Source organism: uncultured Sphingomonas sp. (assembly GCF_913776855.1).
GTDB lineage: Bacteria > Pseudomonadota > Alphaproteobacteria > Sphingomonadales > Sphingomonadaceae > Sphingomonas.
On sequence record NZ_CAJYQD010000029.1, the window covers coordinates 1 to 44,453 of the forward strand.

General features: G+C 65.6%; 54 protein-coding genes and 2 tRNA genes. 29 read left to right on the forward strand and 27 right to left on the reverse strand.

Features of this window, described 5'->3' with window-relative positions:
* Nucleotides 1–99: 99 nt before the first annotated feature.
* A tRNA-Leu gene (locus tag QZ755_RS07525) sits at nt 100–186 on the forward strand.
* 26 nt (nt 187–212) lie between these two features.
* On the opposite strand, the gene QZ755_RS07530 is transcribed toward QZ755_RS07525, so the two are convergent.
* Both QZ755_RS07530 and QZ755_RS07535 read right to left on the reverse strand, forming a co-directional pair.
* Nucleotides 213–1,733: a hypothetical protein gene (locus QZ755_RS07530; RefSeq protein ID WP_294321479.1), complete on the reverse strand. Its 1,521-nt coding sequence runs from the start codon at nt 1,731–1,733 to the stop codon at nt 213–215.
* Nucleotides 1,730–3,520, reverse strand: a complete 1,791-nt coding sequence (locus tag QZ755_RS07535) for an Hsp70 family protein (RefSeq protein ID WP_366509167.1) — start codon at nt 3,518–3,520, stop codon at nt 1,730–1,732. Before QZ755_RS07535 ends, QZ755_RS07530 begins: the two co-directional genes overlap by 4 nt.
* Before the next feature lie 64 nt (nt 3,521–3,584).
* Between QZ755_RS07535 and QZ755_RS07540 the strand changes: the two genes are divergently transcribed.
* Genes QZ755_RS07540 through QZ755_RS07550 form a run of 3 tightly spaced genes read left to right on the forward strand, consistent with a single transcriptional unit; the run spans nt 3,585 to nt 9,220 of the window.
* Complete coding sequence (locus tag QZ755_RS07540) at nt 3,585–6,323, forward strand: TonB-dependent receptor (RefSeq protein WP_294321481.1); 2,739 nt, start codon at nt 3,585–3,587, stop codon at nt 6,321–6,323.
* Between the two features lie 33 nt (nt 6,324–6,356).
* Nucleotides 6,357–8,174 (forward strand): methyl-accepting chemotaxis protein, encoded by a 1,818-nt coding sequence (locus QZ755_RS07545; RefSeq protein WP_294321486.1) that lies wholly within the window; start codon nt 6,357–6,359, stop codon nt 8,172–8,174.
* A gap of 5 nt (nt 8,175–8,179) precedes the next feature.
* Entirely contained in the window at nt 8,180–9,220 is a 1,041-nt protein-coding gene (locus QZ755_RS07550; RefSeq protein WP_294321489.1) for a DUF2332 family protein, read from the forward strand.
* A gap of 13 nt (nt 9,221–9,233) precedes the next feature.
* Here QZ755_RS07550 and QZ755_RS07555 read toward each other — a convergent pair whose 3' ends face one another.
* From QZ755_RS07555 to hisB, 7 genes are all read right to left on the reverse strand, one after another.
* Complete coding sequence (locus QZ755_RS07555; protein WP_294321490.1) at nt 9,234–9,542, reverse strand: hypothetical protein; 309 nt, start codon at nt 9,540–9,542, stop codon at nt 9,234–9,236.
* A 268-nt stretch (nt 9,543–9,810) separates the two neighbouring features.
* On the reverse strand, nt 9,811–9,987 hold the full coding sequence (locus tag QZ755_RS07560; RefSeq protein WP_294321493.1) for a hypothetical protein: 177 nt from the start codon (nt 9,985–9,987) through the stop codon (nt 9,811–9,813).
* 73 nt (nt 9,988–10,060) lie between these two features.
* On the reverse strand, nt 10,061–10,822 hold the full coding sequence (hisF, locus tag QZ755_RS07565; RefSeq protein WP_294321496.1) for an imidazole glycerol phosphate synthase subunit HisF: 762 nt from the start codon (nt 10,820–10,822) through the stop codon (nt 10,061–10,063).
* Nucleotides 10,819–11,547 (reverse strand): 1-(5-phosphoribosyl)-5-[(5-phosphoribosylamino)methylideneamino]imidazole-4-carboxamide isomerase, encoded by a 729-nt coding sequence (gene hisA, locus QZ755_RS07570; protein WP_294321500.1) that lies wholly within the window; start codon nt 11,545–11,547, stop codon nt 10,819–10,821. Before hisA ends, hisF begins: the two co-directional genes overlap by 4 nt.
* On the reverse strand, nt 11,535–12,134 hold the full coding sequence (gene hisH, locus QZ755_RS07575) for an imidazole glycerol phosphate synthase subunit HisH (RefSeq protein WP_294321502.1): 600 nt from the start codon (nt 12,132–12,134) through the stop codon (nt 11,535–11,537). The genes hisA and hisH overlap by 13 nt, the downstream gene beginning before the upstream one ends.
* Nucleotides 12,131–12,436 (reverse strand): YciI family protein, encoded by a 306-nt coding sequence (locus tag QZ755_RS07580; protein ID WP_294321507.1) that lies wholly within the window; start codon nt 12,434–12,436, stop codon nt 12,131–12,133. The genes hisH and QZ755_RS07580 overlap by 4 nt, the downstream gene beginning before the upstream one ends.
* A 1-nt stretch (nt 12,437) precedes the next feature.
* Nucleotides 12,438–13,025: an imidazoleglycerol-phosphate dehydratase HisB gene (hisB, locus tag QZ755_RS07585; protein WP_294321510.1), complete on the reverse strand. Its 588-nt coding sequence runs from the start codon at nt 13,023–13,025 to the stop codon at nt 12,438–12,440.
* 82 nt (nt 13,026–13,107) lie between these two features.
* Here hisB and QZ755_RS07590 point away from each other — a divergent pair, with 82 nt between their 5' ends.
* From QZ755_RS07590 to gmk, 6 genes are all read left to right on the forward strand, one after another.
* The gene (locus QZ755_RS07590; RefSeq protein WP_294321513.1) at nt 13,108–13,590 is read left to right on the forward strand and encodes a ClpXP protease specificity-enhancing factor SspB; all 483 of its coding nucleotides are present in this window, start codon (nt 13,108–13,110) and stop codon (nt 13,588–13,590) included.
* Nucleotides 13,587–14,003, forward strand: a complete 417-nt coding sequence (locus tag QZ755_RS07595) for a GNAT family N-acetyltransferase (protein WP_294321517.1) — start codon at nt 13,587–13,589, stop codon at nt 14,001–14,003. Before QZ755_RS07590 ends, QZ755_RS07595 begins: the two co-directional genes overlap by 4 nt.
* A 22-nt stretch (nt 14,004–14,025) precedes the next feature.
* Nucleotides 14,026–15,411 (forward strand): class II fumarate hydratase, encoded by a 1,386-nt coding sequence (fumC, locus tag QZ755_RS07600; RefSeq protein ID WP_294321519.1) that lies wholly within the window; start codon nt 14,026–14,028, stop codon nt 15,409–15,411.
* A 163-nt stretch (nt 15,412–15,574) separates the two neighbouring features.
* Nucleotides 15,575–15,874: a hypothetical protein gene (locus QZ755_RS07605; RefSeq protein ID WP_366509168.1), complete on the forward strand. Its 300-nt coding sequence runs from the start codon at nt 15,575–15,577 to the stop codon at nt 15,872–15,874.
* Nucleotides 15,871–16,077 carry a hypothetical protein gene (locus QZ755_RS07610; protein WP_294321521.1) on the forward strand — a complete coding sequence of 69 codons (207 nt, stop codon included), beginning with the start codon at nt 15,871–15,873 and terminating at the stop codon, nt 16,075–16,077. Before QZ755_RS07605 ends, QZ755_RS07610 begins: the two co-directional genes overlap by 4 nt.
* Nucleotides 16,078–16,233: 156 nt before the next feature.
* Entirely contained in the window at nt 16,234–16,896 is a 663-nt protein-coding gene (gene gmk, locus QZ755_RS07615; protein ID WP_294321524.1) for a guanylate kinase, read from the forward strand.
* A 47-nt stretch (nt 16,897–16,943) separates the two neighbouring features.
* On the opposite strand, the gene QZ755_RS07620 is transcribed toward gmk, so the two are convergent.
* From QZ755_RS07620 to QZ755_RS07635, 4 genes are all read right to left on the reverse strand, one after another.
* Nucleotides 16,944–18,152, reverse strand: coding sequence for an SDR family oxidoreductase (locus QZ755_RS07620; RefSeq protein WP_294321527.1), 1,209 nt, complete (start codon nt 18,150–18,152; stop codon nt 16,944–16,946).
* 66 nt (nt 18,153–18,218) lie between these two features.
* Nucleotides 18,219–18,425, reverse strand: coding sequence for a DUF1289 domain-containing protein (locus tag QZ755_RS07625; RefSeq protein WP_294321530.1), 207 nt, complete (start codon nt 18,423–18,425; stop codon nt 18,219–18,221).
* Between the two features lie 5 nt (nt 18,426–18,430).
* Nucleotides 18,431–19,843: a DEAD/DEAH box helicase gene (locus QZ755_RS07630; RefSeq protein ID WP_294321532.1), complete on the reverse strand. Its 1,413-nt coding sequence runs from the start codon at nt 19,841–19,843 to the stop codon at nt 18,431–18,433.
* Nucleotides 19,844–20,060: 217 nt separating this feature from the next.
* Complete coding sequence (locus tag QZ755_RS07635) at nt 20,061–20,510, reverse strand: hypothetical protein (RefSeq protein ID WP_294321534.1); 450 nt, start codon at nt 20,508–20,510, stop codon at nt 20,061–20,063.
* A 106-nt stretch (nt 20,511–20,616) separates the two neighbouring features.
* Here QZ755_RS07635 and QZ755_RS07640 point away from each other — a divergent pair, with 106 nt between their 5' ends.
* The 3 genes from QZ755_RS07640 (at nt 20,617) to QZ755_RS07650 (ending at nt 23,459) form a co-directional block, all read left to right on the forward strand.
* Nucleotides 20,617–22,059, forward strand: a complete 1,443-nt coding sequence (locus QZ755_RS07640) for an FAD-binding oxidoreductase (protein ID WP_294321537.1) — start codon at nt 20,617–20,619, stop codon at nt 22,057–22,059.
* An 84-nt stretch (nt 22,060–22,143) separates the two neighbouring features.
* Nucleotides 22,144–22,929, forward strand: a complete 786-nt coding sequence (locus QZ755_RS07645) for a SapC family protein (RefSeq protein WP_294321539.1) — start codon at nt 22,144–22,146, stop codon at nt 22,927–22,929.
* Nucleotides 22,929–23,459 (forward strand): cytochrome b, encoded by a 531-nt coding sequence (locus QZ755_RS07650; RefSeq protein ID WP_294321541.1) that lies wholly within the window; start codon nt 22,929–22,931, stop codon nt 23,457–23,459. Before QZ755_RS07645 ends, QZ755_RS07650 begins: the two co-directional genes overlap by 1 nt.
* A 188-nt stretch (nt 23,460–23,647) precedes the next feature.
* Here QZ755_RS07650 and QZ755_RS07655 read toward each other — a convergent pair whose 3' ends face one another.
* Nucleotides 23,648–24,514, reverse strand: a complete 867-nt coding sequence (locus QZ755_RS07655) for an N-formylglutamate amidohydrolase (protein WP_294321543.1) — start codon at nt 24,512–24,514, stop codon at nt 23,648–23,650.
* Nucleotides 24,515–24,614: 100 nt separating this feature from the next.
* Here QZ755_RS07655 and cpdR point away from each other — a divergent pair, with 100 nt between their 5' ends.
* Nucleotides 24,615–24,992 carry a cell cycle two-component system response regulator CpdR gene (gene cpdR / locus QZ755_RS07660; protein ID WP_055761907.1) on the forward strand — a complete coding sequence of 126 codons (378 nt, stop codon included), beginning with the start codon at nt 24,615–24,617 and terminating at the stop codon, nt 24,990–24,992.
* A 74-nt stretch (nt 24,993–25,066) separates the two neighbouring features.
* Nucleotides 25,067–25,141 (forward strand) — tRNA-Val (locus tag QZ755_RS07665).
* A gap of 12 nt (nt 25,142–25,153) precedes the next feature.
* Here the strand turns inward: QZ755_RS07665 and QZ755_RS07670 are convergent.
* The 9 genes from QZ755_RS07670 to QZ755_RS15390 form a co-directional block, all read right to left on the reverse strand.
* Entirely contained in the window at nt 25,154–26,488 is a 1,335-nt protein-coding gene (locus QZ755_RS07670; RefSeq protein WP_294321547.1) for a site-specific integrase, read from the reverse strand.
* 160 nt (nt 26,489–26,648) lie between these two features.
* A complete protein-coding gene (locus tag QZ755_RS07675; RefSeq protein WP_294321549.1) occupies nt 26,649–26,891 on the reverse strand; it encodes a hypothetical protein in 243 nt (80 codons plus the stop codon).
* Entirely contained in the window at nt 26,888–27,151 is a 264-nt protein-coding gene (locus QZ755_RS07680) for a hypothetical protein (RefSeq protein WP_294321552.1), read from the reverse strand. The genes QZ755_RS07675 and QZ755_RS07680 overlap by 4 nt, the downstream gene beginning before the upstream one ends.
* A gap of 83 nt (nt 27,152–27,234) precedes the next feature.
* Nucleotides 27,235–27,507, reverse strand: coding sequence for a hypothetical protein (locus tag QZ755_RS07685; RefSeq protein ID WP_294321555.1), 273 nt, complete (start codon nt 27,505–27,507; stop codon nt 27,235–27,237).
* A complete protein-coding gene (locus QZ755_RS07690; protein ID WP_294321558.1) occupies nt 27,504–27,848 on the reverse strand; it encodes a hypothetical protein in 345 nt (114 codons plus the stop codon). The genes QZ755_RS07685 and QZ755_RS07690 overlap by 4 nt, the downstream gene beginning before the upstream one ends.
* A 2-nt stretch (nt 27,849–27,850) precedes the next feature.
* Nucleotides 27,851–28,063 (reverse strand): hypothetical protein, encoded by a 213-nt coding sequence (locus tag QZ755_RS07695; protein ID WP_294321560.1) that lies wholly within the window; start codon nt 28,061–28,063, stop codon nt 27,851–27,853.
* Nucleotides 28,063–28,230: a hypothetical protein gene (locus QZ755_RS07700; protein ID WP_294321563.1), complete on the reverse strand. Its 168-nt coding sequence runs from the start codon at nt 28,228–28,230 to the stop codon at nt 28,063–28,065. The genes QZ755_RS07695 and QZ755_RS07700 overlap by 1 nt, the downstream gene beginning before the upstream one ends.
* 95 nt (nt 28,231–28,325) lie before the next feature.
* Nucleotides 28,326–28,790: a hypothetical protein gene (locus tag QZ755_RS07705; protein ID WP_294321567.1), complete on the reverse strand. Its 465-nt coding sequence runs from the start codon at nt 28,788–28,790 to the stop codon at nt 28,326–28,328.
* 166 nt (nt 28,791–28,956) lie between these two features.
* Nucleotides 28,957–29,223, reverse strand: coding sequence for a YdaS family helix-turn-helix protein (locus QZ755_RS15390; protein WP_366509169.1), 267 nt, complete (start codon nt 29,221–29,223; stop codon nt 28,957–28,959).
* Nucleotides 29,224–29,316: 93 nt separating this feature from the next.
* On the opposite strand from QZ755_RS15390, the gene QZ755_RS07710 reads away from it, so the two are divergent.
* From QZ755_RS07710 to QZ755_RS07720, 3 genes are all read left to right on the forward strand, one after another.
* Entirely contained in the window at nt 29,317–29,679 is a 363-nt protein-coding gene (locus QZ755_RS07710; RefSeq protein ID WP_294321570.1) for a helix-turn-helix transcriptional regulator, read from the forward strand.
* A 235-nt stretch (nt 29,680–29,914) separates the two neighbouring features.
* On the forward strand, nt 29,915–30,328 hold the full coding sequence (locus tag QZ755_RS07715) for a hypothetical protein (RefSeq protein ID WP_294321574.1): 414 nt from the start codon (nt 29,915–29,917) through the stop codon (nt 30,326–30,328).
* A gap of 14 nt (nt 30,329–30,342) precedes the next feature.
* Nucleotides 30,343–30,732 (forward strand): hypothetical protein, encoded by a 390-nt coding sequence (locus QZ755_RS07720; RefSeq protein ID WP_294321576.1) that lies wholly within the window; start codon nt 30,343–30,345, stop codon nt 30,730–30,732.
* A 699-nt stretch (nt 30,733–31,431) separates the two neighbouring features.
* Here QZ755_RS07720 and QZ755_RS07725 read toward each other — a convergent pair.
* Nucleotides 31,432–32,418 (reverse strand): hypothetical protein, encoded by a 987-nt coding sequence (locus QZ755_RS07725; RefSeq protein WP_294321579.1) that lies wholly within the window; start codon nt 32,416–32,418, stop codon nt 31,432–31,434.
* A 211-nt stretch (nt 32,419–32,629) separates the two neighbouring features.
* Between QZ755_RS07725 and QZ755_RS07730 the strand changes: the two genes are divergently transcribed.
* From QZ755_RS07730 to arsH, 4 genes are read left to right on the forward strand one after another with little or no spacing between them, the layout of a single operon-like run.
* A complete protein-coding gene (locus tag QZ755_RS07730; protein WP_294321582.1) occupies nt 32,630–32,962 on the forward strand; it encodes a metalloregulator ArsR/SmtB family transcription factor in 333 nt (110 codons plus the stop codon).
* Nucleotides 32,963–32,973: 11 nt separating this feature from the next.
* Nucleotides 32,974–33,402 (forward strand): arsenate reductase (glutaredoxin), encoded by a 429-nt coding sequence (gene arsC / locus QZ755_RS07735; RefSeq protein ID WP_294321585.1) that lies wholly within the window; start codon nt 32,974–32,976, stop codon nt 33,400–33,402.
* Nucleotides 33,402–34,688 (forward strand): arsenic transporter, encoded by a 1,287-nt coding sequence (locus QZ755_RS07740; protein ID WP_294321588.1) that lies wholly within the window; start codon nt 33,402–33,404, stop codon nt 34,686–34,688. The genes arsC and QZ755_RS07740 overlap by 1 nt, the downstream gene beginning before the upstream one ends.
* A 40-nt stretch (nt 34,689–34,728) precedes the next feature.
* Nucleotides 34,729–35,481, forward strand: a complete 753-nt coding sequence (gene arsH / locus QZ755_RS07745; protein WP_294321591.1) for an arsenical resistance protein ArsH — start codon at nt 34,729–34,731, stop codon at nt 35,479–35,481.
* A 428-nt stretch (nt 35,482–35,909) separates the two neighbouring features.
* Here arsH and QZ755_RS07750 read toward each other — a convergent pair whose 3' ends face one another.
* The gene (locus QZ755_RS07750; protein WP_294321595.1) at nt 35,910–36,449 is read right to left on the reverse strand and encodes a hypothetical protein; all 540 of its coding nucleotides are present in this window, start codon (nt 36,447–36,449) and stop codon (nt 35,910–35,912) included.
* A 526-nt stretch (nt 36,450–36,975) separates the two neighbouring features.
* Here QZ755_RS07750 and QZ755_RS07755 point away from each other — a divergent pair.
* From QZ755_RS07755 to QZ755_RS07780, 6 genes are all read left to right on the forward strand, one after another.
* Nucleotides 36,976–37,356 (forward strand): hypothetical protein, encoded by a 381-nt coding sequence (locus tag QZ755_RS07755; protein ID WP_294321598.1) that lies wholly within the window; start codon nt 36,976–36,978, stop codon nt 37,354–37,356.
* Nucleotides 37,337–37,960 (forward strand): hypothetical protein, encoded by a 624-nt coding sequence (locus QZ755_RS07760; protein ID WP_294321601.1) that lies wholly within the window; start codon nt 37,337–37,339, stop codon nt 37,958–37,960. The genes QZ755_RS07755 and QZ755_RS07760 overlap by 20 nt, the downstream gene beginning before the upstream one ends.
* A gap of 145 nt (nt 37,961–38,105) precedes the next feature.
* Nucleotides 38,106–38,369 carry a hypothetical protein gene (locus tag QZ755_RS07765; protein WP_294321604.1) on the forward strand — a complete coding sequence of 88 codons (264 nt, stop codon included), beginning with the start codon at nt 38,106–38,108 and terminating at the stop codon, nt 38,367–38,369.
* Nucleotides 38,369–38,569, forward strand: a complete 201-nt coding sequence (locus QZ755_RS07770) for a hypothetical protein (protein WP_294321613.1) — start codon at nt 38,369–38,371, stop codon at nt 38,567–38,569. The genes QZ755_RS07765 and QZ755_RS07770 overlap by 1 nt, the downstream gene beginning before the upstream one ends.
* On the forward strand, nt 38,559–39,278 hold the full coding sequence (locus QZ755_RS07775) for a DUF3164 family protein (RefSeq protein ID WP_294321616.1): 720 nt from the start codon (nt 38,559–38,561) through the stop codon (nt 39,276–39,278). Before QZ755_RS07770 ends, QZ755_RS07775 begins: the two co-directional genes overlap by 11 nt.
* 531 nt (nt 39,279–39,809) lie before the next feature.
* Entirely contained in the window at nt 39,810–40,691 is an 882-nt protein-coding gene (locus QZ755_RS07780) for a hypothetical protein (protein WP_294321618.1), read from the forward strand.
* Nucleotides 40,692–41,010: 319 nt separating this feature from the next.
* On the opposite strand, the gene QZ755_RS07785 is transcribed toward QZ755_RS07780, so the two are convergent.
* Complete coding sequence (locus QZ755_RS07785) at nt 41,011–41,265, reverse strand: hypothetical protein (protein WP_294321621.1); 255 nt, start codon at nt 41,263–41,265, stop codon at nt 41,011–41,013.
* 282 nt (nt 41,266–41,547) lie between these two features.
* On the opposite strand from QZ755_RS07785, the gene QZ755_RS07790 reads away from it, so the two are divergent.
* Nucleotides 41,548–42,777 carry an integrase arm-type DNA-binding domain-containing protein gene (locus QZ755_RS07790; protein WP_294321623.1) on the forward strand — a complete coding sequence of 410 codons (1,230 nt, stop codon included), beginning with the start codon at nt 41,548–41,550 and terminating at the stop codon, nt 42,775–42,777.
* 222 nt (nt 42,778–42,999) lie between these two features.
* On the opposite strand, the gene QZ755_RS07795 is transcribed toward QZ755_RS07790, so the two are convergent.
* Entirely contained in the window at nt 43,000–43,773 is a 774-nt protein-coding gene (locus QZ755_RS07795) for a hypothetical protein (protein ID WP_294321626.1), read from the reverse strand.
* Between the last annotated feature and the right edge of the window lie 680 nt (nt 43,774–44,453).

The window sequence follows — 44,453 nt, forward strand, 5'->3', positions numbered from 1 at the left end:
GCGGCGGCACGCGGACGATAAAAGCATTTGCACGACCGCCAACGCGCTGCTAGGGGCACGCTCCTGCCAGCCAAGGGGGCGACCCCAAGGTGTTCACGTGCGGTCGTGGCGGAACTGGTAGACGCGCAACGTTGAGGTCGTTGTGGCCGAAAGGCCGTGGAAGTTCGAGTCTTCTCGACCGCACCATTTCCCGTTCCGTGATCGGAACGGGGCTATTCCGAAATAGTGTCGGACAGGGTTCGCGGTTCGTCCGGAACCGCCACCAGTGGCTGCAGGTCGCGCAGCAATTTCATGCCCATGCCGTTCTGCGCCGCAAGGCCAGCTTCGCGCAGCGCGATCTCCAGCGTACAGCGCGCTGGCGGATCCTTGTCGTCGCGCAGCACCTGGCGGACTTTCGCCATCGGCCATCCGGTCCGCGTCGCGACCGCGTCGAGCATGGCGCCCGGTATCGTGAACCGGTCGCGCCCGTTTATTGGCGCATAGCTGTTGGTGTTGAGCATCACCTCGTGCAGCAGCGCGCGCTGCTGCACCCGCATCGGTTCGGGCAGCAATTGGGGGTCGATCGCGACGGTCGCGGTGAGGCAGCTGGCGGGCGCACGCTGCTGCACAGCGCGCATCGCACCCAGGTCGAACCGGGTCAGCCGCACCAGCAGGTCGTCGGGCGGCGTGGCCATGCCCGCCTGCAACCGCTTGACGGTCAGCTTGCCGATGATCGGGTCATTGGTCGCAACCTTGCCGCTGCGTCCCTTGGGTGTTGCATTGGCGACTTCGAAGACGATGTCGGACGCGAGACCGGGATTGATCTTCTGGACCTCAGCCAGGTTCTTTCCGGTCAGCGTCTGCGCGATATAGTTCGCGTCCGGCTTCGGGGGGGTATCCGGCCACCAGCTCATGCCGATCCGTACCGCAACGAAGAACAGCGCGACCGCGAGCCATACCCGCATCCGGATGCGAGGGCTTTTGCCAGACCATTTGTCCCAGTAGGCGACCCGCTCCGGGTTCATCCGGCGCTCGGCATCCGGATAGCGAGTGCGAACCGTCGTGAGCATATCGCGAATGTCGGTGGGCGAGGTCAGCCAGTTGCGGCGACGGTCATCGTCGCGGGTCAATTCGACCCAGGCCTTGTGCCATCGATGCTTCGGATCGCCCACCAACGCCACGAACCGGGTTGCGCCGATCCGTTCGACGATGGCGTGCGCTTCCGCCGACAGCGCGTAATCTTCGCGCCGTTCGATCCAGCCGAACGTCGCCGCCGCCGGTTCGAGTAGCGGGTCGGAGCGGGGTACGCTGGCCGCCAGCGTCTCGGCGAACCACCGTTCGGCGCCGGTGGCGAAATCGACCTGCTCCAGCCGCGGATCGGCCAGCAGCGCGCGGCCGTGATGGTCGATGCCGGTCAGTTCGTCTGCCGTCGGCGCCACGTCATGGCCGGGGAACAGCAGGGCTTCGAGCGCATGGAAATGCGCGTTCATCGCCTCTGCCAGCGGATCGGACTCGGGCGCGGGTTCAGGCTCGACCACCGGCGGAAGCGGGACGTCCGCCAGCAGCGGATCGACCGCCGCCGCCGGATCGGCCGCCCGCGCCAGTGCGGCGTCGCGCGCGTCGCGCAGCGCTTCGAACGCATCCGGATCGGCATCGACGTCCATCGCCTTCAGCCGCGCGGCATAGGCGCGGCGGATGGCGGAACGATCGCCGGTCGGATCGCAATCGAGCGTCGCCCAGATGCCGCGCCTCACAGGAACCGTTCGCCTTCGATCTGGTCGAGCGCCGCGCCGAAGCCGGTGCGGGCCTCGGCGATCATGCGCTCGTCCTGCGTCGCCAGCACGCTTTCGAACTGGCCGAGCATCTGGCCGATCGCCGCGCGCGTATCGCCCAGAAAGGATTCATAGGCGCGCCGCCCCCGCGCCAGCAGCGCGGCATTGACCGCATCGTCGCGCGGATGGACCTTCAGGGCGGCCAGTGCCTTGCGGCGTTTTTCCAGCTCGGCCGAATCGGGCGCGTCCTCGTCGTCGACGATCACCAGATTGCGTGTCATGCCGGTTTCCGGCACGCTGATATCGACCTCCAGCAGGCCCGAACTGTCATAGCTGAAGCGACAATCGATCGACACATGCCCGGCCGGTTTGGGCGGGACGGCCACGGTGATCTCGCCCAGCTTGACGTTGCCCGCGACCTCGCGTGCTTCGCCTTGGTAGATGCCGAACTGGACCTTGCGCTGCTGGTCGCTGACGGTCCAAAAGCTCGACACGCGGCTGATCGGCACCGCCGAATTGCGTTCGATGATCGGCGAGAACAGCCCGGTACGAAAGCCGCCCCGCCCGTCCGGCTCGCTGGTATCGACGCCCAGCGTGAAGGGGCAGACATCGGTCAGCCGGATTTCGTCCAGCCCGGCATCGCGCGCCAGCAGCCCGGCCTGCACCGCCGCGCCCATCGCCACCGCATGGTCGGGGTGGACGGTGGTCGCGGGAAAGCGGCCGAACATGCGGGTAACCGCGCGGCGCACGATCGGCATCCGCGTCGCGCCGCCGACCAGCACGACTTCGGACAGGGTGGCCGCCGCGATCCCGCTGTCGCGCAACGACCGCAGCACCGGTTCGCGGATGCGTTGCAGCAGGCCGGCGGCATGATCCTCGAACGCGGCGGCGGTGATGGGAACGCTCAGCACCGCATCGCCCACCGTAACCCGCAAATCGGCCTGATCGCCCTCGCTCAACGCCCGGCGGCAGCGTTCGGCGGCCTGGGCCAGCAACGCGGCCGCACGGTCAGGGGGCAACGTCGCCAGCACGCCGTCGGGGTCGAGCGAGGAGCGTGCCAGATCGATCAGGCAGTCGTTGAAATCGTCACCGCCCAACCGGTTGTCGCCCGCCGAGGCGCGTACCTCGATCACCCCGTCGAACATCTCGACGATCGACACGTCGAACGTGCCCCCGCCCAGGTCGAACACGAGGAACGGTTCGCGGTCGGCCCGGTCGGCGATGCCGAACGCCAATGCGGCGGCGGTCGGTTCGTTGATCAGCCGTTTGACCGGCAGCCCGGCCAGCTCGCCTGCGCGCCGGGTCGCCTTGCGCTGGCGATCGTTGAAATAGGCGGGAACGGTTACGACCGCGCCGGTCGCCGCTTCGCCGGTGAACGCTTCTGCATCGCGCTTCAGGCTGGACAGGACGAGGGCCGACAGTGTTTCGGAATCGAAGTCGCGCCGCGCCAGCCGGGCGGTCTCGCGCGTGCCGATGCGCCGTTTGAAGCTGGTGACGGTGCGGTCGGGATGCGTCGCCATCCGGTCGCGCGCGGCCCGTCCGACCAGTACCGCGTCATCGTCGCCGATGCTGACGGCAGAGGGGGTCAGGAACTCGCCCAGTGCATTGGGCACCATGACGGGTCGGTCGTCACGCCATATGGCGCAGGCGCTGTTGGTGGTGCCAAGGTCAATGCCGACGATCATGTCCCGCCCCGTTTCGATGCTGCACCGGATGTAGCGCGTGGCCGGCGACAGGCAATGTTCGATCGCGACCACTGCGTTAACCAACTGGTATCCACCTGTACCGTAAGCCTCCCCTGCTGAGGACAATCGGTCCGGGGGGATGCGGGGAATGCGTAAGAGCGGATTTTTGCTGGCGGCAACCGCCTGTGTGACGGTGGCGGCACCGGTTTCGGCGCAAGGATTGCGGGGCGTCGTGCCGACCGCCGGGGACAAGGCGGATACCAAGCCCGCCGAGGAGCAATCCGCCAACACCGCCGACATCGTCGTCACCGCGACCCGCCGTTCGCAACGCCTGTCGAACGTCCCGATCGCGGTCAGCGCCTATAGCACCGCCGCGCTGCAGAATTCGGGCGCGACCGACATTCGCCAGATGGCGCAGCTGTCGCCGTCGCTGATCGTGTCGTCGACCGGATCGGAAGCGAACGCGACCGCCCGGCTGCGCGGGATCGGCACGGTCGGCGACAATCCCGGCCTCGAAAGCTCGGTCGCGGTGTTCATCGATGGCGTCTATCGCAGCCGCACCGGATCGGGCCTGAACGACCTGGGCGAAGTCGAGCGGATCGAGGTGCTGCGCGGGCCGCAGGGCACCCTGTCGGGCCGTAATTCGTCGGCGGGCGCGATCAGCATCTACACCAAATATCCCTCGTTCGACTTCGGCGGCTATGGTGAGGCGACCTATGGCAATTTCAATGCCGTCCGCCTGGCCGGCGCGCTGACCGGGCCGATCGTCAAGGACAAGCTGGCGTTCCGTATCGACGGCGTGTTCGGCAAGCGCGATGGCTTCTACCACGATGTCGTCAACGACACCGATTACAACGATCGCAACCGCTATTTCGTGCGTGGGCAGCTGTTCTTCAAACCGGTCGACAATTTCTCGGTCCGGTTGATCGGCGACTATACCTATCGCAACGAGAAGTGCTGCGGCGCGGTCTATCTGAACACGCAGGAAAAGCTCGATCCGACGCCGGGCGTGGAGGGGGACTACACCCCCGCTGCGCAGAACCGCATCGTAACGATCCTGCAAAGCCTGGGCGGCGTGCTGCCGAGCAACGGCGACCCGTATAACCGCCAGATCGCCAACACCCGCGGTCGCGCCTATGCCAACGTTACCAAGGATTATGGCGGCTCGGCGCGCATCGGCTGGACCTTTTCGAACCTGCAGCTGATTTCGATCAGCGCGTATCGCGAATACAAGGCGGGCGGCGCGGCCGACCTCGATTATGGCAGCGTCGACATCGGCTATCGCCCCGACGACGGCAATGCGTATCGCCAGTTCCGCACCTTTACCCAGGAAACGCGGCTGAGCGGCGGGCTGTTCGGCAACCGGCTCGACTGGATGGTCGGCGGCTATTACGCCCATGAAAAGCTGCAGGTCGCGGACAACCTCCGCTTCGGCAGCGAATTCGGTGCCTTTGCCGCCTGTCGCGTGGTCGCGACGATCAATCCGTTGGCGGTACTGCGCGCGCCGCGTGCCGCCGGTTGCCTGAGCGCGACGGGTCGCGCCGCGCTGACCCCCGCGGTCGGGCCGACGATCATTGCCGGGATCGATCGCCTGTCGACGCTGAACGACCTGGGCAGCATCCGCGATACCTATGACCAGACCAGCAGCAACTATGCGTTCTTCACCCATAATATCTTCAAGGTGACCGACACGCTCAGCCTGACCGGCGGTCTGCGCTACACCAACGAACGCAAGCAGCTGAACGCCAGCTTTCTGAACAACAATACCGTCTGCCCGGCGCAGCAAGGGGCGCTGGGGCCGCTGCTGGGCAGCAGCAATGCGACGCTGCGGTCGCTGGCGGCGGGTATCATCACGCTGACCTGTACCGGCAATTCGACCGCGGCGCTGACCGGCGTGCCGATCCGCGATTCGCTGCGCGAGGGGCAGGTTACGGGCACGACGGTGCTGTCGTGGAAGCCGGTGCAAAGCACGCTGCTCTATGCGTCCTATGCGCGCGGGTACAAGGCGGGCGGCTATAATCTCGACCGGTCCGACCTGTCGGCGAACGTGTTCACGACGCCGACCGCCGCCAGCGCGTCCAACCTGCGTTTCGACCCGGAAACGGTGCAGGCGTTCGAAGTCGGCGTGAAGTACAGCTCGGCAAAATTCACCGCGAACCTTGCCGCGTTCCGTTCGGCGTTCCGCAATTTCCAGCTGAATACGTTCAACGGCACGAACTTCATCGTCCAGAACATCAGCTCGTGCGCCGATTCGCTGAACGGGGCCGATCGCGACAATGATTCGACGACGGGGCGTTGCACCGGAAAGGTCGGCGCGGGCGTCGTGACGCAGGGGTTCGAGCTGGAGGCCGGCGCCTATCCTGCGCCCGACCTCGCGTTCAACATCGGCTATACCTATGCCCATACCCAGTATCGCCGCAACCTGGTCGGCAGCGAATCGGGCGAGCCGCTGAACAACGCGCTGTTCCTGCTGCCGGGTAACCAGATGTCGAACGCGCCGCGCCACACCATCACGAATTCGGCGGTGTGGACCCCGGCGGTGGGCCGCAACCTGACCGCGCTGTTCTATGTCGATAGCAGGTTGTCGAGTGACTATAACACCGGGTCCGACCTGTTCGCCGAAAAGGAGCTGGACGGCTTCTTCCTGATGAACGCCCGTATCGGCCTGCGTGGTCCCGAACAGCGCTGGGCGATCGAGTTCTGGGGACAGAATATCCTCGACACCGATTACCAGCAGGTCGCCTTCGCCGCGCCATTCCAGGGATCGGGCAGCGTTTCGCAGGTGACGCGCTTCGGATCGCCCACCTTTGCCGCGGGCAACGCGATCACCTCCTCCTACCTCGCCGAACCGCGCACCTATGGCATCACGCTGCGATCGCGGTTCTGACATGATTGTTTTGTTTCCAACGGATCGGCTCCGATGAAGATACCGCGTAAGCTCGGCCTGTCGTTCCTCACGATCAACGCTTCGGCGGCGGTGGTCATGCTGGTGTTCCTCGCCAGCATCTTGATGATCGCCCGGACGACCGAGCGGAACAACCACAGCCAGGACGTCTATGCAAAGGCGTTGACGCTGGAAACCGCGATCCTGCGCCAGAACAGCCAGTTTCGCGGCTTCCTGGTGACGGGCGATCCGACCTACCTCAAATCCTATGAGGAAGCGCGCGTCGAATTCGACGCGACGGCGGTCGAACTCGCGGCGATGCTGACGGTCGCGTCCGAACAGGCGCAGCTGGCCGAGGCCCGGCGCGAGACGCTGGCATGGCGGCGCAACTGGGGCGACCGGCTGATCGCGCGGGTCAAGGCGGGCGACCGCGACGCCGCGCAGGAGGAGGTGCGCGATGCGGGGGCAAAGGTGCTGGTCAGCAAGATCGCACTGCCGCTGCGCGCGCTGCGTGCGACCGAAACCGATGCGATGGCCGCCCATGCCGACGATCAGGCAGGGGCGATCCGCATGGCGCTGATCGCGCTGGTCGTCGGCGGCATCGCGCTGATCGCGATCGCGGTCGCGCTGGCGATGCTGCTCAGCCGCCAGATCGCGCGACCGATCACGACGCTGACCGGGGCGATGGCCGACCTTGCCGCCGGGCGCCACGACATCGATGTCGGCGCGGACGGCCGCACCGACGAACTGGGCGACATGGCGCGTGCGGTGCTGGTGTTCCGTGACACGGCGGTCGCCAAGCTGGCCGACGACCGGGATCGTGAGGCGGCGATGACTGCGATCGGCGGCGGCTTGCGCAGCCTGTCGCAGGCGGACCTGACCGCGCGGCTGGCCGATGTGCCCGCCGCCTTCCACGCCCTGTCCGACGATTTCAACCTCGCCACCGCCAGCCTCAGCCAGGTGCTGGGCGATGTCCGGGGCAGCGTCGATTCGATCAAGCTCAATTCGGGCGAGATCGCACAGGCCGCCACCGACCTTGCCGAACGGACCGAACGCGAGGCGGCGGCGCTTCAGGAATCGTCGTCCGCGCTGGACGAGGTGACCCGATCGATCCGCGAAGGCGCGGTCGCGGCGATCGATGCCAGCAGCGCGATGGCCGACACGCGCGGTGAGGCGGAGCGTGGCGACGCGGTGGTGCGACAGGCGATCGCCGCGATGCACGGAATCGAACAGGCGAGCGACGAGATCGCGCAGATCATTACCCTGATCGACGGCATCGCCTTCCAGACGAACCTGCTGGCGCTGAACGCCGGGATCGAGGCGGCGCGGGCGGGAGAAGCGGGCAAGGGCTTTGCCGTCGTCGCGTCCGAAGTGCGCGCGCTGGCGCAGCGCTCGGCCGATGCCGCGACCGAGGTGAAGGCGAAGGTGAAGGCCGCATCGACCCATGTCGGCGCGGGCGTCGCGCTGGTCGAACAGACCGGTGATGCGCTGGCCAAGATCATCGAGCGCGTGGCCGGTGTCGGCGGATCGATCGACGCGATCGCCCGCTCGTCGGATCATCAGGCGACCAGTCTCGGCCAGATCAACGTCGCCATCGCCGAAATGGACGCGATGACGCAGCAGAACGCGGCGATGGTCGAACAGACCTCCGCCGCGTCGCGCCAACTGGTCGCGGAGGCGGAGGCGCTGGCACTGTCGGTCGCGACCTTTGCGATCGACGCGCCGGCCGCCACCGCACCGCGCGCCACGGCGACCGTGACCCCGCTTCAACCCAAGCGGTCGGCGCGTCGCTGGGTGGCGCCGCCGGAACCCGCCCCGCTAAAGGTCGCCAATGACGATTGGGATGCGTTCTGATCGTCATGACAGGTCCGTTGGCCCGGCAGGCCCAGGTCGTTCGCGCCCTGGGTTCCGCATTCGTCGCGGCAATCCTTTCGGCGGGGGAGCGGCAGCTGCACCGTGCGCCGTTGACCGCGCGGCTGATTGACGACTGGCCGGGTGATCCGGCGGCGGACGCGCTGGCGATGCGGTTCAACGGCGCGCTGCACGCATTGGCCCGGCGCGGCGACTGCACGGCGCTCACCGACCTCTATGCCGCGCGGACGGGGTATTTCGACCGGGTGATCGGCGGGGCGATGGCGGCGTCCGACGCGTTCATCGCCGACTGGATGCGCGAGCCGCCCCAGACGAATGAAGTCGCCCGCAGCGCGGCGATCATGGCCGCGCTGATGACGCTGCGCGCCGACGTGGATCTGCCGGTCGAGCTGCTCGAACTGGGCGCCAGTGCCGGTCTCAACCTCAATCTCGGTCGCTATGCGTTCGATCTGGGCGGGGTGCGCGTCGGCCAAGCAGATTCACCGGTGCGGATCGCGCCCGAATGGCGGGGACCCCCGCCGCTGGCCCGGCCGGTCGCGATCGTCGGGGCGCGCGGGGTCGATCTGCGTCCGCTCGCCGTCGGCGATCCGGCGGCGCGCGAACGGCTGATGGCCTATGTCTGGGCCGACCAGCCCGCGCGGGCCGAACGGCTGCACCACGCGATCTCCATCGCCCGCGCGCATCCGCCGACGCTGACCCGCAGCGACATCGCCGACTGGCTGCCGCGTGAACTGTCCCGGCCGGCGGATGCGCAGGTTTGCCGGGTCGTCGTCCACGCCATGTCGCTGCAATATTGCAGCGGCGCCACCCGCGCTACCATCGCCGCAGCGCTGGCCGCCGCCGACACCCCGATCGCCCGCATCGGTTTCGAATGGACCGAAGCACGCGATGCCGTCCACCTGACGCTCACCACCTATCCGGGTGGCCATGTCCGCCATCTGGCGACCTGTCATGCCTATGGCCACTGGATCGACTGGCACGGACCGACCGCGGACGGCGATGATCCGTGGGATCGCTCCCCCGCCTAGGCTCCGGACAAAATCAGAACCAGAAGGTGATGGTGGCGAGGAAGACGCCAACTATTTTGTTGATGGCAAGCTTGTCGCAGCGGGTAGCGACGCCCCACCAGTCCTTGAAGCGGTACCATAGACGTTCGACCAGCTTGTAGGCTCGATCGGGGTTGCAGTCGTAAGGAATCGGAGCCTTGCGGCTGCGGGTTGAAGGGACGACCATCACGGTGCCGTTAACCCGTGCGACGGCACGAATGGCGTTGCGGTAGTAACCGCGCTCGGCGATCAGCACATCGAAGCGACCGGCCGCAGCCTCGATCAATGCCGGGGCCATCCTCATGCCGGCCATGTCTTCTGGCGAGAGCAGCAGGATGCGAGGACGCCCCGCAGCGTCGGTCAGTCCGTGGATTTTGCCGGTACGCTTGCGGCGGGAGGTGCCGGTGCCCTGGACGAAAATTCCCTTTTTGCGACCGCCGCCGAGCGGTGGATCATGATGCTGGTCGGGTCGATCGCGATCTTTCCCCAGGCGCCGCTAGCCCGGTCAGTGCCTCGAGCGCCACGAACCACACACCCTGCTGGTTGCACCGATGGAAGCGGTTGCACGTCGTCTAAGGCCCGTATTCGGGCGAGCAGGCGCGCCAGCGTCCGTCGCTCTTGAGCATATGCTCGATACCCGAGATCATGCGTCGACCGTCGACCCTGTGCGCACCGATCCGCCCCTGTGGCACAAGCAGTTCGATCTTCGCGCGCTCCGCATCGCTCAACCACATCAGGCACCACGCCATCCAAGACATCCGATCCAGGCCGATATATTGAATCAGCACGGTCGCTCGTCCACGATCTGATCGAATATCGACTCTAATGCGACCTGACCGGCACGCCGGCCGCCGCCAGCGCGGCGTGGGCGTCGGCGACCGATGCCTCCCCGAAATGGAAGATCGACGCCGCCAGCACCGCGCTCGCATGGCCCTGCGTCACGCCGGCGACGAGGTGGTCGAGCGTGCCGACGCCGCCCGACGCCACCACCGGCACCGACACCTGATCGGCGATCGTCCGGATCAGCGCCAGATCATAGCCGTCGCGCGTGCCGTCGCGGTCCATCGACGTCACCAGCAATTCGCCCGCCCCCAGCTTCGCCAGCTTCAGCGCGTGCTCGACCGCATCGATCCCCGTCGCGCGCCTGCCGCCATGGGTGAAGACTTCCCAATGGCCGTCGACCCGGCGGGCATCGACCGATGCGGTGACGCACTGGCTGCCGAAGCGGTCGGCGATGTCGGCCACCAGTTCGGGGCGGGCCACGGCGGCGGAGTTCACCGCCACCTTGTCCGCGCCCGCCAGCAACAGCGCGCGCGCGTCCTCGGGCGAACGCACCCCGCCGCCGACGGTCAGCGGCATGAAGCAGACTTCGGCGGTACGGCGCACGACGTCGAGGATCGTGTCGCGCCCCTCATGGCTGGCGCCGATGTCGAGGAAGGTCAGTTCGTCGGCGCCGGCAGCGTCGTAGGCGCGCGCCTGTTCCACCGGATCGCCCGCGTCGCGCAGGTCGACGAAGTTCACGCCCTTCACCACCCGCCCGGCATGGACGTCGAGACAGGGAATGACCCGCGCCCGCACCGTCATGCGCGGGCGACCCGGATCGCTTCGGCAAGGTCGAGTCGGCCGTCATAGAGCGCGCGGCCGGTGATGACGCCCTCGATCCCCGCCTTGCCCTTCAGCGCGTGGATATCCGCAATCCCCGCCACGCCGCCGCTGGCGATGACCGGGATCGACACGGCGGCGGCGAGTGCTGCCGTCGCCTCGACATTGCAGCCCTTCAACATCCCGTCGCGACCGACATCGGTGAAGAGGACGGCGGCGACGCCGGCATCCTCGAACCGGCGGGCGAGGTCGGTGACCGAGACGGTCGAGACGTCCGCCCAGCCACGCGTCGCGACCATGCCGTCCCATGCATCGACCGCTACCACGATCCGTCCCGGACAGGCGGCGGCGGCTTCGCGCACGAAATCGGGGTCTTCGAGTGCCGCGGTGCCGATCACCACCCGCGCGACGCCCAGGTCGAGCCAGCGGTCGACATTGGCGCGGTTGCGGATGCCGCCGCCCAGCTGGACCCGGCCGGGGAACGCCTTCAGGATGCCCGCGACCGCATCGCCATTGACCGATTGCCCGGCGAACGCACCGTCCAGATCGACGACGTGCAGGTGGTCCGCGCCGGCTTGCGTGAACAGTGTCGCCTGATGCGCGGGGTCGTCGCCATAGACGGTGGCGCGATCCATATCGCCCTCGGCCAGACGGACGACCTGTCCGCCCTTCAGGTCGATCGCGGGAAATACGGTCAAGGACGCCATTCGAGAAACCTCTCCAGCAGCGCAATGCCATAGCGCTGGCTCTTTTCGGGGTGGAACTGCACGCCCAGCAGATTGTCGCGGCCGATCGCCGCGGTCACCGGACCGCCATGGTCGGTGGTGGCCAGCACATGGCTGCCCTCGAACGCATAGCTGTGCAGGAAATAGGCCTCACCCGGCACCAGCAACGGATGCGGCGCGGCGGGGACGACATCGTTCCAGCCCATATGCGGCACGGTAACGCCGGGGGCGGGGGTGAGGCGACGAACGGTGCCGTCGATCCAGCCAAGACCGGCATGGCTGCCGAACTCCTCGCCGGTGGTGGCCAGCAACTGCATCCCCACGCACACGCCGAGGAACGGTACGCCGCCATCCAGCACCCGCATCCGCATCGCCTCGACCATGCCGGGGATCGCGCTCAGCCCGTTCATGCACGCGGCGAACGCCCCGACGCCGGGCAGGACGATCCGGTCGGCCCGCGCTACAGTATCGGGGTCATCGGTGATCGTCAGTTTCCGGGCGCCGGCGGCGGTCAGCGCATTGGCGACCGAATGCAGATTGCCCGCCCCGTAATCGATCAGTGCGATCAAAACAGGTCGCCGATCTGGTCCATCGCCAGCGTCATGGTGAAGGCGACGACCTCGACCGTGGCGACGCCGTTCACCACGAACGGATCGGTTTCGGCCAGCGCCCGCACCGCTGCTTCCTCGCCCCGGAACAGCAGCACGCCGCCGGTCGGCGGATTGCGGCGCCCGGCGAGCAGCATCACGCCCTCGTCCATTGCCGCCTTGATCCATGCGACATGCGCGTCGCGATGAATATCGACCTCTTCCAGCGGCTTCACATAGCTGAGCATCGCCAGGCACATCGGCTGCATCGGACGGGCTACCATGTCACAATACTCCCTTGGTCGACGGGATCGCGTCGCCCTTGCGCGGATCGATCTCGGTCGCGGTGCGCAGAGCACGCGCCAGCCCCTTGAAGATGCTTTCGGCGATATGATGGTTGTTGGTGCCGTACAGCGTCTCGACATGCAGCGTGATGCCGGCGGCCTGCGCGAAGCTGTGGCAGAAATGGCCGAACATCTCGGTATCCATCGTGCCGAGCTGCGCCTGCGTGAAGGCGACCTTCCACACCAGCCATGGCCGCCCGGAAATATCGAGGGCGACGCGGGTCAGCGTCTCGTCCATCGGCGACAGCGCGTCGCCATAGCGGCGGATGCCGCGCTTGTCGCCCAGCGCCTTCGCGAACGCTTCGCCGATCGCGATGCCGGTATCCTCGACGGTGTGGTGCGCGTCGATGTGCAGGTCGCCCTTGGTCCGCACGGTCAGGTCGATCAGCGAATGGCGGCTCAACTGTTCGAGCATATGGTCGAAGAATCCGACGCCGGTCGACACGTCATAGGTGCCGGTGCCGTCGAGATTGACCGTGACGTCGATCGACGTCTCGCTGGTCTTGCGGGCGATGGTGGCGGTGCGCATGGCCGCCTCCATAGCGCGTGGCGCTCCCCATGCAACGCAACGAATCTTGACGCCCCGGCAAACGCCGCTACCCAAGGGCGCCATGAGCCAGCCCGTCGCCGACAGCCTGATCCCGTATGACGAGATCGTCCAGGAAGCCCTGCGCGCCGTCGTCGGCCGCGTCCTCGGGCAGGTCTCCGCCACCGGCGCGCTGCCGGGCGAGCATCACTTCTATATCACGTTCAAGACGCAGGCCCCCGGCGTCGACATCCCCAAGCGGCTGATCGAGCGGTTTCCGGACGAGATGACGATCGTCATCCAGCACCGCTTCTGGGACCTGACCGTCGATGCCGAACGCTTTTCGGTGGGCTTGAGCTTCGGCGGCATCCCGTCGACGCTGGTCATCCCCTATGCCGCGATCACCGGCTTCCACGATCCGGCGGTCAATTTCGAACTGCGCTTCCAGGCGAATGACGAGCCGGGCGACGAACCCGAACCGCATGATCCGCCTGAAAACGACGCGCCGATCGCGGTCAGCGAAGACGGGTCGAACGTCGTCGCGGTGGATTTCAAGCGCAAGAAGTGACGGTCGAGGTTGTCGCAACGCCGGGGGATGCCGAGCGCGAGGCGATCCTGCGCATCCTGTCGGCGCATAACGATGCGGCGGTCGGACCGACCGAGCGGCGGCAGGTGGCGATCGTCGTCCGCGACGATGCGGGCACGATTACCGGCGGGCTGTGGGGCAAGATCGGCTATCGCTGGCTGTTCGTCGAGTTTCTGGCGGTGTCGCCGGAGCATAAGGGGCAGGGGATCGGCCGAGACCTGATGGACCGTGCGGAGGCCGTGGCGCGCGAAGCAGGGTGCATTGGCATCTGGCTCGACACGTTCAGCTTCCAGGCGCGCGGCTTCTACGAGAAGCTGGGTTTCGGGCATTTCGGCACGATCGATGATTTCCCGCCGGGCCATGCGCGCTTCTTCCTGTCGAAACGGATCGACTGACGCGGCCACGGGTTTTGTCGGCATGACCGATACCCGTACCGAAACCGACTCGATCGGCGCGATCGAGGTTCCCGCCGCCGCCTATTGGGGGGCGCAAACCGAACGATCGATCGAGAATTTCCCCTTTCCCCCGTCGGAGCGGATGCCGATCGGCATCGTCCATGCGCTGGCGATCGTGAAGCAGGCAGCGGCAAGGGTGAACCGGGCGCACGGCCTCGACGCGACAATCGCCGACGCGATCGAGGCGGCGGCAGGTGAGGTGATCGCGGGCACGCTGGACGACCAGTTCCCGCTGGTCATTTGGCAGACCGGCAGCGGCACCCAGTCGAACATGAACGTCAACGAAGTGATCGCCGGGCGCGCCAACGAAGCGTTGACCGGCAATCGTGGCGGCAAGGTGCCGGTCCATCCCAACGATCATGTCAACAAAGGGCAGTCGTCGAACGACAGCTTCCCGACCGCATTGCACGTCGCGGCGGTGGTGGCGCTGAACCGCGACCTGATCCCGGCGCTCGACCGGCTGGTGGGATCGCTGGAGGCGAAGGCAAGGGACTGGGCCGATATCGTCAAGATCGGCCGCACCCATTTGCAGGATGCGACCCCGCTGACGCTGGGGCAGGAATTTTCCGGCTATGTCGCGCAGCTGCGCGACGCGAAGCGCCGGTTGCAGGCGGCGGAGGGCGACCTCTTGCGGCTGGCGCAGGGGGGGACGGCGGTCGGCACCGGCCTGAACGCCGCGCCGGGTTTCGCCGAAGACGTCGCAAAGGAAATCGCGACGATCACCGGCCACCCCTTCGTCACCGCACCCAACAAGTTCGAGGCGCTGGCGTCGAACGATCCGCTGGTCCAGCTGTCGGGCACGCTCAATACGCTGGCGGTGGCGCTGACCAAGATCGCCAACGACATCCGCCTGCTGGGGTCCGGCCCGCGCTCCGGGCTGGGCGAGATCGACCTGCCGGCCAACGAACCGGGCAGCTCGATTATGCCGGGCAAGGTCAACCCGACCCAGTGCGAGATGCTGACGATGGTCGCGGCGCAGGTGATGGGTAATCATCTGTCGGTGACGGTCGGCGGGATGCAGGGGCATCTGGAACTGAACGTCTTCAAGCCGCTGATCGGGGCGGCGGTGCTGCGGTCGATCGATCTGCTGGCGATCGGCATGGCGAGTTTTGCGGAGCGCTGCGTCGACGGGATCGAACCCAACCGCGCGCGGATCGGCGAACTGGTCGAACGGTCGCTGATGCTGGTTACCGCGCTGGCACCCGAGATCGGCTACGACAATGCTGCAAAGATCGCCAAGCACGCCCATGCCGAAGGGCTGACGCTGCGGGAGGCCGGACTGGCGCTGGAGCTGGTCGACGAAGCGACGTTCGACCGGCTGGTCCGGCCGGAGACGATGGTCGGATAGCAGCAATCGCCCATCACTTTCCTACACCGCGGACGGATGCGATGCTGCCCGTTGGGAGGTATCGCCCGGACCGGTTTGCCATCATTTGACGATCATGGTGCGCAATGCCGCGGAAACGTGGCGAGTGTGAACTTTGTGAACTTTGGCGTCGGCGATGGGGCGGATGCGTTTGGACGAAGGCGTAATGACAGGGAACATCCCGGCCGTTACTGCGCTGTATCTGTATAACTTTGGTGAGGACAACATGGGTGCGACGACGATAGGGGCACTGGTCGGTGCGGCCATCGACAAGATGAGCGGCGACGACGATTCGAGCGTCGATGGCGCGATCAAGGGCGCGGTCGTCGCCAATGTCCTGAGAGTCGTGGCGCCTATGGCGATAACCTATGCGGTCGGCTGGGCTGTCTTGCGTGGGGCGACCGAACTGAAGGCACAACTCTTCGAAACGGAGGATGCAGCATGATCGGACGGATTATCGGTGCGCTCGTCGGGCGCGAGATGGATCGCCGCGATGGACGCGGTGGTGCGAAGGGTGCTGCGATGGGTTGGCTGGCCGGCAGCGCGATGCGCCGCATGGGGCCGCTCGGCATGATCCTGGGTGGCGGCTATGTGGCCAAGAAGGCGTATGACCGACGCAAACTCGACAAGATGCGACGCAGCTACTGACGCGTACCCGGTCCGCGTCCCGGCGGACCGGTGCCGGACGGGCAGGCCCGCGACCGGCCGGATGGACCTCCACCATGGTGGACTTTGCCGAGGGGCGATGGCTTTGTGCCTTCGCCCCTTGACGCCGTCCGCCTGCCCGCGCGAATAGGCCGGTCCATGAGCCATCTGCCAGACTCCGACCGCCACGGCTTCAAGCGCCGCGGCGTGTTGTTCGTCCTGTCCTCGCCCTCCGGTGCCGGCAAATCGACCATCGCGCGCAAGCTGCTGGCGGCCGAAGACGACCTGTCGATGTCGGTATCGGCCACTACGCGCGGTCCCCGGCCCGGCGAAACCGATGGCAAGGAATATCATTTCGTCGACCTGGAGGAATTTCGGCGCATGGTCGCCGACCACGAATTCCTCGAATGGGCGCATGTGTTCGGCAACCGCTATGGCACGCCGCGCGCGGCGGTCGAGGCGATGCTGAGCGCGGGCAAGGACGTGTTGTTCGACATCGACTGGCAGGGCGCGCAGCAGCTGTTCCAGATCGCGGGCGGTGACGTCGTGCGCGTGTTCATCCTGCCGCCGTCGATGGCCGAGCTGCACCAGCGGCTGGTATCGCGCAACACCGACACCCCGGAGGTGATCGAAGGGCGCATGGCGCGTGCCGCGGCCGAGGTCAGCCACTGGGACGGCTATGACTATGTGCTGGTCAATGACGATGTCGATGACTGTTTCCGCAAGGTGCAGACGATCCTGGCGGCTGAGCGCCTGCGTCGCTCGCGCCAGACGGGCGTTATCGGGTTCATCCGCAAGTTGATGCGCGGGCCGGGCGAGTAAGGAAGTGGCGTCACCCCGGCGTGGAGCCGGGGTGACGCATCGGCCGATTACGGCTGCACGACCTTGATCTCCGCCGCGTTCGGGGCGACGGCCGCGCCGGTCGGGCGTTCCGAAAAGACCGGCTCGCCGGGGATCGTGCCCTCATCGGCAATTCCCGCGGCATAGGATGCGCCGGCGTCGGTACCGTCGGCCTGATGCGCGCGGGGCGGGGGAAGCAGCTTGGGTTCGCTCGTACGACGCGGAGTCGATCCGCGCAGCGACAGCAACATGCCCGCTGCCACGCCGATCCCGCCGAGCAGCGCGGCGGTCGTCCACGGCCGCATCTGCGCCTCGAGCGCGAGGCTCTGCTTGCGCACATAATGGTCCTGGTTCGACCGGGCACGGCCATCGGCGCGTGGCTGGAACAGATTGTCCTTCGTGCCCGGCGCGGCCGGGGTGTCGGTCGTTTGCGCTTCTTCCTTGAAGAATTTCTCCATGAAGCGGTCGGCGCTGCGCGGCAGCAGATTGCTCATCTTGGTCATCGCCATGCCCGTGCCGCCGACGGTCAGGTCGCGCTTCTGATGCGCGGCGGCGAAGCAGATCGCCTTGGCCACCAGTTCGGGATCGTAGACGACCGGGGGCACGCGCGCGGGCTGGTCCATGCGATTGCGGGCATGTTCGGGATAGGGGGTGTCGATCGCCGCGGGCTTGACCAGCGTCACCGATACCGGCTTGCCATCGGCCTCCAGCTCCATGCGGAAGGCTTCGGTAAAGCCCTGTACAGCATGTTTCATCGCGCTGTACGCGCCCTGCACCGGGACCGAACGATCCGACAGGATCGATCCGATATTGACGATCGCGCCGCCGCCACGGGCAGTCAGTTCGCGCGCGGCATAGAGCGAGGCGGCGACCATCGCAAAATAGCCGACGTCGAACACGCGGCGCTGTTCGTCGATGCCGGTTTCGTCCAGCCGGGCATAGAGCGCGACGGCGGCGTCGTTGACCCAGGTGTCGAACCCGCCGAACGCCTCGCGCGCCTTGGCACCGATCCGTTCGGGGGCATCGGCAGCAGTGATGTCGATGGAGAGGTGGTCGGCCTTGCCGCCGCGCAGGCGTATGCCCTCAACGGCCTCGCGCAACGTATCCTCGTTACGGGCGACCAGTAGCACGCGGGCGCCCTCGCGCGCGGCCCGGCGGGCGGTGGCAAGGCCGATGCCGGACGAGGCGCCGGTGATGACGATGGTCTGTTCGGATAGCGGCTTGAGCGTGACGGCCATGACGATACTCCCAGGGCTAACAGGTCGCGCGCTCAACGCACGGGCTGCGCCCAGGGTCCGCCTAAGTTATTGCTCCAGAACGGCCATACGCTGCGGCAGCACGGCCATCACCGCGCGCCGGGCGTCGGAATCGATCGCGGTCCAGCGCGCGATCTCGTCCCGCGTACGGCCGCAGCCGAGGCACCAGCCGGTGTCGGTATCGATCGAACAGACCAGCACGCACGGGCTTTCGATAGCCTGCACGGCGACCGTTTCGAACGGGTCGTCGCCCACCGGGATCAGCCGGGAATGCGGACGTTCAGGAAGGCGGGGACCGGACCGTTCCAGGCACCATCCTCTACCGCGTCCTGCTGGACATAGCGGGCGGGGCGTTCGTCGCGGCGTTCCTCGTACCGTTCCTCGCGGTCGCGGCGGGGGCGGCGTTCCTCGCGGGCGGGACGGTCCTCGCGTTCGGCACGCGGAGCGCGCTCGCGAGCCGGTGCGACCTCGGCTTCGGCGGAGGGACGACGGCGGCCGCGACGCGGCGCCTCCTCGACCGGTGCCGCTTCGGGTTCCGCCACCTCTTCAGCCGGGGCGCTGCCCATATCGAGCACCGGAATCTTCTGCCCGGTCAGCTTTTCGATATTCGCGATATTCTCGGCATCGTCGGGCGTGACCAGCGTGTAGGCGACGCCGGTCGCGCCGCCGCGTCCGGTGCGGCCGATACGGTGGACATAATCGTCCGGGTGCCACGGCGCGTCGAAGTTGAAGACGTGGCTGACGCCCTTCACGTCCAGCCCGCGCGCGGCGACGTCGGACGCGACCAGGATCGACACATCGCCCTGCTTGAAGCGTTCCAGTTCGGCGATGCGCGCCGACTGGTCCATGTCGCCGTGGATTTCGGCCGAACGGAACCGCGCGCGCTGCAGCACCTTGTTCAGTTCGCGGACCGTCGTCTTGCGATTGCAGAAGATGATCGCGGTGCGAACGTCGTCCTGTGCCAGCAGCTTGCGCAGTACGTCGCGCTTCCTGGCGGCGGCGACCGGCACGACATGCTGGGCGATGTTGGTGTTCGTCGTCGCGGGGCGCGCGACCTCGATCGTCTTGGGATTGCCGAGGAACTTGTCGGTCAGCTTCTTGATCGGCGGGGGCATGGTGGCCGAGAACAGCAAGGTCTGGCGCTGCTTAGGCAGCTTGGTGCAGATTTCCTCGATATCGGGGATGAACCCCATGTCGAGCATCCGGTCGGCTTCGTCGATGACCAGCATCGAACAGCCGGTCAGCAGGATCTTGCCGCGGGTGAACAGGTCCATCAACCGGCCCGGCGTCGCGATCAGGACGTCGACGCCCTTTTCCAGCGCGGCGAGCTGGTCGCCCATCGACACGCCGCCAATCAGCAGCGCCATCGAGAGCTTGTGGTTGGCGCCGTATTTCTCGAAATTCTCGGCGACCTGCGCGGCTAATTCGCGCGTCGGTTCGAGGATCAGCGACCGCGGCATCCGCGCGCGGCTGCGCCCATGCGCCAGGATGTCGATCATCGGTAGCACGAACGACGCGGTCTTGCCGGTGCCGGTCTGGGCGATGGCGACCAGATCGCGCATCATCAGAACGGAGGGGATCGCCGCCGCCTGGATCGGGGTCGGTTCGGTATAGCCCGAATCGTTGACGGAACGCAGCAGTTCGTCGGACAGGCCGAGATCGGCAAAGGTCATCGCGATTCCATGGCTGGGGAACGCAACCGGTCCGCGCTCCTGATATATCCGAGGGGCACTCGCCAAAAACGCCCGAAAAGTCAAGTTTTCGCAAGGTTGGTGTTCGGTCCAGCGAGGCTGGATCAGGCGGTGCCGCCCCGCTCCCCCACCCGGCCACCCATCAAGGATACCGGGTGGGGGAGCGGGCCGGCACCGCATCCGCGTGAGCGGAGTAACTTCAGCGCGCCGGCACGAGCGCCCGGAACGCGGCGATGCGGCACTGCCCGCCCGAACGCGACCGGATGACGTCGCGGGATGCGCACATCTGCCCGTCACCGCTGGGCTTGATATACAGGCCCGATACGAAATCGAGCGAGGGGCAATCGTCGGCAAGACGCGCGCGGAGCCGGCCGCCGCTGCTGAGCAGCAGGTCGACGCTGTCGGTGCGGTTGATCGTCACCGCCGCCAGATTCTGCAGCGGAACACAGCGGTCGGTACGCTTTTCGACCCACTGGATTGGCGGCAGCGCGCGCGGGGCGCTGTAGGCGGCGGGGGCGAAAGGTGCGCGGGGGACGCGCAGGATCACCCGCTGTACTCGCACCTCGGTCCGGATCGTCGCCGTTGGCGGCGGCGCGTCGACAGGCCGGCGCTGTGCCGCACCGGGCAGGGCGAGCAGGAGCAACATCATGGTCGCTGCGGAAAGCGGCAAGGCGGTCACGCGGGGATCATCCAATGTCGGAATTTAACCTCAGATGAACTGGCGGCAAGGGGGAGCGGAATGCTAACCCGTCTGGATGACGACCGCAGCCATTGCCGCCATGGTCGCCGACGCCTGCAGCGCGCTCGGCGACCGGATCGTGACCACCGATGCCGACCGGATCGCGCCGTGGCTGACCGACTGGCGCGGGCGCTATCACGGGGTAAGCGCCGCGCTGTTCGAACCGGCCGATACCGCCGAGGTCGCGGCGCTGGTCGCGCTGGCCGGGCGGCACGGCGTCGCGCTGGTGCCGCAGGGAGGCAATACATCGATGGTCGGCGGCGCGACCCCGCCGGCGGATGGATCGGCGGCGCTGCTGTCGCTCCGGCGGCTGAACCGCATCCGCACCATCGGCGTCGGGCAGGCGGTGGCGGAGGCCGGGGTGATCCTGCAACATCTGCACGAGGCAGCGGCGGATGCGGGGCAGCGCTTTCCGCTGACGCTCGGCGCGCGGGGCAGCGCCACGATCGGCGGGCTGACCTCCACCAATGCCGGCGGCACGCAGGTGCTGCGCTGGGGCAATATGCGGCGGCTGGTGCTGGGGATCGAGGCGGTGTTGCCCGACGGGAGTGTGCATGACGGCCTGTCCGCGTTGCCCAAGGACAATCGCGGCTATGACCTGACGCAGCTGCTGGTCGGGGCGGAGGGGACGCTGGGCATCGTCACCGCCGTCACGCTGAAACTGGTCCCCGCGATCGCCGAGCGGGCGGTGGCGTGGGTCGGGGTCGCCGATCCGCAGGCGGGCCTCGATCTGCTGCGTACCATGCAGGCGGCGACCGACCGGATCGAGAGCTTCGAGATCATTCCCGCCGATACGCTGGCGCTGGCAGTCGCGCATCTGCCCGGTGCCCGTGCGCCGCTGTCGGGTGACCATCCGTGGCAATTGCTGGTCGAGGCGGTGGCCGCACCCGGCGAATCGCCGCCGGCGCGGCTGCTGGAGGAACTGCTGGCCGCCGGTGTCGAGGCCGGGCTGGTGGCGGACGCCGTGCTGGCAAGCAGCGAGGCGCAGGTCGAGGCATTCTGGACACTGCGCGATTCGCTGTCGGCGGCGGAAAAATCGACCGGGCCGGCGGTGCAGCACGATATTTCGGTGCCGGTCGACACGATGCCGCGCTTCATGGTGGAGGCGGCGCGGGCGGCTGAGGCGCGCTTTCCCGGCACCCACGCCACCGCCTTTGGCCATCTGGGCGACGGCAACGTCCATTTCCACGTCCGCGCCCCCGCCGGCGTCGATCCTGCGCGCTGGTATGCACAGGATGCGCCGATCGTCACCCGCTTCGTCCATGACGCGGTAACGGCGGCGGGCGGGTCGATCTCGGCGGAACATGGCATCGGCCAGATGAAGCTTGGCGAACTGGAACGGCTCGGCCCCCCTGCGCGGCTGTCGGCGCTGCGCGCGATCAAGGCGGGGCTGGACCCGTGCGGCCTGTTCAACCCCGGCAAGCTCGTATCGCTTGCGCGCCGCACCGCCAATCCATAGACGTTGCTCCCGAGGCTCGCCCGGGGGGGCGGCCGTCCGGCATCGTATGACCGGGCCGACTATAGAGTATCTGGAGACCCTGAAATGGCCAGCGCGCCGCAGAATCAATCGCTTCCGCTGTTCTACAACCAGCTCGAACCGCTTTCGAGCCAGACCCATGCCAACTGGAAGGTCCGCGCGAGCGAGACTGCGCCGTTCCTGGTCGGGCAACACGCGATTCCCGTTACCGTCGAGGAATTTCCGATGGTGCAGCGCCGGATGCCGATCGTGTTCTCGGTTGGTGACGATCCCGTGCCGCTGGCACTGATGGGCCTGAACGAAGGCGTCAACACCTTCATGGACGATGAAGGCCGGCTGATCGATCCGGAAACCTATATCCCGGCCTATATCCGCCGCTATCCCTATCTGCTCGCGCGGCTGCGTCCCGATTCGGAGGACCTGTCGCTGTGCTTCGATCCGACGTCGGACGTGGTCGGCCCGTTCGAGGATGGCGAGCCGCTGTTCGACGGCGACCAGCCGAGCGAAGTGACCAAGCAGATCCTCGCCTTCAACGAACAGTTCGAGCAGGCCGGCCAGCGCACCGGCATGTTCATGAAGGAGATCAAGGATCTGGGCCTGCTGATGGACGGCGAAGTCGCGATCCAGCAGGAAGGCAACGACCAGCCCTTCATCTATCGCGGGTTCCAGATGGTGTCCGAGGAAAAGCTGAACGAGCTGCGCGGCGACCAGCTGCGCAAGATGCAGCAGTCGGGCATGTTGCCGCTGATCTTTGCCCACCTCTTCTCGCTGTCGCTGATGCGCGATGTCTTCGCGCGCCAGATGCGCCAGGGCAAGGTGCAGCAGCAACCCGTCGCCGTGCCGACCTTCTGATGGCGACCCGGCCGATCCATGGCGCGCGCTATTCGCGCGGTGCGATCCTGTTCCACTGGGTGATTGCCGCGCTGGTGCTGGTCAACCTGTGGATCGGCCTGATCGGGGGATCGATGTCGGCGCACAAGGCGATCGGCATCACCGTGCTGGCTCTGACGCTCGGACGGATCGGCTGGCGGCTGGGTCACACCCCGCCGCCGCTCCCGCCGGAAATGGCGTCGTGGGAGCGGACAGCTGCCAGAGCGTCGCACTTCCTGTTCTATGTCCTGCTGCTCGTCGTGCCGCTCAGCGGCTGGGCGATGGTATCGGGGGCGAAACGCAATCCGCTCGATTGGTTCGGGCTGTTTCCGCTCCCCTATCTGCCGATTCCTCCGTCGGCCGCGCATCTCGGGCACGAAGTCCACGAGATCGTCGGATTCGGGATGGCGGGACTGGTCGTGCTACATGTCGCTGCCGCGTTGCGGCATCATTTCCTGCTGCGCGACGGGGTGTTGGTGCGGATGCTGCCGGGCGGTCGCACGACGCGCTGATGCGCCGTTGCGATAAAGTCACGGTCAACTGCAAAATGGGTCTTGAACCCGCCTGACCCCCACCCTAGATTGCAGTTACACGGTTCGATGTTCCCCCCTTTCGTTGGACCGTGCGGCGCGTTTCACGCGCCTCCTCCCTGAACCTTGGCCACTCCGTGCAACCGCACGGGGTGGCTTTTTTCTTGGGGTTATTCCGCTGCAATGCGGTGGGCAGTGGCCAGCGCGGCGTCAGCCAGCGCGTCGATCAGTGTCCGCACCCATGCCGCCGTCGCCGCCACGCCATTGCCGGGCTGGTCGAACTGCGGGTCCAGATAGAGGCTGCGATCGATTTCCAGCTGCAGGGCATGGATACCGGCGCGGGGGCGGGCATGGCTGGTGAGGATATGGCCGCCGGCATAGGGATGGTTGATCGCCAGCCGCAGCCCCGCTGCCCGCATCACCCCGACGGCGACGTCGGTGAACAGCGCCGCGCCGCTCTGGCCGTGGCGATTGCCCAGCACGACCTGCGCCGGCAGAACCCCCGGCAGCGGCGGCATCGAATGCAGGTCGAGGAGCAGCGCGACGCCGAACCGGGCATGGGCGGCGGCCAGCGCCCGATCGATCGCGTCATGATAGGGCGTATGATCGTGCGTGATCCGCGCGACGACCTCAGCATCGGTCAGCTTGCGCCGCCACATATTGTCGGCCCCGCCCGCCCGGCGCGGGATCAGCCCGATGCCGCTGCGCACCTTGTCCGACGGCTGCGCGGCAAAGGCGCGCGGATCGGCCCCGGCATCGACCTGCGGATCGCGGTCGCGCACCGGCGACCGGTTGAGGTCGATCCAACCGCGCGCGCGGCGGGCGACCAGCATCACTTCATCGCCGACGGCCCGCACCGCGACGGCATCGACATACCGGTCCTCCAACGTCGTCAGCCGCGCGATCGGTACGGTCAGCAGCGCCTGCATCTCGGGCGGGTAATCGCGTCCGGCATGGGGCACCGACACCACAACCGGCGACACCGGTTCGTCCGGTCCGGTCCGGTCGAACGACGGCGGGGTGGCGGCGGCTTCCATCGGTCGCAAAGGATCACGCCCCGTCGCGCTTGTCGAGCGTGCGGCTGGAAAATCTTAACCACCTTCGCCTAGAAATGGGGCTGGCATCGAAGGGAGTCGGATGTTCAGAATCTTGCTGGCCGAGGACGATCAGGTGATGCGCGAATATCTGACGCGCGCACTGGAACGTGCCGGTTATTTTGTCAGCGCTGTGGACCGGGGCACGGCAGCGATCCCGTTGCTCCAGACCGAATCGTTCGACCTGTTGCTGACCGATATCGTCATGCCCGAAATGGACGGCATCGAACTGGCGCAGCGCGCCGGGGAAATGGTGCCCGACCTGCGTGTCATGTTCATTACCGGCTTTGCCGCGGTCACGCTGAAGGCCGGGCGGCAGGTGCCGCACGCCCGCATCCTGTCGAAGCCGTTCCACCTGCGTGAGCTGGTGGCGGAGGTCGATCGCCTGTTCGAGGGAGAAAGAATCCCGACCAGCAATTAAGGGCTTGTCAGGCGGAATCGGCGCGGCTAACAGCGCGTCTCCGGTTTCGCTCCCTTCTTCGGAAGGACAGCGCCGGGCGCGTAGCTCAGTGGTAGAGCACTGTGTTGACATCGCAGGGGTCGCAAGTTCAATCCTTGCCGCGCCCACCATTTAAAGTGTTGCTACCCGGTCATTTTCACCTCCACGGTGGAAGGGCCGGGTAGTGCCTTTTCTGCGCATTTTCGGCGCAACGCCCCCGGAGATAGCTGCTCGATCTCGTCGAGAATGGCGGTGAGGCCGTTCGTCACGCTCGGATATATGCTGACGGCATAGATGTCCGTGGTCGTGCGAGCATGGCCCAGGAAGTTCTGCAGCTCCCACTTATCCGCGCCGTTCTGACGCAGCAGGGTCGCCAGCGTGTGTCGAAGCACATAGGTGCCCCATTCGCGCGTTGCCGGCAGGCCGAGCTCGGCGATCATGCTTCGCCATGCGGTGCGGACGCTCGAAACGGGGCGGCCGTAATAGTTCACCAGAAAGCCCGCGCCGATTCGCTCGGCCCGATCCAGCTTCTGGTAGGCGCGCCATTCCGCGCGCAACCAGTCGTCCAGCACCGGCATGACCGGAATGATCGGCCGATACTTCTTGGTCTGTGCCCGGCCGTGCGGGTTCAGGTCGATGACGCGCAGGCCCGGCTCCCACTGGCCGCGCTCTGGCGCGACGGAAATGTCGAACACCGTGTCAGGCCGAGCGGCGGTGCAGATCGAGGCGACGAGGAAGGCGTGTAGCGAGGCGCGCTTCTTGTCGGGCTCGGCAGCGAAAGCGAGCATCCTTACGAGCGTGGCGACGTCGGCCCGGCGCATCCGGGGCCGCGACACCTGACTCCGGGGAAGCGGCTTGTAAATCGGCTGACGCTCCGATCGGGGCGGATCGGCGTCGGCCGCATGATTTAGCACGGCCGCGAGCTGCAGGACCGATTCCTCGGTCGATGCCGCCGATCGGGGCCGCGACGTGGTGATCTCCTGCTTCTTGTTCCGCGACACGACCGGCTGGACCTTGGACCAGGCGCGGAATGCGGTGATGAACGGTGTCCCGCACGCCGTCGCGCAGGAGGTCGCAATCCCGAATATGCCGCCGGCCGCTTCCTCCGCATCCACGAAGTCGACGACGTGTTTCAAGCGTGCTGCGATCGTCGTGGCCGAGATCTGCAGGTCGCCATGCTCAATCCGATAATCGGCGATCGCGTCGAGCAGCAGATAGTCGGCTGCCGATGCCAACGGTTGTCCGCAAGCATAGCAGAAGGCGTGCGATTCGCCGCGATCGGCGAGATAGCGACGATCACACGCCCTTATCGCCTCGTCAGTGTCGGCTGTACCCGTCGACGCGCTTGCCTCGCGTCGCGCGTCGACGTCGTACCAGAAGACGTACCAGTTTGGACTGCGCTCGGTCCCGTCTTCTCGACAGAGTTTGTCGACCCAGTATTTGCCCCGTCGATAGATTGGCGGCGCGCGATCCGGCACAGCGACTGTTCCTTGATAAATTTTGCGGTGGCGGTGTGTACGTCGTCGAAAAACCCAAGGCTTCCGAGCAAATCGACGTCACGAGCCTCTAGCTTGATGCCTTTGCCTTGCTCGACTGCGCGACTTAGTCGGCGACCGAGCGTGACGATGCTGTACGCGGTCATGCGGCTACTCCCTTGGTGACGGACGCAATCGCGTCCTCGATGTCGGCCTGGCGATCATCGCGGACGTCGGTGCCGTAGCGGATCGACAGATGCACCTCACACCAGGTGTGGTGCTTCGTCCGATCGTGATGCTGGGCGGCGAGGGCCTGCGCGTTCGGACCGGTCCAGTGCGCGTCCGTTCCGTGACAGACGGAGCAGCCGGCCGTCAGGTGGCGGGTAGTGAAGGTGTCGTGGGTCATCCGCCCATACCTCCGTCTTCCGCCGCTGCCGGGAAGGCTGCCTGCATCGCCACACGGATTTCGATCAGCGCGTCGCTTGCTGCCATGGCGTTCCAGCCCTCGGCCGACCATGCGATCTTGACCATGCGCATGGTCATTTCCTTCAGCACCGCTTCGTACAGCGTGCGATCGCGCGAAAGCTCGCCATTCGCGCCGCAGCGCTCGGCCGCGCGGACGAGGATGCCGAGCGCGAGTTCGACGTCGGCCGAATGCCGCGCCATCACCCGCCGAATTTCGTATGGATGTACCCCGAAACGGCGCGCCTCTGGCGGGGCGTAATAAGGATCGTGCCTTGACCGATCGGTCATCGCGCTACCTCCGCATCGATCCACCCAGCGATTTCCGCGACGAACTGGCGGACGTCGCCGCCGGCGGCTGTGCGGATCGCCTTGACCAGGCCGGCGGCGTGCGCCTGCGCGACCGCAGCCATCAACGTCGCGGTGCCGATGCGTGGATCGGAGATGTGACGCACTGCGATCGGCGAATAGCCCGTGACGAAGCCTGCGCCGATCTCGGCGGCGATCGCGTCGACGAGCGCAGCGTCAGGACCGGCGAACGGATTCGGGACGGCGGTCATTTCGCGATCATCCGGGCAAGGCGTGCAAGGCGGGGCGAGGTCGATCGTGTGGCGAGGGCGACCAACGCTACCGCTTCGCGGTCGTCGCGCGCGTCGCACGCCAAAGCGATGAATGCGTCACGGACGACTTTTGCGCGGTGCTTGCAGGACGGCGATACCGGGCCGGCGTCCGGTTCAGGCGCGCGTTGGATCAGCTCCCCGAACCCGGCGTGATGCAGCGCTGCCTCTCCTACGTCGGCAATCGAGCGCGCGAGCTCGCTGGTCCCGTTACCGTGCTGGAACACGCGCAGGGCCAGCACCGCTGCCTCCAGCGCGTTCGCGAGGTTGGTCGCCGTGTCCATCGTCACAGGCCTAAAAGGATCTGGATGCCGGGGCCGTCGAGCAGACGATCAATGATCCAGGCATTGAGGAGGCCGAAGGCGATGCCGCCGAGCACTTCTACCGGGCCGAGCAGGCTTTCGGGCACGCTGGGCACGGGCGGATTGCAGTCGTCGCAGCGGCAGTCGGCGTGATGGATGGCGGCGTGATCGGCAGTGCGGGGGGCAGGGTGGCGCATCAACGGTCTCCGCGGGAGAGCTGGTAGAGGACGTGCAGGACGACGATTGCCCACAGCGCGGCGCTGGCGATCGCCAGCTCGCTCCGACCGAGCGCGACGAAGCCGATCGCCAATCCAGCAAGGACGGTCGCGGCGCGCAGGCTTCGGCGAGTGGATCGGCGGCTCATGGGGAATGTGTCCGGGCAGCAGAAATCCGCTCCGCGAACCGTGGTGTTCGCGAACCGGCGGTGGTCAGGTGGTCGGGAAGCGTCGGTGGCCGACGTCAGGGGGCTTGCGGTTGGCGGCGCGTAAGGGTCCGAAGAATGGGGAGCAGCCGGCGCTTGGCGCTCAGCGACTGGAGAATTTCCCGTATTGCCCGGCGACGGGTTGATAGCGTGGCGCCGGGGACCGAGGCGGCGATCAGCGCCGCATGCGCTTCACCGCTCTCGCGGATGATTTCGAGCGTTGCCTCGAGTGCTGCCGCCGCACTGGCGGTTTGGTCGGGACGCACGGCATCGATCTGCAGACGCATCATGTCCGTGAGCGGACGACCGCCCAGCAGCGCTTCGTATTCCGCATCGAGCAGGATGGCGTCCCGACATGTCAGATCGCCGCGCTGGTCCTCATCGGACATGATGCGCAGATAACCTGGCGTGCGACCGGTCACGGCGGCGGCGCGATCCATGGAAATCGCGTCGATCACGTCGCACAGCGTCTGCTTGATCGAGAAAGGGTCGCGGGCTTTCACGCAGCACTTGTCGGGAAATGCCGTGCCGATCGCGACAGACGATCGGCACCACCGGTGCGTACGGAACTGCGCTGGGTGGTCCGTGCCCGGCCGGTAAGAAAAGAAACAGCCGGGCACGGTTTCCGCCCGCAATAACGGCGGCGGGAAGAAGGAAGGGCATAGAGCATCATGCGGGCGAACCGACAACGCCGTCTGCGGGAAAAATTGAGGGCTGATCCGCATACAGGTCAGGCCGGAGCCGCCGCCTCGGGATACCTGTTGCCTCAGCGAAGATTGCGACATGTTCGGCCGGGCAAGCCTTTTTGGCTTTCAGCCAGCGCCAAATGGTTGGCTGCGTCACGCCGAGAAGCCGAGCGGTTGCGGAGCCGCTACCGATGATCTGGACACCTTCCGCGAAGACCATGCCCGGGTCGTCATGTTCAGTCGTCCCCATCTGCCCGACTCATCCCTATACGCATCCGTATGAGACGGACTATACGCATACTCAGGGTTCCGCGCAATACGTATCCGTATAGCTACGGCATACATGCGCCCAGCTCGCATCATTCCGGAACGGTTAGTAGAGCGGATCCGTACGTCGGGGCTGTCCTACACTGCGATTGCTCGCCAACTGGGTGTTCAGCAGCCGACGATCACGCGCCTCGCAAAGGGCGAACAGCGCAGTACGGCCCGAATCGACCAGCTTGCGCGAATTGTCGGAACGACACCTGCTTATCTGACCGGTGAAGTCGACGACCCGACCTTGAACGCACCAGACGAGCCGGAGCTGTCACAGCTCGAAACAGCGTTGATCGAAGCATTTCGCGAGCTAGATGATAAAGCCCGCGCGGCACTTCTTTATGTCGCCCAAACGATGACCCCCGGCGCTACCCGCTCAACCACCACCTAAACGCCGACGCAGGCAGGGCCTTCGTGGGACGCAGCTCCGCGTTGCGGGTATCGAGCGGGTATTGTTTACTGCGGGATCAACGAGATTGACGCACTTTCGCCGGTCTAAGGGCTAGCGTCGGACGGGACGTCCGCCGCTGCAGCGTCCGTTAGGGGGCAATCCGTACCGAGCAGCTCGAGTTAACGGATCGTCACGCCTGCGCCGATATGCCGTCCGCTTCATCGAGACGGACATCATGATCGAACAGCTTGACCAACATTACGCGGTACTACGTCAGAAAGTGAGTGCCATGCGCGCGCTGTGTCGATCGTCCGTGCCCGACATCGGCCAGATCAGCCATGCACGTCACGAGTTGATGGCGGTAAGCATGAAAAGGTCCAGGTATCTGCAGCAAGAGGTGTACCCGCTTTTGCGGCAGGCGAACGTGCCAGGGATTCCGGGCGTGATCGCCGATCTGGATCGCGACCTCGCTGAGCGCAGAGCCTGGGTAAATCGTCACGTTGCAACGTGGACGCTCGATAGAATCAGGGAGGACTGGGCCGGGTACCGCGAGGCTTCAGCACACGTTGCGAGAGGGATTGAGGACCGAATTCGTCTCGAGCAGGTCGCGCTGCGTCCAGCTCTCATTTCTACCTACGCCAAGATTTGAGGGTAACGCGTCACATGCATACCGGGCCGGCAAAATACGAAATCGCCTATGATCTTCCGAGCCGTACACTCAAGATCACAACCTATGGGTTCTGGTCCGGGGGCTTGGCGGCAAAGTTTGCCGCGGAACTGATCGCCAAGGGGACTGCGATACGCCTTCGCCACGGCACGTTCTACACGCTCGTCGATATGCGGAATGCACCGATACAGCCGGCTTCTGTTATCGAATCGCTCGCCGGTATGATGCCAAAAGCGCTGATGGTGACGAAGTCCCCGATCGCAGCGGTGGCAGCGTCCAGTCTGGGGAAACTACAGACCGAGCGTTACCTGACCGCACCGAATTGCCGGACGTTCCTGGAGTATGACGAGGCCGATCGCTGGATGCGGTCTACCCCGCTCTCGTAGTTGCCGGTGGAATGGGGCGGGGCGTCTTCGGATCAGCCTGTCCGATTTGTGGGGGGCGAGCGGAGGGCTGCGCGGGTCTAGGTTGATCGGCGGTTGCGGCGGAGGGGGCGTCCGGCGCTGCTAATCTATGGCTGTTGCGACGGGATTGACCCGTCGACGACGTCGCCGCATTGCTCGATAATTACCGTTCTGCTGTTCGTGTTGAAAACACCCGCGACCAAGCGATATTTACCCGCTGGTACATTGTACGTATCGCGCGGCTGGCTAATTCGCCGATCTGACATTCCGCCGGTGCCGATAAGGACGAAGAGAACCTTCGTTTTATCCACGTCTTTCGGCCGGAAATCATACCGGTAGTCGCGACGCCAGCGGGCGAGCGTTCCGACGCAAAAAAGTCGGCTGATCCGACGCTCAACTTCATCTACAAGCCAAACGCTCGGTTTTGGCTCCTGAGCTGATCGTTCTTCACGATCGTCCGCGCTGACTCTCGGAACGGGGGCATAAGCGCCATTGCACCCTGCTAGGAAGATGCACGCAAGGGTAACGGACTTCATACGACGAGCGTAACCCACCGGCGCTATCCTTGCTATCGGCACGATTGCGTTCGTGGGTACCTGCTACCTGCAAGCTTGCACCGATCAACTCGTCATGCGCGAGATTTGCGCGGTTACGGCGGAGGGTGTCTCCGCCGCCACATGTCTAGAATGGGTATGGGACGGCCGTCTCTCGCGAAAAGCCCTGACCCATGGAGAAATAACACTCGGAGAGGCTCCATCGCGGAGCATACCAAATTCTCATCTTGTTTTGTAGATCTGGCAGTTCTCGTAACGCTCGATAACCGTACTGTGCTGCAATCATGACCCAACAAGCGGCAATGGAGTTTAAGGCAGTGCCCAAAGTTGCTCTTTCGAACGTGCCTGCCCGATCGTGCTTCAACGCATTGTAATCGTCGTACCAAGGTAGAGATGGTTTCGGATTCAATCCGTCCCATCCTGCGAATGGAACTAATGGATCAATACCTCGATAGTGCTGTAATATAACTGTAAACTCGTTTAGCTTCATAGGCTTGCTTAGTTTATAGTAATCTTTCCTAGTAGGTTTACTATTTTTGTATCCATTTAGTTTCAAAACAGCTAGCCATTGCGCTTCACATTCAGTGCAAGCTAGAATTATTAGATTTATAATACTGTTACCAAAGCTAAAAATGTTGGCTTTAGATGGATGTATAACGTCAAAAATAGATTCTAGTTCTTGGTATAGAGAACGAAGCTGTAATAAGGATGAAATTAATTCTTGCGATCGCATGTGATAGTCAGGTGCGGAGAATGCGGCCCCACCGTGCATATCGGCTTCTGGTCGAGCAATCCCCCGGTAAAAGGCGCGAGGGGAGAGTTCCATTCGCTGAACTGTCACGGATGCATTGGAAATCCCGAGGGCTGATACAAGCGTACGCACAAGTTCGGAGCCCTGCGGTACCAAGACGCGCCGTTGCGGATGGTGGGGATGTTGAGAGCCGAGGTCGATACGAAGCGCAACCTGCCCGTCAAATTGCCATATACCGTACGGTTTGCCTCGTGTTTCATCCGCTAGTGCGAAAGTATCGCCCGGTTTAATACTATCGTTCTGGAAAGCTGCGTTGCTTCCCCGCACCCAGGGGCGGTCAGTATCCACGACGATGGTCATCATTTCAGAACTGCCGAATCTCGGTCGTTCGTCAAGAGGCGGCCGCCGAAGGTTGCTGCGGTCGTTTGGTGTATACGGCGGGTATCGTTCGGGTACCGGGTCCGCACGACCGTACGAAAGCAACGCAGAAACGTCACTTCGGGGCAGTTATTGCGGAGGGGTTCTCCGCCGCGACTTTCATAGCCAAGCCCGATATATCTGATATGCTGGATATATGGATAATGATTCGGCCATTGTCGCCTTGGGCGCGCTTGCACAGAGCACCCGCCTGGACGTGTTCCGCCTCCTGGTGCGACACGAACCGGACGGTATGGCAGCGGGCGAGATCGCCCGTCAGCTCGACGTGCCGCAGAACACCATGTCGGCGCACCTCGGAATCCTCGCGCGCGCTGGCATCGTCCGATCCGAGCGGCACAGCCGGTCCATCATCTACCGCGCCGACCTCGACCGCCTGCGGGCGCTGACGCTGTTCCTGGTCAAGGACTGCTGCGCCGGCTCGCCCGAGCTGTGTGCGCCGCTCCTCGCCGAACTCACCCCCTGCTGCTGAAAGGACGCGCCATGGCCGTCGACGTCGTGATCTACCACAACCCCGCCTGCGGCACGTCGCGCAACACGCTGGCGATGATCCGCAACGCCGGCATCGAGCCGCACGTCGTGGAGTATCTGAAGACCCCGCCGTCCCGGGCGCTGCTGGTCGAGCTGATCGACCGCGCCGGCATCACGCCCCGGGATATGCTGCGCGAGAAGGGCACGCCCTACGCCGAGCTAGGCCTCGGCGACGTCTCGCTGACCGACGACGCGCTGCTCGACGCCATGATGGCGCACCCGGTCCTGATCAACCGGCCGCTGGTCGTCTCGCCGCTCGGCGTGAGGCTCTGCCGCCCGTCCGAGGCCGTCCTCGATCTGCTGCCCGAGCCGCAGCGGGGCGCGTTCGCCAAGGAGGATGGCGAACAGGTGGTGGACGCCTCCGGGCGCCGCGTCGCCTGATGCTCCTCGCCCTCGCCATCTTCGTCGTCACGATCGCGCTGGTCATCTGGCAGCCCCGAGGCCTTGGCATCGGGTGGAGCGCCATGGGCGGCGCGGCCGTGGCGCTGCTCGTCGGAGTGGTCTCGCTCTCCGACGTGCCGGTGGTGTGGGGCATCGTCTGGAATGCGACCGCGACGTTCGTCGCGATCATCATCGTCAGCCTGCTGCTGGACGAGGCCGGCTTCTTTGAATGGGCGGCGCTGCACGTCGCCCGATGGGGCGGCGGGCACGGTCGACGACTGTTCGTCCTGATCGTCCTTCTCGGCGCAGCCGTGTCGGCGCTGTTCGCCAACGACGGCGCGGCGCTGATCCTGACCCCGATCGTCATCGCGATGCTGCGGGCGCTGGGCTACCGCGACAAGGCGACGCTGGCGTTCGTGATGGCGGCGGGCTTCGTGGCCGACACGGCCAGCCTGCCGCTGATCGTGTCCAACCTGGTCAACATCGTGTCGGCCGACTTCTTCCGCATCGGCTTCGCCGACTACGCCTCGGTGATGGTGCCGGTGGATCTCGCTTCTATCGCCGCGACGCTGGTCGCGCTCCTACTGTTCTTCCGCCGAGACGTGCCGACCGGCTTCGACGTCGCGCAGCTCGGCACCCCGGCCGACGCGATCCGTGATTCCGCCACGTTCAAGGCGGGCTGGGTGGTCCTCGCCGCTCTCCTGGCCGGCTTCTTTCTGCTCGAACCCATCGGCGTTCCAGTCAGCGCCGTTGCCGCTGCCGGCGCAGTTCTGCTGCTCGCCATCGCCGGGCGCGGTCACGTCATCGAGACTCCCAAAGTCCTGCGTGGCGCACCGTGGCAGGTCGTGATCTTCTCGCTCGGGATGTATCTGGTCGTCTACGGCCTGCGGAACGCTGGCCTGACCGACCATCTCGCCGGTTTCCTCGACCGCACCGCCCAGAGCGGCGTCTGGGGCGCAGCGTTCGGCACCGGTATCATCGCTGCGCTGCTGTCGTCGGTGATGAACAACATGCCGACGGTTCTGGTCGGCGCCCTGTCGATCGACGCGACCCACGCCACGGGCACCGTCAAAGAAGTAATGGTCTACGCCAACGTGATCGGCTGCGACCTCGGCCCCAAGATCACGCCGATCGGGTCACTCGCCACCCTCCTGTGGCTGCACGTTCTTGAGCAGAAGGGCATTCGGATCAGCTGGGGCTACTACTTCCGCGTCGGCGCGACGCTGACCGTCCCCGTGCTGCTGGTCACGCTCGCTGCACTGGCGATCCGGATCAACGCCGGATGAGCTGCGGAAACCCTTTGAACCCCACCGGAAACTTCTTCTGATGCCCCTCCGCACCCTCACTGACACCGACCACCTGCCGGCGCTCGACCGCCGCTACGCGCTCGACCGGCCTGCCGTGGGGATGGGCGAGGGCGATCCGCCCCCGCGGATCCTGCTGCTCTACGGATCCCTGCGGGAACGGTCCTACTCCCGGTTGTGCGTCGAGGAGGCGGCTCGCCTGCTGCGCTTCTTCGGCGCGGAGACACGCATCTTCGACCCGTCGACCCTGCCGCTGCCCGACCAAGTCGCCGGTGACGACCATCCGGCCGTCCAAGAGCTGCGCGAGCTGTCGATGTGGTCGGAGGGGCAGGTGTGGTGCAGCCCGGAGCGGCACGGCCAGATCACCGGTATCATGAAGCTGCAGATCGACCACCTGCCGCTGTCGATGGGCGGGATGCGGCCGACGCAAGGCCGTACCCTTGCCGTCATGCAGGTGTCAGCCGGGTCGCAGTCGTTCAACAGCGTGAACACCTTGCGTGTCCTCGGCCGATGGATGCGGATGGTCACGATCCCGAACCAGTCCAGCGTCGCCAAGGCGTTCGAGGAGTTCGACGACGCTGGCCGCATGAAGCCGTCCAGCTACTACGACCGTATCGTCGACGTGATGGAGGAGCTGGTCCGTTTCACCGTCCTGCTGCGCCCTCATACCGCCCAACTGGTCGACCGGTATTCGGAGCGGAAGGACGCCGGCGTGCCGATTGATGCGGCAACTGACCTGTCAAGCATCGCTATCGCTCCGCAGCGATCAACATGACCGCTGATTGCTGAGCTGTTAGCGCGGGTAGCTTTCAGCGCAATGCGGGTACCAACGGTCTTAGAACTGCCAGCTTTGCGTTGCTGAGGCGGAGGGTTTCTCCGCCGTAGTGTTTCGGCTTACCCTCTCAGCGTGCCGATCATTCCGAGGTCCTGTCATGCGGCTATTAGTCACGGGTGTCCTAACTGCCGTCTTCCTTATCGCTGGGGTCAAGGCTTTGGCCGCGGCTGGAATAGAGGTGCCGGCGGGGTGGCCAACCGCTCTAGTTGCTGGCGTATGCGGCGCCCTCAGCTATTGGTTCGCTCATACATTCCCTGCCCGTCGCCCAAGATAGTCCGCAAAATGTGTTGCACGAAGCGTCCGGTTTTGCAGGGCGCGGCGGAGGCATCACCGCCTAACGAATGTCTGGAAGCGGTGGAAGCTGCCTTTCAGCCTGCACCGAGAACGATGTCAGCGATCGCTCCGCCAATCCCTTTAAGGCGCCCATCCCAAGTAATGGTCTTGCGGCCGAACGGCGTAACGATGCTCATGACGTGCCGCGAAATACCAACACCCGTTGCTTCGGTTGTCAGCGCGCTCTCGCTGTACAAGCGGGCATCTGCGATCAACTGGTCAAGTCTTTGCGAATCTGACGCAGTCAACGACCTGCTCTTGTTCGATTCTAGTTTGCGCTCCACCGGCAGAAGGCCGCCTGGACCAATTTCAGATACTTGACTCCACTGCCAATTTCCCGCCTCATCCTTCCAGGCAATGGTACTGGCTTCCGCATAGATATGGTGGACGGCCACGCTGTCCACAAAGATCGCGGTTGCTCCAATGTGCTTGGGCGCATCATAGCGGTCCCGCAACGCAAAACTGCGAGCGATCTCAGTTGAGATCGGAGGCGAAAAGTCCGTGTTTAGGGGGACATTTCCACCGGCGCAGGCAGTCAAAGCAATCGTGAGGGCGAGGGTGAGGGGCAGCTTCATTCCCCTTTGTCGCACATCATCGCTTCGTCCGCTATTTAGGTGAAAGCTGCTGAGGGTATCAATCACGAGAACGCGGGTACCGTCAGGGCCAAACGCCCCGTATTTCCGCGCGCAAGGCGGAGGGGGTCTCCGCCGTAAAAGTAGCCGCTAGGTAAAGCGCCGCGCGTATACGATATTGAAATTGTCACAAACTTGGATCATAACGGTATCGTAATGGATGCCAAAGATTCAGCAGCCGCCTATCGCAATCATGCCGCGCGCGAGCTTCGTTTGGCCAGTGCTTCGGTTATGCCAGAGCATCGTGAACTTCATATCCGTGCGGCGGAAAAGTGGGCTGAACTAGCGGCTCGCGCGGAGTCCATAAATTCTTCGAAGGGAGATTAATGGGAGGTTCCTATCTCGAGCTAATGTACCTTCTGTTAGATTTGGCGGGCGGCTAAAGGACACCATTGGTCAGAAACTTCTCGAAGTAGCGGCACCTGTTTCTATATCGTGGAAGGCGCTGACGCCGGGAGGAAAGCACACGGTGGGCGCGGTCAGCAGCAGAAAAGATCAGGCGCTGGCGTACATCTCCGCTTATATCGTGCGGGAAGGGCGCAGCCCTTCGATGCGCGAGATCGCGATCTCGCTATCGGTCAGCGACACTCGCGCGAAGGCGCTGGTGAAAAAGCTCGCGGCCGAGAAGATGATCGATCGCGCACCTGGTGCGCAACGGGCGATCACTGTTCCGGGGCTGATGGATCGCCATCTGATCGAGCGGATGCGCGGCATGGGCATGAAGATCGACAACGATTTCGTCTGTCCGCCCGACGTCCTGCCGTTACCACAAGGGAATCTGTCGCTGGTGGCGATCCTCGATCATATCCCCGATCCTGAAGGGGATCACCATGGCCGGAATTCCGACTAGCGCCGCAGCAGGCAGACCTGCGGCCAACACCGACGATTACGAGCGGCAGCGGTTCGCGCACCTAGTGCTGGGCGCGCCTCGGCCTAAGCCTGGACGCAATAAGGCGCGCAAGGGAAAGGCGCCGACGATCGTTCGCCTGGCGCCCGGCATCGAGGAGCAAGTCGCGCAACGCGAGCGCTGGTCGCACAAGGCGTTCGGCACACCGCAGACGCATGATTTCGCGGCGGCCGAGCGTCGACGGGAGGGATCGCTCGCCCGCCTCGTCGCAACGGGCGCGCTCGACGTTCACCAGCTGGCGGCCGCCCAGGAGATCGCGACGGCGCACGAAGCGATCACGGCTGACGTTGCGGTCCGCACCGCCAAGCTGGAGCCGCGCGGCAGTGGCGGCGGGCCGAATGCCGCGTCGGCCGAGCGCATCGGCGCCGTGCTTCGCGAGCAGGCGTACACGCGGTGGCGCGCCGCGATCGGCGCCGACGGCGCCATGCTCCTCGCGATCATCGTCGACGACATGGGGCTGGTCGAAGCGGCCCGGCGCTGGCGGAAGTCGAACCGCCGGACGAAAGCCATTTTGATCCGCGCGCTGGACGGGTGGAAACGGGTCTGACCCGTTACCTTTGGGGAACTTCCCACAAGGTCACCTGCGAAAACGGTCACGTAACTGGCAATTCCGACCCCGCGATAGCTGCGCCCGGCGCCCGCCGACCTCCCCCCTGGGATCGGCGGGCGCTTTGGCATGAGGAGGCTGATGCATGGTCCACGACCACTCCCGCCAGCGTCGCCCCGTCCAGGCGCGCTCGAACGTGCCCGATCAGCTCGAACGCCTCTCGGATCGGTTCGACGTGCTGACCCACCGGGCGCGCCTGGGCGAGATGACACCGAAGCTCTTCGAGGAGCTGGAGACCGACGCGCAGGCGATCGCCGCCGATCTGGTTGCTATTTTCCGGGGCCGACAGGCCCGTCCCACGAACCCGCCGCTGTACGTCAGCGCCGATGGCACGAAGGCAGCATGGTGATGTCGATCCCCCGTCAACAGATCGAGCAGGTGCTGGATGCCGGCCATCCCGAGACCGCGCTGATCGGCGTGCCGGTCAGCCTACTGCGCGAGCTGTTCCGCGCGGCCGTTTCGACCGACGTCAATGTCGTGTCGCGCGGCGTGGGCCGTGTCATCGGGACCAACGCGGTGCTGTCCGTCGGAGGCCGGCATGTCGGATAAGCCGCATCCCGGTGCCGTCGAGGTAGGCGGCGAGCTGTACCTGCAAGATTGCAAGGGCAACCTGGTGCCGATCACCGCCATCAAGGCCGGCGACCTGCTGATCGACGAGCTGGTGCGCGGTATCATCCAGCGCGCCAAGGCGATGTCGGATCAGCTCGCCGCCTTCCGGGTCGAATCGTTCGCCCAGATCGGCGCGCTGCAGGCCCTGCTCGATCAGCAATACGGCGTGACCGTGGGCGGCAAGAAGGGCAACATGACGCTGACCACCTTCGACGGGTGCCAGCAGCTGAAGGTGCAGGTCAGCGACCAGTACGACTTCGGCCCCGAGCTGCTCGCGGCCAAGGCGCTGATCGACGAATGCCTGACCGAGTGGGCAGGCGGCAGTCCGCCTGAGCTGCGCGCCATCGTCAACCGCGCCTTCAGCGTGGAGAAGGAAGGCCAGATCAACCGTGCCGGGCTGCTGATGCTGCTGCGCGTGGATAGCAAAGACCCGCGTTGGGGTCGCGCGATGGATGCCATCCGCGACAGTATGCGTACCGTGGGATCGCGCGAGTACCTGCTCTACCGCGTGACGATCCGCCGTCGCGCGCCGCTGACGATCGAGCAGCAGCTCGTCTGGGGCGCGGTGGTGATGTCCATCAAGTCCTGCGCTCCCAACGACGCCGGCGACGCGCTGGTGATGACGTGCGAGAGCGGGGCACGGTCCTGATGGCGCAGCGTCGGCGACCCATCAAAGGCATTGCCCGGTTTCGCCGGCTGCTGCGACGGATGCCGGATACGGCGCGCGCCGAGCTGGTCACCGAGCTGGATACGACCGGTCGACGCATTCTGCAGGCGATCATCGCCCGTTCGCCACGTCTGTCGGGCAAACTGCGCGCGGGATTGTCGCACAAGGTACTGCGGACCTCGCTGAAGCTGCAGATCGGCTTGATCGGCACGCCGGCCGGGCGCGCCAAGCTGTTCTATGGGCGCATTCAGGATCTCGGCCGCGAGGCGCAGGTAGTCGATGTCGCCGGGAAACGTCTGCACCGACGCCATCTTCCGGACCGGCAGCGCGCCGGCCGACTGTCCCATTCCCTGAAAGGAGCCGCCCCATGGCGAAAGTCCATATCGTCGTCTCGCGCACGAATGCGCGGGCCGACACGGGCAGCACGCTGCCGATCCCTGACGCCGTGCCAGTCCAGACGGCGACTATCACCAGTGCGGCCGCGTCGGCGGTTGGCCGTCCCAGCTGGCGAGTATGCTGGCGACCGATGGTTTCTCCATCCGCGATAGCTGGTTCGGTACGGCGGGCATGGCAAATCCGACTGCGATCGCGGCCTATGATCCCCGGCGCAGCGGGTTCACGGGGTGGGGCGGCGGCGAGGTGTCGCTGGGCGGGCCTTGTGTGGCGACGATCGGCTCCGGGATCGGATATTTCCAGCCTTCACGTCCGATCGACCGGGCATCGATCTTTGTACGTGTCAGCACCGGTGGTGGTCAGCTTCGGATCGCCAAGGCGAGCGAATCCTTCACGATCGGCACGGTCGGCGCCGAAGGCTTCACCCGGTCGGAAATCGTCTTCACGACCAAATCCGCCGATCCCATCCAGTACAGCTATATCAGCGGTGGCTATGTGTCGGTCGCGGGTACGGTGGCATGGGACAGCGCCCTGCCGGGGATCGAGGTCGCCAATTTCTCGATCTATGGCACGACCAGCATCGTGCAGGGCAGCACCGCCAAACCGGCGTCGCCGCTGAACGCCCTTGGGAGCTATCAGCCTCACCTGACCTTCGTGAAGCTTGGGACGCACGACATCAACACGGGTGTCTCGCTGGCGGTGTGGGAAGCGAACATCCGCGCGATCGTCACCAAGGCCAAGCTGACCGGTAGCGTGGTGCTGATCTGGCCGTCGATCGGCGGTGCGTCCGGCAACTACGGGACGGACGCGGTGCGCATGATGTGGCGCGTTCGCGCGCTGCAGATCGCGCTGAATTCGGGCGCCATCTTCTTCGATGAAGAAGCGATGCTTGGCGGCCGGGTCGGGGCCAATGCTTCGGGCGCTCTGCCCGACAATGTCCACGCCGCCGAGTGGGCGCAGCTGCTCGAGGCCGTTGCCCATCATCGCCTTGTGCGCTGGTGATCGCTGACGTTTGAGGCCCAGTTCGCTTGGGTGCCGAAATCACGGGTACAGCGTGGGTACGACTGCCCCAACGCAACCGTGAAAACCCACGCATTTCCAAGGTTCTTTTTGAACCACGGCGGAGGGATTGTCCGCCCGTTGCTCGAACCGCCAGCAGCGATCCGGGGAGCGGAGCTGCCGGCGAGCGGTCAGTTGCGGCGGACAACTGTGTAGCTGATACCCGACATCGACCGCACGACCGATCTCTACGTAACAGCCCGATACTTCAAGGAAAAATGCTTCGCGGTCGGACTCCCGGATGAGTTTCCAGCCTTCTGTCCTACCCGTCTACCGTTGCAACCATAGCCGGAGATTTTCCCGCAAATATCACTAATCGGTAGAGCGTCAGTCCCGCAGCGTTCTTGGCCTCGATATGCCAGTCCTCGTCCTTCCAGATCGACTCTGGAGCGTCTTTTAAGAGCTGTCCGGCGAACTCGCTGAGTTCCGTACGAAGGTGACCCACATCTGGCAGGTCGACCTCGATTTGTTCGACGGTGTCGCGTCGCTGACAAAGCCCGATGCGGTATTTTGGCATTGCAGCTCTCCCAACCGATGCTTGCCGGTCCTCAACCGACCGCGGCGCTACAACGATCCGAAGAAAAACAATGATTTAGTTGAACAGTCCTTCTAATCCGCCGGCAGTGTGAGCAAGGGAGTGCGAGCGCTGCCGGCGGATGACCCCCTGTAGGACAACCCGGTAAGTGCCTCCGGTCGTCATGGGTCACCGGCAATGTGCGCGGTATGCAGTAGCCACGCAAGCACATCGGTACCGCCCCTCTCGAACGTGCGGTTTCGTGCTTTCAGATAGGAAATTAGAATGCTGACTAACGCGCAGGTGCGAACCGCGCGGCCGAAGCCGCGCGCCTATAGGCTGCCCGACGGGCAGGGCCTCCACCTCTATGTCGCCCCGACCGGCCTCAAATCGTGGCGCGTGCGGTTCCGCCTCGCCGGCCGCGAGCAGCTGCTGACCGTCGGGCAATTTCCCGACGTCGACCTGTCGGCCGCGCGCGAGGCAGCAGCTGCCGCACGCGACGCGCTGCGCGCCGGGCGCGACCCGCGCGAAGAGCGCGCAGCGCGTGCCGAGGTAGATCGGACGTTCGAGGCGGTCGCCCGCGCCTGGCACGCGCACTGGCGGTCGAGCTGGACCGAGATCCACGCCGGCGACGTCATCACCAGCCTGGAGCGCGATGTCTTCCCGGCGATCGGCACGATCGACGTCGACGACGTGGGCGTCGCAGACATTCGCGACGTCCTGCGCGCCGTCGAGGCGCGCGGCGCGATCGAGACATCGAAGCGGCTGCGCCAGCGGATTTCTAAGGTCTTCGGCTTTGCGATCGCGAACGAGTGGGCGTCCTTCGATCCGGCCGCGTCGGTGAAGCAGGCGCTCGCGGCCGCGCCGATCGCCGGCGAGCAGCTCGCCCTGGTCTCGATCGACGACGCGCGCGAGCTGCTGGCGGCGTCAACCGGCGTCCCGGCGCCGGCGATCGTCCAGCTGGCGTCGCGCTTCCTCGCGCTGACCGGCGTCCGCCTGGGCGCGCTGCGTGGGATGCAGTGGGACGAGCTGCACGATGTCGACTGGTCCGGGGAGGTCGCCGGCCCGCCAGCGCCGGTGTGGGTCGTGCCGGCGGGACGCATGAAACTGGCAAAGGCGAAGAAGGGCGACCGGCGGTTCGATCACGTCGTGCCGCTATCGCGCCAGGCGGTGGAAATCCTGCGCGTCGTCCGCGCGCTGGCGATCGATCCGGTCCTGGTCTTCAGCCGCGGCAACGCCGCGCCGATCGCCGAGAGCGCCATCGGCGCGCTGTATCGGAAGTCCGGCTTCGCCGGCCGGCATGTACCGCACGGTTGGCGCGCCACCTTCTCGACGATCCTGAACGAGCGGTACCCGGGGGAGCGCGTCACGATCGACCGCGCCTTGGGCCACGCCGCGAAAAAGGGGGCTGAGGTCAATGTGAAGGTGGAGGGCGCCTACAACCGATCGAAGCAGCTCGGCCCGCGCCGCCGCGTGATGCAGATCTGGGCCGATCTTCTCATGCCCCCCGCGTGACCTGTCCGCAGGCGGGGCGGAGCGGCTCTATTGGCACGGGTCGTGCTCGTCCCCGCCGCAGAGCCATCGGGGCGGCGTAGCCGCCTCGTCCCGACGTGTCAGCGAGACGCGCGGGTGCGTGTGTCGCAGCGTGGCGACAAGGGGACAAAGCCCAGGGCGGGACAGATGGGCGGGGTAGGGCGTCCTATTGATGCGTGTCGCGGTAGCGACACCTTATGATCTTCATTCTGAGGGGGGAGACAGTCCATTATCCAGACTCGGGCCTGATCCTCGACCGACGGCGGCTCCCAAGGCGGCGAGCGCCTTCGATAGCTCGCTCTCCGGCGCTGGGCGGCGCACAGGGCTTGGCGGCGCAGGGGGTGGGGCAACGGGCTGCTGTTTCGCCTTCAGCGCGAGGCGGGCCTTTGCGCGGGCGAGGAGCTGGCGGAAGCGATCGCGGACGTTTCGGCCAGCACGGGACGCGAGGCGGCTCTCGTCGACGAAATAGCTGTTGTTGATCTGCTGGCGCGTCGGGCCACCAGCTATCGGATTGCGGATGCGCTCCGTGCGCCGGACCCATCCAAGGAAACCGTGTCGCTCCAGCCGGGCAAGCGCGTCGACGATCGTCTGCCGGACATAGCCTGTCGCTCGCTGGATCTGGCTCAGCGCCGGGTCGATGCGGCCGCTTTTGAAGTCGTGCCAGTGCCCACGCAGCACGGCCTCCAGCACGACGATCCCTGTGTCCTTCAGCGGGCGAGGCTTGCCCTTCTGCCGCTCGAACAGGTCGTATTCGCGCGCAGTCTTCACCATCGCATCCGCCCAGGCAAGCGTGCCGGCCTCGGTACCGTCGGCGCACCGCCGCGATACTTGGGCGCGGCTGTCGTCGACGTCGTAGCTCTCGCGGTGGACCTGACGATCCTGGCCGCGCGGGCGACCGGCGAATCGTGCGCCGGTGCTGCGGATCAAGGCGCGTGTGGCGCGGGCGAGGTGGGCTTGATCGGAATGGGTAAGCGACATCGGTCGGCTCCCGGCGCGGAAGTCGATGGGCGCACGAAAGCGCCGCCGGAATCGCATTCCGACGCCGCTCCAGCGTGCGGGACGGCTTGTCAGCCGCCGCTATGTGGAGAGTGTGGGCTTCGGCGCGGGTTCGGCGTTGCGTGCGGCAACGCGCGGTTTTCTGCGGGTTTCAGCGGGGGGGCGGGGCACCGTCCTGTGCCTGAAAAGCGCAGAAAACTGAGCCGCCCGCTTCGTTGACATCGCAGGGGTCGCAAGTTCAATCCTTGCCGCGCCCACCATTTCAGAGAGCCGCTAACCCTTTGGGTTGGCGGCTTTTTGCATTCTTACGCCGATAGCTGGATTTGACGGTTTTGCCGCTCCTGACACACTGGTGACACAGGAGGGTCGATTGGCGACCATAAGCAAACGAGCAAAAGGTTGGTTCGTACAAGTACGGCGGAAGGGCTACGAACCGGAGTACCGGACACTCCCGACAAAGGATGCTGCGCAGCGGTGGGCGAGGGAGCGAGAAGCGGTCCTAGACAGCGGACAGGTAGCGACCAGCCGTCGTGATCTAAGAGCCCGACCGATAATTAGGTTGAGCGATTTCAGTCAGTTGTGATTCACCGGGGTTTGCGAAGACCTTGGAGGCCACATGGGCTGGACCGAAACCGCTCGTCGCGAGCATGACAGAAGAAGGC

Excerpts from the sequence above, each read along its gene's own strand:
- QZ755_RS07540 (WP_294321481.1), top strand. The coding sequence starts at position 3,585 with ATGCGTAAGAGCGGATTTTTGCTGGCGGCAACCGCCTGTGTGACGGTG.
- QZ755_RS07545 (WP_294321486.1), top strand. The coding sequence starts at position 6,357 with ATGAAGATACCGCGTAAGCTCGGCCTGTCGTTCCTCACGATCAACGCT.
- QZ755_RS07550 (WP_294321489.1), top strand. The coding sequence starts at position 8,180 with ATGACAGGTCCGTTGGCCCGGCAGGCCCAGGTCGTTCGCGCCCTGGGT.
- QZ755_RS07555 (WP_294321490.1), bottom strand. The coding sequence starts at position 9,542 with ATGAGGATGGCCCCGGCATTGATCGAGGCTGCGGCCGGTCGCTTCGAT.
- QZ755_RS07560 (WP_294321493.1), bottom strand. The coding sequence starts at position 9,987 with ATGGCGTGGTGCCTGATGTGGTTGAGCGATGCGGAGCGCGCGAAGATC.
- hisF (WP_294321496.1), bottom strand. The coding sequence starts at position 10,822 with ATGACGGTGCGGGCGCGGGTCATTCCCTGTCTCGACGTCCATGCCGGG.
- hisA (WP_294321500.1), bottom strand. The coding sequence starts at position 11,547 with ATGGCGTCCTTGACCGTATTTCCCGCGATCGACCTGAAGGGCGGACAG.
- QZ755_RS07580 (WP_294321507.1), bottom strand. The coding sequence starts at position 12,436 with ATGGTAGCCCGTCCGATGCAGCCGATGTGCCTGGCGATGCTCAGCTAT.
- hisB (WP_294321510.1), bottom strand. The coding sequence starts at position 13,025 with ATGCGCACCGCCACCATCGCCCGCAAGACCAGCGAGACGTCGATCGAC.
- QZ755_RS07590 (WP_294321513.1), top strand. The coding sequence starts at position 13,108 with ATGAGCCAGCCCGTCGCCGACAGCCTGATCCCGTATGACGAGATCGTC.
- fumC (WP_294321519.1), top strand. The coding sequence starts at position 14,026 with ATGACCGATACCCGTACCGAAACCGACTCGATCGGCGCGATCGAGGTT.
- QZ755_RS07605 (WP_366509168.1), top strand. The coding sequence starts at position 15,575 with ATGCGTTTGGACGAAGGCGTAATGACAGGGAACATCCCGGCCGTTACT.
- QZ755_RS07610 (WP_294321521.1), top strand. The coding sequence starts at position 15,871 with ATGATCGGACGGATTATCGGTGCGCTCGTCGGGCGCGAGATGGATCGC.
- gmk (WP_294321524.1), top strand. The coding sequence starts at position 16,234 with ATGAGCCATCTGCCAGACTCCGACCGCCACGGCTTCAAGCGCCGCGGC.
- QZ755_RS07620 (WP_294321527.1), bottom strand. The coding sequence starts at position 18,152 with ATGGCCGTCACGCTCAAGCCGCTATCCGAACAGACCATCGTCATCACC.
- QZ755_RS07630 (WP_294321532.1), bottom strand. The coding sequence starts at position 19,843 with ATGACCTTTGCCGATCTCGGCCTGTCCGACGAACTGCTGCGTTCCGTC.
- QZ755_RS07635 (WP_294321534.1), bottom strand. The coding sequence starts at position 20,510 with ATGATGTTGCTCCTGCTCGCCCTGCCCGGTGCGGCACAGCGCCGGCCT.
- QZ755_RS07640 (WP_294321537.1), top strand. The coding sequence starts at position 20,617 with ATGACGACCGCAGCCATTGCCGCCATGGTCGCCGACGCCTGCAGCGCG.
- QZ755_RS07645 (WP_294321539.1), top strand. The coding sequence starts at position 22,144 with ATGGCCAGCGCGCCGCAGAATCAATCGCTTCCGCTGTTCTACAACCAG.
- QZ755_RS07650 (WP_294321541.1), top strand. The coding sequence starts at position 22,929 with ATGGCGACCCGGCCGATCCATGGCGCGCGCTATTCGCGCGGTGCGATC.
- QZ755_RS07655 (WP_294321543.1), bottom strand. The coding sequence starts at position 24,514 with ATGGAAGCCGCCGCCACCCCGCCGTCGTTCGACCGGACCGGACCGGAC.
- cpdR (WP_055761907.1), top strand. The coding sequence starts at position 24,615 with ATGTTCAGAATCTTGCTGGCCGAGGACGATCAGGTGATGCGCGAATAT.
- QZ755_RS07675 (WP_294321549.1), bottom strand. The coding sequence starts at position 26,891 with ATGACCCACGACACCTTCACTACCCGCCACCTGACGGCCGGCTGCTCC.
- QZ755_RS07680 (WP_294321552.1), bottom strand. The coding sequence starts at position 27,151 with ATGGCGCGGCATTCGGCCGACGTCGAACTCGCGCTCGGCATCCTCGTC.
- QZ755_RS07685 (WP_294321555.1), bottom strand. The coding sequence starts at position 27,507 with ATGACCGCCGTCCCGAATCCGTTCGCCGGTCCTGACGCTGCGCTCGTC.
- QZ755_RS07690 (WP_294321558.1), bottom strand. The coding sequence starts at position 27,848 with ATGGACACGGCGACCAACCTCGCGAACGCGCTGGAGGCAGCGGTGCTG.
- QZ755_RS07695 (WP_294321560.1), bottom strand. The coding sequence starts at position 28,063 with ATGCGCCACCCTGCCCCCCGCACTGCCGATCACGCCGCCATCCATCAC.
- QZ755_RS07700 (WP_294321563.1), bottom strand. The coding sequence starts at position 28,230 with ATGAGCCGCCGATCCACTCGCCGAAGCCTGCGCGCCGCGACCGTCCTT.
- QZ755_RS15390 (WP_366509169.1), bottom strand. The coding sequence starts at position 29,223 with ATGGGGACGACTGAACATGACGACCCGGGCATGGTCTTCGCGGAAGGT.
- QZ755_RS07710 (WP_294321570.1), top strand. The coding sequence starts at position 29,317 with ATGCGCCCAGCTCGCATCATTCCGGAACGGTTAGTAGAGCGGATCCGT.
- QZ755_RS07715 (WP_294321574.1), top strand. The coding sequence starts at position 29,915 with ATGATCGAACAGCTTGACCAACATTACGCGGTACTACGTCAGAAAGTG.
- QZ755_RS07720 (WP_294321576.1), top strand. The coding sequence starts at position 30,343 with ATGCATACCGGGCCGGCAAAATACGAAATCGCCTATGATCTTCCGAGC.
- QZ755_RS07725 (WP_294321579.1), bottom strand. The coding sequence starts at position 32,418 with ATGATGACCATCGTCGTGGATACTGACCGCCCCTGGGTGCGGGGAAGC.
- QZ755_RS07730 (WP_294321582.1), top strand. The coding sequence starts at position 32,630 with ATGGATAATGATTCGGCCATTGTCGCCTTGGGCGCGCTTGCACAGAGC.
- arsC (WP_294321585.1), top strand. The coding sequence starts at position 32,974 with ATGGCCGTCGACGTCGTGATCTACCACAACCCCGCCTGCGGCACGTCG.
- QZ755_RS07740 (WP_294321588.1), top strand. The coding sequence starts at position 33,402 with ATGCTCCTCGCCCTCGCCATCTTCGTCGTCACGATCGCGCTGGTCATC.
- arsH (WP_294321591.1), top strand. The coding sequence starts at position 34,729 with ATGCCCCTCCGCACCCTCACTGACACCGACCACCTGCCGGCGCTCGAC.
- QZ755_RS07750 (WP_294321595.1), bottom strand. The coding sequence starts at position 36,449 with ATGAAGCTGCCCCTCACCCTCGCCCTCACGATTGCTTTGACTGCCTGC.
- QZ755_RS07760 (WP_294321601.1), top strand. The coding sequence starts at position 37,337 with ATGGCCGGAATTCCGACTAGCGCCGCAGCAGGCAGACCTGCGGCCAAC.
- QZ755_RS07765 (WP_294321604.1), top strand. The coding sequence starts at position 38,106 with ATGGTCCACGACCACTCCCGCCAGCGTCGCCCCGTCCAGGCGCGCTCG.
- QZ755_RS07770 (WP_294321613.1), top strand. The coding sequence starts at position 38,369 with ATGTCGATCCCCCGTCAACAGATCGAGCAGGTGCTGGATGCCGGCCAT.
- QZ755_RS07775 (WP_294321616.1), top strand. The coding sequence starts at position 38,559 with ATGTCGGATAAGCCGCATCCCGGTGCCGTCGAGGTAGGCGGCGAGCTG.
- QZ755_RS07780 (WP_294321618.1), top strand. The coding sequence starts at position 39,810 with ATGCTGGCGACCGATGGTTTCTCCATCCGCGATAGCTGGTTCGGTACG.
- QZ755_RS07785 (WP_294321621.1), bottom strand. The coding sequence starts at position 41,265 with ATGCCAAAATACCGCATCGGGCTTTGTCAGCGACGCGACACCGTCGAA.
- QZ755_RS07790 (WP_294321623.1), top strand. The coding sequence starts at position 41,548 with ATGCTGACTAACGCGCAGGTGCGAACCGCGCGGCCGAAGCCGCGCGCC.
- QZ755_RS07795 (WP_294321626.1), bottom strand. The coding sequence starts at position 43,773 with ATGTCGCTTACCCATTCCGATCAAGCCCACCTCGCCCGCGCCACACGC.